At 68.7% G+C, this 56,984-nt stretch carries 51 protein-coding genes and 1 tRNA gene (2 of these 52 cut by a window edge); 23 read left to right on the top strand and 29 right to left on the bottom strand.

What is annotated here, in order from left to right:
* The 6 genes from DD559_RS02725 to DD559_RS02700 all read right to left on the bottom strand — a co-directional run.
* Positions 1–6,313, bottom strand: partial view of a non-ribosomal peptide synthetase gene (locus DD559_RS02725; RefSeq protein WP_116467837.1) — the 5' portion only. It extends 512 nt beyond the left edge of the window; 6,313 of the gene's 6,825 nt are visible here — the first part of the coding sequence; it begins with the start codon at positions 6,311–6,313; its stop codon lies off the left edge, out of view.
* Entirely contained in the window at positions 6,310–10,065 is a 3,756-nt protein-coding gene (locus DD559_RS02720) for a non-ribosomal peptide synthetase (RefSeq protein ID WP_116467836.1), read from the bottom strand. The genes DD559_RS02725 and DD559_RS02720 overlap by 4 nt, the downstream gene beginning before the upstream one ends.
* A gap of 50 nt (positions 10,066–10,115) precedes the next feature.
* Positions 10,116–11,717, bottom strand: coding sequence for an MBL fold metallo-hydrolase (locus DD559_RS02715; protein ID WP_116467835.1), 1,602 nt, complete (start codon positions 11,715–11,717; stop codon positions 10,116–10,118).
* A gap of 2 nt (positions 11,718–11,719) precedes the next feature.
* The gene (locus tag DD559_RS02710) at positions 11,720–12,442 is read right to left on the bottom strand and encodes a hypothetical protein (RefSeq protein ID WP_116467834.1); all 723 of its coding nucleotides are present in this window, start codon (positions 12,440–12,442) and stop codon (positions 11,720–11,722) included.
* A gap of 404 nt (positions 12,443–12,846) precedes the next feature.
* Positions 12,847–16,023 (bottom strand): efflux RND transporter permease subunit, encoded by a 3,177-nt coding sequence (locus tag DD559_RS02705; protein WP_116470669.1) that lies wholly within the window; start codon positions 16,021–16,023, stop codon positions 12,847–12,849.
* A gap of 10 nt (positions 16,024–16,033) precedes the next feature.
* Positions 16,034–17,287 carry a TolC family protein gene (locus tag DD559_RS02700; protein ID WP_116467833.1) on the bottom strand — a complete coding sequence of 418 codons (1,254 nt, stop codon included), beginning with the start codon at positions 17,285–17,287 and terminating at the stop codon, positions 16,034–16,036.
* A 124-nt stretch (positions 17,288–17,411) separates the two neighbouring features.
* On the opposite strand from DD559_RS02700, the gene DD559_RS02695 reads away from it, so the two are divergent.
* Positions 17,412–18,089 carry a response regulator transcription factor gene (locus DD559_RS02695; protein WP_116467832.1) on the top strand — a complete coding sequence of 226 codons (678 nt, stop codon included), beginning with the start codon at positions 17,412–17,414 and terminating at the stop codon, positions 18,087–18,089.
* Positions 18,076–19,455 carry a sensor histidine kinase gene (locus DD559_RS02690; protein ID WP_116467831.1) on the top strand — a complete coding sequence of 460 codons (1,380 nt, stop codon included), beginning with the start codon at positions 18,076–18,078 and terminating at the stop codon, positions 19,453–19,455. Before DD559_RS02695 ends, DD559_RS02690 begins: the two co-directional genes overlap by 14 nt.
* A 21-nt stretch (positions 19,456–19,476) precedes the next feature.
* Here DD559_RS02690 and DD559_RS02685 read toward each other — a convergent pair whose 3' ends face one another.
* Positions 19,477–20,322, bottom strand: coding sequence for a DUF1521 domain-containing protein (locus DD559_RS02685; RefSeq protein ID WP_165830955.1), 846 nt, complete (start codon positions 20,320–20,322; stop codon positions 19,477–19,479).
* Positions 20,323–20,501: 179 nt separating this feature from the next.
* Between DD559_RS02685 and DD559_RS02680 the strand changes: the two genes are divergently transcribed.
* The 4 genes from DD559_RS02680 (at position 20,502) to DD559_RS02665 (ending at position 24,108) form a co-directional block, all read left to right on the top strand.
* On the top strand, positions 20,502–21,425 hold the full coding sequence (locus DD559_RS02680) for a Tle-like phospholipase domain-containing protein (protein WP_116467829.1): 924 nt from the start codon (positions 20,502–20,504) through the stop codon (positions 21,423–21,425).
* Positions 21,426–21,459: 34 nt separating this feature from the next.
* The gene (locus DD559_RS02675; RefSeq protein WP_116467828.1) at positions 21,460–22,380 is read left to right on the top strand and encodes an ankyrin repeat domain-containing protein; all 921 of its coding nucleotides are present in this window, start codon (positions 21,460–21,462) and stop codon (positions 22,378–22,380) included.
* A 100-nt stretch (positions 22,381–22,480) separates the two neighbouring features.
* Complete coding sequence (locus DD559_RS02670) at positions 22,481–23,788, top strand: phage tail tip lysozyme (protein ID WP_116467827.1); 1,308 nt, start codon at positions 22,481–22,483, stop codon at positions 23,786–23,788.
* Positions 23,785–24,108 (top strand): hypothetical protein, encoded by a 324-nt coding sequence (locus DD559_RS02665; protein WP_116467826.1) that lies wholly within the window; start codon positions 23,785–23,787, stop codon positions 24,106–24,108. Before DD559_RS02670 ends, DD559_RS02665 begins: the two co-directional genes overlap by 4 nt.
* A 4-nt stretch (positions 24,109–24,112) precedes the next feature.
* Here the strand turns inward: DD559_RS02665 and DD559_RS02660 are convergent, their stop codons facing one another.
* The gene (locus tag DD559_RS02660; protein ID WP_116467825.1) at positions 24,113–24,490 is read right to left on the bottom strand and encodes a hypothetical protein; all 378 of its coding nucleotides are present in this window, start codon (positions 24,488–24,490) and stop codon (positions 24,113–24,115) included.
* A 123-nt stretch (positions 24,491–24,613) separates the two neighbouring features.
* On the opposite strand from DD559_RS02660, the gene DD559_RS02655 reads away from it, so the two are divergent.
* The gene (locus DD559_RS02655) at positions 24,614–25,084 is read left to right on the top strand and encodes a hypothetical protein (protein WP_116467824.1); all 471 of its coding nucleotides are present in this window, start codon (positions 24,614–24,616) and stop codon (positions 25,082–25,084) included.
* An 11-nt stretch (positions 25,085–25,095) separates the two neighbouring features.
* Here the strand turns inward: DD559_RS02655 and DD559_RS02650 are convergent, their stop codons facing one another.
* Genes DD559_RS02650 through DD559_RS02595 form a run of 12 tightly spaced genes read right to left on the bottom strand, consistent with a single transcriptional unit; the run spans position 25,096 to position 35,754 of the window.
* A complete protein-coding gene (locus DD559_RS02650) occupies positions 25,096–25,650 on the bottom strand; it encodes a hypothetical protein (RefSeq protein WP_116467823.1) in 555 nt (184 codons plus the stop codon).
* Entirely contained in the window at positions 25,647–26,102 is a 456-nt protein-coding gene (locus DD559_RS02645; RefSeq protein ID WP_116467822.1) for a hypothetical protein, read from the bottom strand. Before DD559_RS02645 ends, DD559_RS02650 begins: the two co-directional genes overlap by 4 nt.
* Entirely contained in the window at positions 26,092–27,411 is a 1,320-nt protein-coding gene (locus DD559_RS02640) for a FliI/YscN family ATPase (protein ID WP_116467821.1), read from the bottom strand. Before DD559_RS02640 ends, DD559_RS02645 begins: the two co-directional genes overlap by 11 nt.
* A complete protein-coding gene (locus DD559_RS02635) occupies positions 27,408–27,995 on the bottom strand; it encodes a FliH/SctL family protein (protein ID WP_116467820.1) in 588 nt (195 codons plus the stop codon). The genes DD559_RS02640 and DD559_RS02635 overlap by 4 nt, the downstream gene beginning before the upstream one ends.
* The gene (locus DD559_RS02630) at positions 27,992–28,468 is read right to left on the bottom strand and encodes a hypothetical protein (RefSeq protein WP_116467819.1); all 477 of its coding nucleotides are present in this window, start codon (positions 28,466–28,468) and stop codon (positions 27,992–27,994) included. The genes DD559_RS02635 and DD559_RS02630 overlap by 4 nt, the downstream gene beginning before the upstream one ends.
* Positions 28,465–29,229, bottom strand: coding sequence for a type III secretion system inner membrane ring lipoprotein SctJ (gene sctJ / locus DD559_RS02625; protein WP_116467818.1), 765 nt, complete (start codon positions 29,227–29,229; stop codon positions 28,465–28,467). The genes DD559_RS02630 and sctJ overlap by 4 nt, the downstream gene beginning before the upstream one ends.
* Positions 29,226–29,651: an EscF/YscF/HrpA family type III secretion system needle major subunit gene (locus tag DD559_RS02620; protein ID WP_116467817.1), complete on the bottom strand. Its 426-nt coding sequence runs from the start codon at positions 29,649–29,651 to the stop codon at positions 29,226–29,228. Before DD559_RS02620 ends, sctJ begins: the two co-directional genes overlap by 4 nt.
* A 2-nt stretch (positions 29,652–29,653) precedes the next feature.
* Entirely contained in the window at positions 29,654–29,962 is a 309-nt protein-coding gene (locus DD559_RS02615) for a hypothetical protein (protein WP_116467816.1), read from the bottom strand.
* Positions 29,959–31,179, bottom strand: coding sequence for a hypothetical protein (locus DD559_RS02610; protein ID WP_116467815.1), 1,221 nt, complete (start codon positions 31,177–31,179; stop codon positions 29,959–29,961). The genes DD559_RS02615 and DD559_RS02610 overlap by 4 nt, the downstream gene beginning before the upstream one ends.
* The gene (gene sctC, locus DD559_RS02605) at positions 31,176–33,005 is read right to left on the bottom strand and encodes a type III secretion system outer membrane ring subunit SctC (RefSeq protein ID WP_116467814.1); all 1,830 of its coding nucleotides are present in this window, start codon (positions 33,003–33,005) and stop codon (positions 31,176–31,178) included. Before sctC ends, DD559_RS02610 begins: the two co-directional genes overlap by 4 nt.
* Positions 33,002–34,963: a flagellar biosynthesis protein FlhA gene (locus DD559_RS02600; protein WP_116467813.1), complete on the bottom strand. Its 1,962-nt coding sequence runs from the start codon at positions 34,961–34,963 to the stop codon at positions 33,002–33,004. Before DD559_RS02600 ends, sctC begins: the two co-directional genes overlap by 4 nt.
* A 2-nt stretch (positions 34,964–34,965) precedes the next feature.
* The gene (locus DD559_RS02595) at positions 34,966–35,754 is read right to left on the bottom strand and encodes a lytic transglycosylase domain-containing protein (RefSeq protein WP_206364427.1); all 789 of its coding nucleotides are present in this window, start codon (positions 35,752–35,754) and stop codon (positions 34,966–34,968) included.
* 474 nt (positions 35,755–36,228) lie between these two features.
* Between DD559_RS02595 and DD559_RS02590 the strand changes: the two genes are divergently transcribed.
* The 9 genes from DD559_RS02590 to DD559_RS02550 all read left to right on the top strand — a co-directional run bounded on the left by DD559_RS02590 (position 36,229) and on the right by DD559_RS02550 (position 42,683).
* A complete protein-coding gene (locus DD559_RS02590; protein WP_116467812.1) occupies positions 36,229–37,386 on the top strand; it encodes an EscU/YscU/HrcU family type III secretion system export apparatus switch protein in 1,158 nt (385 codons plus the stop codon).
* Between the two features lie 24 nt (positions 37,387–37,410).
* A complete protein-coding gene (fliO, locus tag DD559_RS02585; RefSeq protein ID WP_116467811.1) occupies positions 37,411–37,731 on the top strand; it encodes a flagellar biosynthetic protein FliO in 321 nt (106 codons plus the stop codon).
* Entirely contained in the window at positions 37,731–38,648 is a 918-nt protein-coding gene (locus tag DD559_RS02580; RefSeq protein WP_116467810.1) for a FliM/FliN family flagellar motor switch protein, read from the top strand. Before fliO ends, DD559_RS02580 begins: the two co-directional genes overlap by 1 nt.
* Positions 38,645–39,343, top strand: a complete 699-nt coding sequence (sctR, locus tag DD559_RS02575) for a type III secretion system export apparatus subunit SctR (RefSeq protein WP_116467809.1) — start codon at positions 38,645–38,647, stop codon at positions 39,341–39,343. Before DD559_RS02580 ends, sctR begins: the two co-directional genes overlap by 4 nt.
* 129 nt (positions 39,344–39,472) lie before the next feature.
* The gene (gene sctS / locus DD559_RS02570; RefSeq protein WP_019368943.1) at positions 39,473–39,739 is read left to right on the top strand and encodes a type III secretion system export apparatus subunit SctS; all 267 of its coding nucleotides are present in this window, start codon (positions 39,473–39,475) and stop codon (positions 39,737–39,739) included.
* Positions 39,736–40,563 (top strand): type III secretion system export apparatus subunit SctT, encoded by an 828-nt coding sequence (gene sctT / locus DD559_RS02565; protein WP_116467808.1) that lies wholly within the window; start codon positions 39,736–39,738, stop codon positions 40,561–40,563. The genes sctS and sctT overlap by 4 nt, the downstream gene beginning before the upstream one ends.
* Positions 40,560–40,937 carry a helix-turn-helix domain-containing protein gene (locus DD559_RS02560; protein WP_116467807.1) on the top strand — a complete coding sequence of 126 codons (378 nt, stop codon included), beginning with the start codon at positions 40,560–40,562 and terminating at the stop codon, positions 40,935–40,937. The genes sctT and DD559_RS02560 overlap by 4 nt, the downstream gene beginning before the upstream one ends.
* A gap of 151 nt (positions 40,938–41,088) precedes the next feature.
* Positions 41,089–41,724 carry a hypothetical protein gene (locus tag DD559_RS02555; protein WP_116467806.1) on the top strand — a complete coding sequence of 212 codons (636 nt, stop codon included), beginning with the start codon at positions 41,089–41,091 and terminating at the stop codon, positions 41,722–41,724.
* Positions 41,725–41,798: 74 nt separating this feature from the next.
* A complete protein-coding gene (locus tag DD559_RS02550; RefSeq protein WP_206364426.1) occupies positions 41,799–42,683 on the top strand; it encodes a DUF6683 family protein in 885 nt (294 codons plus the stop codon).
* Between the two features lie 24 nt (positions 42,684–42,707).
* Here DD559_RS02550 and DD559_RS02545 read toward each other — a convergent pair whose 3' ends face one another.
* Positions 42,708–44,822: a malate synthase G gene (locus DD559_RS02545; protein WP_116467805.1), complete on the bottom strand. Its 2,115-nt coding sequence runs from the start codon at positions 44,820–44,822 to the stop codon at positions 42,708–42,710.
* A gap of 105 nt (positions 44,823–44,927) precedes the next feature.
* Here DD559_RS02545 and DD559_RS02540 point away from each other — a divergent pair, with 105 nt between their 5' ends.
* Positions 44,928–45,803 carry a LysR family transcriptional regulator gene (locus DD559_RS02540; protein WP_116467804.1) on the top strand — a complete coding sequence of 292 codons (876 nt, stop codon included), beginning with the start codon at positions 44,928–44,930 and terminating at the stop codon, positions 45,801–45,803.
* Between the two features lie 27 nt (positions 45,804–45,830).
* Here the strand turns inward: DD559_RS02540 and DD559_RS02535 are convergent, their stop codons facing one another.
* From DD559_RS02535 to DD559_RS02525, 3 genes are all read right to left on the bottom strand, one after another.
* Positions 45,831–46,142 (bottom strand): DUF3088 family protein, encoded by a 312-nt coding sequence (locus tag DD559_RS02535; protein ID WP_165830954.1) that lies wholly within the window; start codon positions 46,140–46,142, stop codon positions 45,831–45,833.
* Entirely contained in the window at positions 46,139–46,666 is a 528-nt protein-coding gene (locus tag DD559_RS02530; protein ID WP_116467802.1) for a nuclear transport factor 2 family protein, read from the bottom strand. The genes DD559_RS02535 and DD559_RS02530 overlap by 4 nt, the downstream gene beginning before the upstream one ends.
* A gap of 70 nt (positions 46,667–46,736) precedes the next feature.
* Positions 46,737–47,537, bottom strand: coding sequence for an IclR family transcriptional regulator (locus tag DD559_RS02525; RefSeq protein WP_116467801.1), 801 nt, complete (start codon positions 47,535–47,537; stop codon positions 46,737–46,739).
* 261 nt (positions 47,538–47,798) lie between these two features.
* On the opposite strand from DD559_RS02525, the gene DD559_RS02520 reads away from it, so the two are divergent.
* Positions 47,799–49,010 carry an MFS transporter gene (locus tag DD559_RS02520; RefSeq protein ID WP_116470667.1) on the top strand — a complete coding sequence of 404 codons (1,212 nt, stop codon included), beginning with the start codon at positions 47,799–47,801 and terminating at the stop codon, positions 49,008–49,010.
* Positions 49,007–50,632 (top strand): glycoside hydrolase family 43 protein, encoded by a 1,626-nt coding sequence (locus DD559_RS02515; RefSeq protein WP_116467800.1) that lies wholly within the window; start codon positions 49,007–49,009, stop codon positions 50,630–50,632. Before DD559_RS02520 ends, DD559_RS02515 begins: the two co-directional genes overlap by 4 nt.
* On the opposite strand, the gene DD559_RS02510 is transcribed toward DD559_RS02515, so the two are convergent.
* The 3 genes from DD559_RS02510 to DD559_RS02500 all read right to left on the bottom strand — a co-directional run bounded on the left by DD559_RS02510 (position 50,629) and on the right by DD559_RS02500 (position 52,265).
* A complete protein-coding gene (locus DD559_RS02510; protein WP_116467799.1) occupies positions 50,629–51,666 on the bottom strand; it encodes a LacI family DNA-binding transcriptional regulator in 1,038 nt (345 codons plus the stop codon). The genes DD559_RS02515 and DD559_RS02510 overlap by 4 nt on opposite strands.
* Before the next feature lie 231 nt (positions 51,667–51,897).
* Complete coding sequence (locus DD559_RS02505) at positions 51,898–52,179, bottom strand: hypothetical protein (protein WP_116467798.1); 282 nt, start codon at positions 52,177–52,179, stop codon at positions 51,898–51,900.
* Between the two features lie 12 nt (positions 52,180–52,191).
* Positions 52,192–52,265 (bottom strand) — tRNA-Gln (locus tag DD559_RS02500).
* 179 nt (positions 52,266–52,444) lie between these two features.
* Here DD559_RS02500 and DD559_RS02495 point away from each other — a divergent pair.
* The 3 genes from DD559_RS02495 (at position 52,445) to DD559_RS02485 (ending at position 54,887) form a co-directional block, all read left to right on the top strand.
* Positions 52,445–53,482, top strand: coding sequence for a Ppx/GppA phosphatase family protein (locus DD559_RS02495; RefSeq protein WP_116467797.1), 1,038 nt, complete (start codon positions 52,445–52,447; stop codon positions 53,480–53,482).
* Positions 53,483–53,512: 30 nt separating this feature from the next.
* The gene (locus DD559_RS02490) at positions 53,513–54,211 is read left to right on the top strand and encodes an RlmE family RNA methyltransferase (protein ID WP_116467796.1); all 699 of its coding nucleotides are present in this window, start codon (positions 53,513–53,515) and stop codon (positions 54,209–54,211) included.
* Between the two features lie 148 nt (positions 54,212–54,359).
* Positions 54,360–54,887 (top strand): DUF4269 domain-containing protein, encoded by a 528-nt coding sequence (locus DD559_RS02485; RefSeq protein WP_116467795.1) that lies wholly within the window; start codon positions 54,360–54,362, stop codon positions 54,885–54,887.
* Between the two features lie 57 nt (positions 54,888–54,944).
* Here the strand turns inward: DD559_RS02485 and rpoZ are convergent, their stop codons facing one another.
* Positions 54,945–55,289: a DNA-directed RNA polymerase subunit omega gene (rpoZ, locus tag DD559_RS02480; RefSeq protein ID WP_116467794.1), complete on the bottom strand. Its 345-nt coding sequence runs from the start codon at positions 55,287–55,289 to the stop codon at positions 54,945–54,947.
* Between the two features lie 212 nt (positions 55,290–55,501).
* On the opposite strand from rpoZ, the gene DD559_RS02475 reads away from it, so the two are divergent.
* Positions 55,502–56,671, top strand: a complete 1,170-nt coding sequence (locus tag DD559_RS02475; protein ID WP_240610090.1) for a phospholipase D-like domain-containing protein — start codon at positions 55,502–55,504, stop codon at positions 56,669–56,671.
* A gap of 9 nt (positions 56,672–56,680) precedes the next feature.
* Here DD559_RS02475 and DD559_RS02470 read toward each other — a convergent pair whose 3' ends face one another.
* Positions 56,681–56,984, bottom strand: the final stretch of a protein-coding gene (locus tag DD559_RS02470; protein ID WP_116470666.1) for a transglutaminase family protein. Its footprint extends 584 nt past the window's final position; only the last 304 of its 888 coding nucleotides appear in the window; its start codon lies beyond the right edge, outside the window — the gene reads right to left on this strand; its stop codon occupies positions 56,681–56,683.

Raw genomic sequence — 56,984 nt, 5'->3', positions numbered from 1 at the left:
CGGACGCGGCCGCCCAGCGAAACCACAGCCAGCCGCGCGTTAGGGCCTGCACCCCGGCGAACAGCGTTGCGCCCTGCTCCGCGCATATCGTGCGCAGTGCCTCGAACGGCGCTCCTTCCAGCGCGAAGCGGCAGGTCGAGCCCACATAATGCTCGCTTGCCGTGCGCGGTGTCAGGCGGTCCAGCCCCCCACCGGCGCCACGCCGCTCACGCCAGAAGGCGATGGCTTCCCGTCCCTCGGCCGTTTCGGCGCGGGCCGCCTCGCGGCGCAGAAAGGCGACGAACTGCGCCTGCTCGCGCCTGGCAGGGGGCGTTCTGCCCGTGGCCAGCGCGGCATAGGCCTGCTGCCATGCCGCCACGGTCAGATCCAGCGAAGCACCGTCCCACACGGCATGGTGCGCCGCGCAGATCAGCACCGGAGGCACCGCTTCGCCGACCAGAAGAACCAGGCGTACCAGCGGGCCGGCAGACAGATCGAAGGGCTGCGCTGCCTCTGTCGCTATCGCATCGTCGATCTGCGCCTGGAACGCATGACCCGGCACCGCCTGCGCGATCCGGAAAGTCGCGCCCTGCGTGCCCGCTGCATCGATCCGTTGCATCAACGTGCCTGCTTCCGACGCGAAGGTCGTCCGGAAGATGTCGAACCGGGCGAACACCGCCGCGAACGCCGCCACGCATCGATCTGGATCGATCCCCATCGGCAATTCGCGGCATTCCACCAGTGCGGCGGGAAGGTCGGCCGGCCGGAAATGCTCCATCGCCCAGAGCCCCGCCTGGATGGCGGACGCGGGATAACATGTTCCGTCGAGCACATCCTCCGTTACCGCCTCGATCGGCGTGACGATCGGAATGCGTTGGGCGAGCGCCCTGGCCGTCGGCTGGTCGAACAAGGCTTCCAGCTCCAGGCGGACACCCAGCGCCGCCTCAACCTCGGCAAGAACCCGGATCGCCGCCAGCGAATGCCCGCCGGCGCGAAAGAAATCGTCATCCGGGCCGAGCCCGGCATCGCCGGTAACCTCCCGCATCGCCTGGAGGATGCAGCCCAGCGGCCCGTCGGTCGCGTCCGTTGCCGGGGCGGGTGCCGGCGAATCGGCCAAGCTCGCCTCCAGCGCGACAAGGTCCGTCTTCCCATTCTCCAGTAAGGGAAAGCGCGGAAGTATCACGAAGCGCCCGGGCACCATGTAGGGCGGCAGAACGCGCAGCAACGCGGCACGCAGCGCTTCCGCACTTTCCCCACCCCTGCCGGGAGCCGCCAGAAAGGCTACGATCTCCGGCTCCCTGGTTCCCGTGCGGACCGGCAACACGGCGCAGTCCTCCACGCCCTCCAGCCCCAGCACCGCGACCCGGATCTCGTCCAGTTCGATCCGGTACCCATGGCGCTTCACCTGCCGGTCGCGGCGCCCCAGGAAGAGCAGCTCGCCTTCGGCGTTCCAACGGCCGAAATCCCCCGAGCGATACAGTGCCACACCCGGCCAGCCCGGCATCTGCACGAAGCCGTTGGGGCGGTCCTTCGGCGGATTGATATATCCGCGCGCTACCGCCGGGCCGCTGATGCAGATTTCGCCAACCGCGCCGGGCAAGACCGGGCGCAAGGCCGCGTCCATCACCCATAGGCGCTGGTTGTCGAGCGGCGTGCCGATATTCTGAATCTCACAGCTGGCGTCCAGCGGCTTGAACGTCGAGAACACCGTCGTCTCGGTGATGCCATAGCCGTTCAGGAAACGGACCGCGGGCAGTTGCGGCAGAATCCGCCGCAACAACGGCAGGTTCACTGGCTCCCCGCCGAACACCACCCATCGAAGCTGCGGCGGCGCGTGGCGCGCCAGTTCGGGTCCGATATGCTCGAAGGCGGTGGGAACCTGCGACAGCACCGTCACCTGGCGATCCCGCACCAGCGTCGCAAAGGCGGTCGCATCGCGGCGCACCGCATCTTCTGCCACCACCGCCACCGCGCCGCGCGACAGCGGCACGAAGACTTCCCACACCGAAAAATCGAAGTTGAACGCATGGAAGACGCTCCAGCATTCGTCCGTGTGCGGCGGAATTACATGGCGTGCGGCTTCCAGCAGGGAACAGGCCGATGCGTGCGAGACCAGTACCCCCTTCGGCGTTCCGGTCGACCCCGATGTGTAGATCACATAGGCACCGTCCTCCCGATCGATGGACGGCAGCGACGCGGGATCCGCCGCTGTCGCCGCGGCCCCGCGCGGACCGATGCGCACCCGCTCACATCCCGGCGGAAGCGCGGGAAAGGGGCTGTCCGCCGCATCGATCACGGCCAGCGCAGCACTGTCGGACAGCTGCCACGCCAGACGCGCCGGCGGATCGCCGGGGTTCAAGATCAGAAAGGCGCAGCCTGCCTTGAGCACCGCCAGCTGCGCTTCCACCACGCGATCGGATCGTTGCAGATACAGGGCGACGATTCCGCGACGCCCCGAAAGCTGCGCGAACACGATCTGCGCCAGTGCGGTTGCCGCAAGATCGAGCTCGGCATAACTGCGCCGATGGTCACCGGAGACGAGCGCCGTTCGCTCTCCTTCGGCGTCCGCCCATCGCTCGAACGCGGCATGCATTGTGCCTGCCCCCTGGCAGGCGGGCGCGGGATAGGGGGTGGCCGGGGGAGAAAGCGCGCCGATCCGGGTCTCCGGCCGCTCGACAAAGTCGGTCAGGAGTTCCTGGAACTGATCTGCCAGGCGCCGCACCGTCGGCGGCGTGTACAGCGACGAATCATAGTCGATCCGAAGCGACCAGCGTCCGTCGCTTTCCGCGAAGGTGAAGATCAGATCGAGCTTGCTCTGCGCCAGCTCCGTTTCCGGGACGACGACGTCCGAAACCACTGCCTCGCTGCGCGCCGTCGGTGCGTTCTGAAGGACGACCATCGCGTCGAACAGCGGATGCACCTCCAGCGGCCGCTCCGCCAGCACGTCTTCCACGATGCGATCGAAGGGGCATAGCTGATGTTCCAGGGCGTCAAGGCACGTCTCGCGCACCCGCGCCAGCACCTCGGCGAGACTGTCTCCATCCTCGATCTGCGCACGCAGCGGGAGGCTGTTGACGAAGCAGCCGAGCTGATCCTCGAAGGCGTGCAGCGTCCGCCCCGCCACCGGCGCGCCCAGAAGGAAGTCCGACTGGCCGGACCAGCGGGACAGCAACACGGCTATCGCCGCCAGATACCCCATGAACGGGCTGGCGCCGCTTGCCCGGGCGCGATCGAGAAAGGCCGTGTTGCACGGTTCGGGCAAGGTGGCGTGCAGCACGGCACCACTGCGCGTGCCGTCGGCGCGGCGCGGAAAGTCCGTCGGCAGCTGGAGCCGCGGCGGCGGCGGAGTCAGCGCGTCCCGCCAATAGGCGCGCGCCTGCCGACCGGCCGGACCGGCAATCCAGCGCTCCTGCCAGGCGACAATATCGCGATGCTGGATGCGAAGCGGACCATATCCCGCCGCTTCGCCGTGGCAGGCGGCACGATACCGGTCACGCAGCTCGTCGACGAGCAGTCCCATCGACCAGGCGTCGGTCACGATATGGTGTTGCGTGATCCACAACAGGTCTGCCGCGTCGTCGGCGGCGCGCAGCAGGCCCACGCGCAACAGGGGGCCTGCCGCCAGGTCGAAAGGCCTGGCGTGCAGCCGCGCCAGGCATGCTTCCACCGACTCGCCGGGTGCAGGCTCCACCAGTTCCACCGGCACCGCGCCAGACACTGCGGGATCGATGTGCTGCACCAGCTCCTGCCCGGCAAGCGCGAAGCGCGTCCGCAGGATCTCATGTCGGCCAACCAGCCCATCGACCGCCCGCTGCAGGATGGCGAGATCCCATCGTTCACCAAGCGGCAGATTGAGGGGCACATGATAGGCGAGCGAGCCCCGGGCATCGCGACTGAGCAGCCACAGACGCCGCTGGGCGTGGGAAGCCCGTATGCTGCGGTCGCCGTCGATACCCTGCACCGCGGCAGGCGGCGCGGCAGCGATCTGATCGGCGATCGCGGCGGGAGTTCGCGCGCGATACACATCGCGCACCGTCAGCGCCGCGCCCTGCTCCTCGGCGACCCGCGCAATCAGCCGCACGACGGCAAGCGAATGGCCGCCCGCCAGGAAGAAGTCCTCCAGCGGGCCGATCGGCCGACCGATCAGCGCCGCGCAGCATTGCTGCACCCATCCGGTCAGGTTTTCTTCCGGCGCGGCGGGCGGCTCGGCGGGCGGCAGTGGAAGCCGGCGGAAATCGATCTTCTCGCTCGCGTTGCGCGGGAGTTCGGTCAGGACGAGGCAATGATCCGGCAGCATCGTCGCCGGCAGCCGATCGGCCAGCAGCGCCATCACCTCCCCGCTGGCGAGCGTTCGGCCGGCATGGGGGACGACATAGAGCAACGCAGCTTCCCGCGCGCCGTTGTCGCCGGCCGTAAAGTGCAGGATCGCTTCGCGAACCGCCGGGTGGCCGGTCGCGGCATCGACGATCTCGCGCGGCGCCACCCGCACCCCGCGGATCTTGCCGAACGCACCGCTGCGGCTGGCGAAATGGAGGACGCCGCTCGTCGCCAGCCGGGCGCGATCGCCCGACAGATAGCCGCGCCGCCCGCCCAGCGCGGGCAAGGCGCGGAACCGCCGCGCGGTTTCCTCCGGATCCAGGTATCCCGTCGCCAGGCAGGCACCGCCGACGACGATCTCTCCCGCCATGCCCGGGGGCATGGCAAGCCCCGCGCGGCTAAGGAGGTGGACATCGCAATTGCCTATCGGCATGCCGATCGGCGCGGGCGCGTCTCCCGGCAGGTCCGTGCAGTCCAGCCAGGACGTGTCCACGGTCGTCTCGGTCGCGCCCCATCCGTTGATCAGCCGGGCACCGGTGCCGCCCAGCTCGCGACGAAAGGCGGTGATCAGGCGCCCGGGCAGTTCTTCCGCCCCCGCCAGCACCCAGCGCAGGCTGCGCAGCCGGTCCGCGCCGCCGAAGACGCGGCAATGCTCCAGCAGCGCCTCGAGCGGCGCAGGCACGAGATCGATAATCGTGACACCTGCCGCAGCGATCGCCTCGACGACCGCGGCAGGGTCTCGCTCCTCGCCATGCGGCAGGAAATGGACGCGGCCGCCATGGCCCAAGACCCGCAGCATCTCGCACCAGGCGGGATCGAAGGAAAGGGCAGTGCGCGCCAGCGACACATCGGTTTCGCCCAGCCCATAGGCATGGCCCAGCCAGTGCATGCGGTTGACCATCGCCGCGTGGGACACCGCGACGCCCTTGGGATCGCCGGTGCTGCCGGACGTGAAGATCACATAGGCGGTGTCCGCGCCGGAAACCTCGGCGTCCGCGCACGCGCCGGCCTGCGCCGCTGCGCCGCTGTCGATCCAGCGCAGTCCCAGCGACTGCAGCCATGCCGGCCCCCCACCCGGCCCCACGGCGCACCGAACATTCGCAAGGGCCAGCATCCGCGCCGATCGCGCTTCGGGCTGGAGCGGATCGAGCAGCAGCGCGGCAGCGCCCGACCGAAGCACCGCCAGCACGGCGACGAGCAGCCCACAGCCGCGCGGCGCGTGGATCGCGACGACGTCGCCCGGGGCTGCGCCGGCCTCGCGCAGCGCCGCCGCCAATCCTGCCGACCGCTCCGCCAGTTGCGCGTAGCTGAGCGCCTCCTCGGCGCATGACGCCGCGATGCGCCCGGGCGTTCGCGCAGCCTGAGCCAGGATCGTCGCATGGATCGTGCCCGGCCCCTCGATGGCGAGCCTGGGTCCGGCAAGGGGCGCAAGACGGAGGTGATCGTCCGCGTCGAGCAGGTCGAGCCCGTCGAGTGCGGTTTCCGGCGCCAGCGCCGCATGGGCCAGCATGCGCGCGCCATGCACCGCCAACCGCTCGAGCATCGCTCGCGGCCCCGTGCCGACCACCTCCAGACTGTTACGTTCCGCGCAATAGCGGATCCGTATCTGCCCCTCGCGCCACGCTTCCCCCTGTGGAGGATCGAAGCAAAGCACCAGATTGGCCGAACCGTCCGCCGCGCCCGGCGATACCGGATGATCGGCTTCGGCGATGAGGTCGCAAAATCGCGTGTCGCCGCGGGCAGGCCGCATCCAGGCCGTCGGAGTACCGTCTCCGTCGGCCTCCAGCCGGACGGTGAGATCCGCGTCGAGATAACGATAGAGCAGCGCATGCACGAGCGCACGCAGCACGTCCCGCACGCCGTCCTCAGCCCGATCCGCCAGTGCCGCGATCGCCGCGACCGAGCCGGCCGGCAACGTCGCCGATGCGTGGACGCTCGCATCGGCCGAATCGTGCGGCCAGGCGAGAAGCCCCGTCGGTACGGCATCGTCGCCCGGTACGCGCGACCCGCCGCTCACAGCGCCGCCACCGGCTCGACGATGCTGGCCAGCGCCTCGACGAAGCCGACCAGCAGCCGCTCCGCCGCGTTGTCGCTCCAGCGATCACGCCGATATTCGATCCGCAGCCCGCCATGGGGGGGATCGGCGGCGGGGGCATGATCGACAAACAGCGTCAGCCCATAGTGAAAGCGATCCACCGCGGCGAAACCGGTCTCCTCCAGCCCGCCGAACCCGGTCTGCGCATGATGCATCTGGATGAAGTTGAAACAGAGATCGAACAGCCGCTCGCGCCCTGCGGCGGCCAGCATCGCGGCCAGCGGATGCCCCTCGAACGGCGCCATCGCTTCCAGCTCGGCCTGCACCGCCGCCGGCGCTATGGCGTCCCCCGCCGCCAGGAAGGGGACGACGTTCCAGAACAGCCCGGTCGAGCCCAACGGATCGCGCAGCTGCGCGGTTCGGCCATTGGCGACCACCCCGATCGGCGGTGCCGCGCCCAGGCATTGCGAGAGCGCGGACAGGAAGGCCGAAAGGCAGATCGCCTTCGGGGTACAGCCTTGCCGCGCAGCATGGACCGCAAGCGTCGTCACCAGTTCCGGATCGAGGCGTGCTTCCCGCGTCCGGAACAAAGGCATGATCGACTCCGCCGACGGGCTGGCAACCGCAGATTCCGGCAGCGCGCGCCAGCGCTCCCGCCAGAATGCCGCCGCGCTGCTCGATTGCCGGGCACGCAGATCGACTGCCACGAATTCGGCGTAGCTGCCGCCGGCGGCAACGGCGTCCGCGTCCAGCCGCCCCTCCTTGGCATCACGATAGAAGCGCGCGAAATCATTCTCCAGCAGGACGCTGCTCCATCCGTCCATCACCGCGTGATGCGCGGCGAGGATCACATCGAACCTGTCGGTCGATCGCAGGATCAGGTGAAGTCGCGCAAAGGGTGCGGGTTCGCGCTCGATCGCGAAGCGCTCGGTACGCGCGCGCGCGAAGATCCGCTCGACAGCGGCCTGCTGCGCCGCCTCCGCCAGATCGGTGAGATCGCTCACGTGCAGCGGGAACGAGGTTTCTGCCAGCTCCGCCTGCACCGGCCGCCCGGTTGGAGACGCCACCGCAAATCCCGTGCGCAGGATCGGGTGGCGGCGAACGAGCGCGCGGGCCGCCGCCACCAGCGCCGCCTCCCGCACGCCGGTATCGCGCAACTGCCAATGCGCCACGCAGTGATAGACATCGCCGGCGGCGGCATCCGGCTCGTCGTACCAGCGCAGCATCAGCGCTTGCATTCCCGAAACGGGAAAGGCGTGTTCGAAGCCGGGGGGAAGCGAGGCTCGCTCCGCCGCTGACAGGGAAAGGTCCACCGGCGCGGGCGCTGCCACGTCCCCCGCAGTCCGCGAATCCAACGCCTGCGCCAGCGCGCGCAGCGTGCGGTGGTCGATCAGATCGGCCACCTCGATGTCATAGCCACGCTCGCGGGCGGCATGCACCGCGTCGATCATCCGGATCGAATCCCCGCCCAGCCGGAAGAAATCCGCATCCTCGTCGATTTCGTCGATCTGCAGCGCCGCCCGCCATATCTCCAGCAATGCCGATTCCGTCGGGGTTCGCGCGCGAAAGGCGGCGCGGCGCGTCCGGCGGGCCCGTGCCAGCGCTGCCAGTGCGCCGGTGTCCACCTTGCCGCTGGATGTACGCGCCACCTTCTCCACGGCAAGCAGGTCGGCGGGAAGCATGTGCGCCGGCAACAGGGTTTCAAGATGGGCCAGCAACATGGCCTCCGCTTCCGGCCCCGCGATACCCGGCGTCACGAAGACCGCTGTCAGGCGGCCGTCGTCGAACAGCACCGCGGCATCCCGCACGCTGGGATGTTCGAACATCGCCCATTCGATCTGCCCCAGCTCGACGCGGCGGCCGCCGATCTTCACCTGCTGGTCCCTGCGGCCGATGAAATGCAGCTGTCCGTGCGCGTCCCATGCGGCCAGATCGCCGGTGCGATAGGTCCGCGCGCCCTCCGGCCCGATAAAGAACCGTTGGGCGGTACGCTCGGCGTCGTTTAGATAGCCTTGGGCCAGTCCAGTGCCGCTGATCGCGATCTCGCCGATCACGCCTTGGGGCAGGCGCCTGTTCTGGGCATCCACGATGGAGACGCGCTTGCCTGCGGAAGGCCGCCCGATCGGCACCGTCTCGTCGGCGAAATCGGCCGGCGCCGCATAGAGGGTGGTGTTGATCGACGCCTCGGTGGGACCATAGCCGTTGAACAGCGAACATCGCGGAGCGAGCCTGCGAAAGTCCGCCGCTCTCGCCCGCTCCGCCGCCGAAATCACGACGCGAAGGCAGGGAAGCCGCTCCGCATCGAGCAGCGAGAGATAGGCCGGGGTGGCGGTGAGCAACGTCACGCCGGTCTCCCCCAGAAAGGCCAGAAAGGCCTTGGGATCCGCCAGCGTCGAGGCGCTCGGGCAAACCAGTGCCGCACCGCCTGCCAGCGGCGTGAAGATGTCCAGCAAGCCGCCGTCGAAAAAGGGTGCCATGAACTGGAGGCAGCGATCCCCTGCCCCCACCTTCAGCCGCGCGACATGATCCGCCACCGTATTGGCCAGGCCCGAATGCGGCAGCAGCACGGCTTTGGGCTTGCCCTCGGAACCGGAGGTGAAGATCAGCGCGGCCACGTCGTCCGGGCCGGGCGCGTGAGCGAACGGCATCGGCGCATCGGGCCAGTCCGCCGCCTCCACCGCCGGGCAGCGTGTTCGCAAATGGGGGAAGGCGACGGCCAGCTCCGCCGATTCCGGCGATACCAGCAATATCGTCGCCTGGGCCTGCTCCAGCATCTCGGCGATCAGCGCCACCGGCGCCGCGGGATCGAAGGGCAGGATGGCCGCACCTGCCGCCAGAGCGCCGAGGAAGCAGAGGACGGTATCGGCGGAGCGTGTTGCGGCCACCGCTACCCGCGCGCCCGCCGTGACACCGCAGCGATCGACCAGATGATGGGCGATACGCGCGACTTCGCGTTCCAGCACGTCGTAACGCATCGTGCCGCCGGCCATCGCGGCATCATCGCCCGCCCTGGCTTGCGGAGCGATCAGCGCGACCGCTTCGGGCGTCGTTCGTGCCCATCGCCGGAACAGGGAAACCAGCGTCTCGCCCGCCGCGCAGGAAGGGCCGCCCTCCTCCAGTGCGCGCAGCCGATCCTCTTCCGCCGTATCGAGCAGTGCAATCGCGCCGATGGCCGCGTCCAGTTGCGCTAGTCCTTCGAGGATCGCATCGAAATGGCCGCCCAATCGGGCCGCGAAGGCCGGCGGCAACAGCCCGTCGGGATCGTCCAGCCGATACCGGTTGCCATCGCCTTCGCCGAAAGTGAGCCGAATGCTCCCCCCCGCATCTTCCGGAAAAGGCGCATGCACCCGCTCGTCCCGCAGCTGGGCGGCGGCATGGCCGGCCGTGGCGATACCGGGCCGCGCATAGGTGGTCGCCGCGATCTGCTGGGCCTGCAGCAGCCACTCGCGCCCGGTAAGCGTTTCGTCGACATGGTAGCGGAACGGGATCGCCCCCTCCCCTGCCCCGGAGTCCAGCTGCGGCAGCAGCGGCGGCGTATGCAGCTCGATCGTCTGCGCGCCGTAGCGATGCAGCAGCAGCGCCAGCGCGCCCTGCAGCGCTACGGCCTCCGTCAGGGGATCACCACCGCAGATCCGGTCGAGCATCTGCCGGCTGCCGGCCGATAGCGACAGCTGCCAGGATCCGGGCGGGTTGCGGCCCGCGCCCAGGAACAGGTCCGCGCCTGGCGACGGCACAGGAGAAGTCTCGCTCGGGCGCGCACCGATCGCATGCGATGTCGGAGGGGTCATACATGGATCTCCCGCTTGAGGAACAACCGCTCCGCAACCCGACCCTGGGCACGGCACGCCGCCACGAAGGCATCCGATTCGCGGATCGCCAGGTCCCCTGCCTGATAGTCGAGGTCGAGGATGTGATTCAGCCAGGGCTCCGCACCCATGGCATAGACAAAGGCGCGGGCAGGATCGAAGCACCGCACCAGATCCAGTCCTTCGGCGGCGTTGCTGCCTCGTCCCCGCCGCGCCTGATCATTCTCCCGCGTCGTCTGCTGGTCCAGCAACGTGCCATAGACCCAGGAAAGGGGCGCCCCCTCGCATTCCATGCCCAGGAACAACGTATCGATCGGTCCCAGGCGCGCGCGGACATGGCGATACAGATCCGGCGCCATGTTGCAGCTGTCCGCCGCCACCAGCACCGTCGAACGTCCGAACCGCAGATGGTAGGTCAGCTTGCTTCCCACCAGCAGGTCGTGATGCTCGCCCACAAAGGGCAGCGCGGTCAGTTCCTCGTCGGCCCCGAGCGGCAGCGTGTCCATCGCGTCGAGCCCGACAACATCGCGAAAGCCGAGCGCGCGCAGCAGCAACACCAGCGAAGGATCCTGCAACGCACCGGCGACGTTTCGCGGGACGACGATGCGGCCGATGCGGTGCCGCAACTGGAGCAACGTCTCCAGCACGACATGGTCGTGATGCGCATGCGTTATCAGCACCGTGTCGATCCACTCCGGCAGATCGGCATAGGTGAAACGGTCGGGTCCGCCCGGTTGGTCATAGCCCAGCAGCGGGTCGACGAGCAGCGACGTCTGCCGGGTTTCGATCAGCAGGCAGGCATGGCCGAAATAGCGGATGCGGGGAGCGGTGCCGTCATAGCGCGCGCGCGGCGGAGGGGCCTCCGGCGTGAACAGAGTCTCGAACAGCGCCTGCTGGTCGGCTTCCAGCGCCGGGCCGAGCGCCTCCTGCAGCGCCGGCAGCGCGACGGGGGTGGCACGCGCGGCGAACAGCAGATCCAGTGCGGGCGACGCGAACGGAAGCGCCAGTTCCACCACGGCCGGGTCGGGAAGCCGCGGCGTCGAAAAGACGAATGATCGGCTGCGATCCCCGGCACTGCGGCGAAGCGTGAGACGCTGCAGCCCGGTGTCGTAGAGCGGGGTGTCGTACAGCAGCGCCTCGTAGAAGCGGAAGTCGGGCCGGTGGTGCCGATCATAATAGAGCTCCACAAGGCCGCGCAGCACCGCCGGCACCTCCTCGTGGAGCGCATCGAGTGCGCCACCGGTCGCGCGTTCCCGCAACAGCGCCCCCAGCGTGCGCACGGCGTGGACGAACGCGATCTGCGGCGCGGCCCGGTTCCTCGCTGCCTCCACCAGCGCCGCGATCTCGGGCGCGCGATCGGGCGGCAGATCGATGAAGGGGCCGCTGCGAAGCAGGGGATTGCGCACGGAGGCCGCGTGCAGCGCCGGTGATCGGGCGAAGGATTCCATCGCGCGCAACTGCCGTTCGACCATCGTGAACGCGGCGGTGGCGGGAGGAATCAGGTTCACCCAGGCGGACCAGCGGCCGACAAGCGGCTCGACCTCCACATCCGGCCGCAGATACCATCCTTCGCCCGCCATGGTCAGCGCGGGCGCCGGGGTGCCAACCGCTTCAGTGCCACGAAGATTTCGCTGAACTTCGAAAGCAGGAAATAGCGCGGCTGAAGCGATCGGGGCTGAAACGGCGTCTCCAACACCGCATCGAGATCGAACGGCATGATGTCTCCATCACCTCTGCCGACGTTGCGACGCTCTTCCGCAGAAGTGAGGATGGCGGCACCCAGCACCTTCACCATGCCGGCCTCGCGCACCAGCCCCACTTCGAAAGTAAACCAGAACAGCGTCGAGAGTTGCTGCACCAGGGTCGGCGCATATCCTCCGGCGCGGGCGACTTCCCCAAACATCCGATGCGCAAGCGCGCCCCGCGGCGTCAACAGATAGGGGACATGACCATAAACATCATGAAACATGTCCGGCAAAGCCGCGAACGCCAACTCTTCCGGAGACCGGACTTTGGACGCGACCGGAAACTGATGCTCCGCCGTAGCGCGAAAAAGAAAAGTGTCGTCGACCATGCCGGCAGAGCTGACCAGTCGCCAGGAAGTAAGACGTGCCAGTGTCGAATTCAAAGCCTCGAGCGGCACAGGCGCGGTTGCGCAGGGCAGTAGCCGGGACAGACCGTCCATATATGTGCTACATGCGTGGGTCGCGACATCCAGATGATGACGTTCGACCAGCGCAGACCAGGTATCGTGTTCGGAATCCAAATATCCGTTGAGTACGCCCGGGTCCGCTAGCATCAGCATCACTCCCCTTCGATGCAAAGGATGATCGCCTACAACACTCAAGCCCGAGCGGAATCAGAACCTGACGACCTGCTACAAGCACCCCCGCCTGATACAAGACAATTACCACAACCGACCTAGCTGTCCAGCAGCTTGCGCCAAACGCGAACGCAATATTGCAGGTTTCGCAACCACCATTTGGAATATTTTGCGCCAGATCAGGTGAAATTCTGGCCCTTCCCTGGAGAATGGCCTCGGCGTGGATCAGCGATATTGGCGAAATCTACGGCGCCACGGCGACCAACCCCGCTCGATCCGCCATGGTGCCGGGCGGCAACGCCTGCGTGGCTGGAGGGTGACAGGCCATGTGAAGGGCCATAGGCATTGCGGCCATTCGCCCTTCCACCGCGCGCATGCGGCAAGCATCATCCCCCGGTTGCCGCCGGCACGTTCCTGGACGCGGTCGTTCCCGGCGCCAGCGCCCAGCGGTACAGGCTGGGCAGCAATAGCAGCGTGAGCAGCGTCGAGGTGACGATCCCCCCGATCACCACCGTCGCCAGCGGCCGCTGTACCTCGGCCCCCGCCCCGCTCGCGATCGCCATCGGCAGGAAACCGATCGAGGCGACCAGCGCGGTCGACAGAACCGGGCGCAGACGATCACGGGCGCCCTGGCGAACGGCCTGGTCGATCGGCAGCGCCGCGCCATCGCGGCCATCGCGGAGGCCGCTGATATGGTCGATCAGCACCAACCCGTTGAGCATCGCGATGCCGGAAAGCGCAATGAAGCCGATCGCGGCGGTGATCGAGAAGGGCATGTCGCGCAGCCATAGCGCCATCACCCCGCCGGTGACGGCGAAGGGAATGCCGGTATAGACGATTGCCGCTTCGCGGACGCTGCCGAGCGCGAGATAGACCAGCGCGAAGATCATCAGCAGCGCTGCCGGCACCACGATCGAAAGCCGCCGTTGCGCCGCCTCGAGCTGGTGATACTGGCCGCCGAACGCGATGCGATAGCCCGGCGGCAGCGGGATCCGCCGCGCCAGCTCGGCGCGCGCCGCCTCGACATAGCCGGCGAGATCGCTGGTGGAGAGGTTGACCATCAGCGCAGCCCGGCGATTGCCGTTATCGTGCAGGATCGGCTCCACCATCCGGGTTTCGCGCAGCCGGGCGACGCGCGACAGCGGCACCATGCCATAGGCGCCGACGCGCAGCGGCAGCGCCAGGATCGTCTGCGGATCGGCGCGCAGCCCTTCGGCCATACGGATCACGATGGCATGGCGCGCGGCATTGTGCGGAATGAACCCCACTTCCGCACCTGCCACCGCGTCGCTGATCGCCCGGTTCACTTCCTGCGCGCCGATGCCCAGCCGCAGCAGTGCGGCGCGATCCAGCTCGACGACGATGGTCTTGGGCCGGCCGCTCGTCTCGAACTCGACGCTTTCGGTGCCGGACTGCTTCTCCAGGATCGCCTTGGCCTGTGCGGCCGCCCGCTCCAGCACGTCGTAATCGTTGCCGTAGATCTTTACCGCCACGTCCGCGCGGACGCCTTCCAGCATCTCGTTGAAGCGCATTTCGATCGGCTGGGCGAAGGCGAAGCTCTGCTCGGCATAGACGCGCTGCGCCACCTTCTCGATGCCGGCGATCAGTTCCGCCTTGGTGCGGGGCATCCCCTCGCCCTTCGGCCATTCCTTCTCGGGCTTGTAGAAGACATAGAGGTCGTTCTGTTCGGGCGGCATCGGATCGGTCGCGACTTCGCTGGTGCCGATGCGGGAGAAGGTGTGCGTCACCTGCGGAAAGGCCTTGCGGATCGCACGCTCGTTCGCCTGCTCGATCGCCAGGCTGCGCTCCAGCGACATGCCGACCGGGCGATAGACCATCGCGGTAATCGCGCCTTCGTCGAGCTGCGGGGTGAATTGCGCGCCGAGCGTGCGAAACGTGAGGAAGGTTCCGCCGAGCATCGCGACGGCAGCGAGCACCAGCAGCAGCGGATGCGCCAGCGCGGCCGAGAGCAGCGGCGTATAGAGGCGATCGGCAATGCCCATCAGGCCTTTCTCATGCCCCGTCTCGGCATGATGCACGGGCGCACGCAGCAGCCAGGCCGTGAGCATCGGCACGATCGTGAAGGTCCAGGCGAGCCCGGCGACGATCGCCAGCATCACCGCCTGCGCCATCGGCTGGAACAGCTTGCCCTCCACGCCGCCCAGGCTCAGCACCGGAACATAGACCAGGGCAATGATGGCGATGCCGAAAAAGGTCGGCCGCGCCACGCTGCGCGCTGCCTTGGCGACAGTGGCGCGGCGTTCCTCCAGCGTCAGGTCGGCGCCCTTCTCCTGCCGGCGCACCGCCAGCAGCCGCAGCGCATTTTCGACGACGACGATCGCGCCGTCCACGATCAGCCCGAAATCGAGTGCGCCCAGGCTCATCAGATTGCCCGAAACCCCGATCGCGTGCATTCCGCTGACGGTGACCAGAAAGGCGAGCGGGATCACCAGCGCCACCATCAGCGCAGCCCGCCAATTGCCCATCACCACCAGCAGCACCAGCGCGACCAGCAGCGCGCCCTCGCCCAGGTTGCGCTCGACCGTGGCGATCGTCCGGTCGACCAGATCGGCGCGGCTATACTGCCGATCGATCACCATGCCCTTGGGCAATGCCGCCTGGATCTCGGGCAACGCCCGATCGACGCGGAGCGCAACCTGCCGGCTGTTCTGGCCGACCAGCATCATCACCGTGCCCAGCACCGTCTCCTGCCCGTTCTGCGTCGCCGCGCCCTGACGCGGGCCATGGCTGGTGACGATACTGGCAAGATCGCGGACCTGGAGCGGCAGTATGCCGGCCGCGAACTTCACCGGAATGGCGCCGATTTCCGCGGACGTCATCACCCGCGCATTGGTGCGGACAGCGAAGCGCTCGCTCCCGCGCGCGATAATGCCGCCGCCGGCATTCTCGACATTGCCGGCCACCGCGGCCGCCAGTTCGGCCGCGGTCACGCCATGCGCGGTCAGCTTCGCCGGGTCCGGCTGGACGACATATTGCTCCTCCAGCCCACCGCTCGAATTGACATCGGCCACGCCCGGCACCGCGCGCAGCATCGGTCGCACGGTATATTCCTGCGCCTCGTACAGCTCCATCAACTGCCGCTCGGCCGCCATGCCCGGCGGTGGCTGGCGCCACGCGAGCGTATAGTAATAGATTTCGCCCAGCCCCGTGGTGATCGGCGCCAGCTGCGGCGTGCTGCCCGGCGGCAGCTGATCGCGCACCGCCGTCAACCGTTCGGAAACAAGCTGGCGCGCCTTCAGCGGATCGATGCCGTCCTTGTAGAGCAGGGTCACTTGGCTCAGCCCGGTCTTGGTGAGCGAGCGCGTCTGGTCCAGCCCCGGCTGGCCGCCCATCGCCCGCTCGATCGGCAACGTCACCAGCCGTTCGATCTCCTCCGGTGCCAGCGCGGGCACCTGGGTGTTGATCTGCACCTGCACGCCGGTGATGTCCGGGATCGCATCGATCTGCAGGCTGAAATAGGACCAGAGCCCGATCGCGGCGACGATCGCGCTGACCGCGGCCACGGCGAGCCGGTGGTGAGTGACCCAGTGGAGCCAGCGCATCGCGATTCCCTCAGCGCGCCAGCGGCACGCCGCCATTGAGGGCGCGCAGCTGGAGGAGTGCCTCGATCGCATCGCGCCTTGTGTCGAGGATCGCGCTCGTCGCCTCGAGATAGGCCTGCTGCATCTGGGTATAGATGGTCAGCGGGATCGCACCGAGCCGATAGTTGCGATCCGCCTCCACCGCTGCGGCGGCGAAGCGCTGGGCAGAGCCGCCATCCCATTTCGAAAGCGCCTCGCGCTTGGCCTGATATTGGGCAGCCTGGTCGAACACTTCGCGGGCGACGCGGCGCTCGGCGGCGATCAGCGTGGCATTGGCCTGGGCCTGCCGCCCCTGCTCGGCCGCGACATCGCCGGCCTGCCGGTTCCACAAGGGGATCGAAGTGGAAAGCCGCACGCCGACATTGGTCTCGCGAATGTCCGATCGGGCACGGTCGTAATAGGGGCCGACGCTCACCACCGGAATGCGCGCCTTCTTGGCCAGGTCCACGCGCAGCCCCTGTTGCTCGAACTGCGCGCGCAGTGCCTGCAACTCGAAATTGTTCGCGCTCGCCCTGGCGACCAGCATCGCATCGGGCGGCAGATCGGGCAGGGTCATGTCGGGCCGCACGATCCGAATCCGGGCGGCAAAGGACGCCCCGCGCAACTGGTTGAGTTCGTAGAGAATCGAGTTCGCCTCGGCATCCGCCGCCGCGGCGCTCCGCTCGGCGCTGATCGCGCTCGCCTGGAGCGCGGTCGCCTCCAGTTGCGGCGACGGGCCGGCGGGATCGCGGGCGACGATCACCTGCGCCAGCGTCCGCAACCGGTGCGCCACCGATCGCGCAGCCGCCGCCTTCTCATCCGCGGCGAACAGCCGATAGCCGAGCGAACGCGCCCGCGCCGCCAGCGTGGCATCGAACTGCTGGAGCCCGATCCGCGCCAATGCCACCTGCCGGTCGGCGATCGCCCGGCGCAGCGCGATCCGCCCGCCGAACTCGATCGGCTGGGCGATCGAGACGGCATAGGTCATCCCCTCACCGTTCAGCGCACCGGTATTGACGTCGGTTGCGCGGCGCTGGCCGAACTCGACGGTCGCCTCCGGATCGGCCCAGCGTCCTGCGGCTTCGCGGACGATGCCGGCGCTTTCGATCTGCTGCCGGTAGAATTGCCGCTCGGGATTGTTGGCAACCACGTCCTGCGCCAGCGCATCGAGCGTCAATGCCGGGCCGCTCTGGGCCAGCGCGGGTGCTGCCAGGCACATCCATCCCACCGCTGCCAGCAACCGCATCTTCCGCCTCCGAACCAATCGGCCGTCCCCTAAAGACAGGGCTGCGGCAGCGTCGACTAAAACCGCGTTCAGACTCTGAACCGCAATTCAGTTGACCCGGCGACCATCGGCGCGAAACAGGGGCGTGACGCAGATTCTGCTCCTCGAAGACGATCCCGGCACCGCCGACGAAATCCAGCTCGAACTGGCCGCCGCGGGCTATGCCGTGGTCCATCGCACCACCCTTGCGGCGGCGGCCGAGGTAACGCGGGCTGGCGGCATCGACCTGCTGATCGTCGACCGCCAGCTCCCCGATGGCGAAGGGCTGGAGCTGATCGCCGCCCTGCGCGCCGAAGGCTTTCGCACGCCCGCGCTGGTGCTGAGCGCGCTCGGCAGCCTTGACGATCGCGTCCGCGGCCTGCGCGCGGGCGGCGACGACTATCTGCCCAAGCCGTTCGCGCTGGTCGAACTGCTCGCCCGTGTCGAAGCGCTGCTCCGCCGCCCCGACGAGCGGCGCGATACAAGGCTGATCGTCGGCCCGCTCGATCTCGATCTGCTGGAAGGCAAGGCCAGCCGCGCCGGACGCCCGCTCGATCTGCTGCCCCGCGAGTTGAAGCTGCTCGACTATCTCGTCCGCCGCCCCGGCCGCATCGTCACCCGATCGATGCTGCTCCAGGATGTCTGGGGCTACACGTTCGAACCGAACAGCAATGTGGTCGACGTCCATATGGGCCGCCTCCGCCGCAAGGTGGATGGCGAGGGCGAGCCGCAGCTGATCCGCAACGTGCGCGGCCAGGGCTATGTCTTCGATGTTCCGGCCTGATCCCCGCACCCGCGCGACCTGGCGCTGGGGCGGCGCGCTGGCGGCGATCCTGGTCCTCCAGTCGCTGGTGCTGGCCGCCCTGTTCTGGGTCACCGCCAACGGCAACCATCGCCGCGCGATCGAGCACACCTTGCTCGACGATTGCAGCTTCTTCGCGCTCACCCCGCCCGCCGAGCGCATCGAGGAACTGCGCGAGCGGCTTGCCCGCGACATCCATCGCGAACGCTTCCTCGCGCTGTTCGACGCGCGCGGGCAGCGGATCGCCGGCAATGTCGCGACCATGCCGGAGCCGCCCGCCGGCGGCGGCATGTCCTTCGTCGCGCCGATCGCGCCGACCAGCCTGCCCGGCAAGACCAGCGACGTTGCCCGCCTGACCCTCTGTCCGCTCGCCGATGGCACCCGCCTGCTCGCCGGGATGGACCTGGACGATACCGAGGAGGCGCTGCGGCTGACCTGGCAATCGCTGCTGATCGGGCTGCTGCCGGGCCTGTTCCTCGCGCTCGGCGTCGGCCTTGTCGCCGGCCGCCGCGCGGCGCGACAGGTGGATGCGGTGCGGCTGCTCACCGAACGGATCGTGTCGGGCGATCTCGACCAGCGCCTGCCGGTGCCGGTGCGGCCGGACAGTTTCGGCCTGCTGTGCGCACACATCAACACCATGCTCGATCGGTTGCAGATGCTGGTCGCCGAGGTGCGCGGCATCGGCGACGATATCGCCCACCAGCTCCGCACCCCGCTTACCCGCCTGCGCGCCGGGCTGGAACGCGGGCTGCGCGAGGCCGAAGATCGCGCCGGCTTCGAAGCCGTGATCGATCGCGGCCTGGCCGAGATCGACGGCCTGCTCGGCATCGTCGCGGCACTGCTCCGCCTGCGCGAGCTGGAGAACGACGCCCGCCGCAGCCGCTTCGCCCCCGTCGATCTCACCCGGCTGGTGGAAGATGCGTGCGACCTGCACCAGCCGCTTGCGGAAGACCGCGGTATCACGCTGCTCTGCACCTGCGCGCCGGTGCCAGCCGTCGAAGGGGATGCCAGCCTGTTGATCGAAGCGGTCGCCAATCTGATCGACAATGCCATGAAGTTCGGGCCGGCTGGCGGAACCGTCAGCGCGCAGCTGACCTGCGATGCCGGGGTGCCCCACATCACCATCGCCGATGCGGGGCAAGGCGTGCCGCTGGCCGAACGATCGCTCGTCACCCAGCGATTCTATCGCGGTCGACGGGACGGTGCGGGCGCCGGCCTCGGGCTCGCGCTCGTCAAGGCCATTGTCGATCTGCACGGCTTCACGCTGCACTTCGCACCCCAGGGCAGCGCGGTGACAATCCGTTGCGGGCCCAGACGGCCCGCAACGGATTCATCGCCGCCGCGCTGACCGGCCGGTGCGAGGTGGCGCTCAGTTCGGCAGCAGCAGCTGGCGGAGCACCCGGCTGCTTTCCGGCGATGCAACGCTCGCGCGCGCAGTTGCGTCGAACATGAAGCTGATCATGCTGCCGTACAGCAGGAAGCCACCGATCGCCGCGCCCAGCTCGGCGAGGCTGGGCATCGCGCTGTCCGGCCCATAGATCGCGCCCGGTCGGGTCAGATCGGCGTCCGCCTGCGTCACCGTCGCGCCGAGCTCGGTCTGCCAGCCGCCGGCCGCCTCGTGCACCGTGAAGCCGTCGCGGTTGGCGGAATCCAGTGCGTAGCCGTTGGTCGAAACGCTGACCGACAGGTCACCCAGCTGCTGCTGGCTGATGCCGTCGATCACCACGGCATTGGCACCGCGCGTCACCACCACCTGGCTCGCAAAATAGACATTGGGATTGTCCTTTGCCTGTTCGGTATTGACGGTGATCTTGGTGCCGTTCGCCAGTTCGAAGGTGGTGGTGCCGTAGAAATCGAACTGGTGCTTGCCGTTCACATCGACATGCGGATCGCCCCAGACACGGGTGCTCTGGCCGGTCGCTTCGTTGACGATCGTCATCTCGCTGTTCCGCTCGTCGATGGCGAGGTGATAGCCGTCGCCCAGATCGATCCGCGCAGTGCTTTGGCCCGTGGTCTGCGCGGCGAAGCCCGCCTGCGTCGCAAGCTGCGCATCGTTCGCCAGCGTTCCCAGCTGGATCGACAGCAGCGAGGGCAGCATTGCCGTGGCCAGCGGCCCCGCCCCCAACGGCGCGAATTGCTGGGCGAGCACGCCGCCGGCAAGCATCAGCTGGGCGGCCGCGAAGGGCGTCGCAGCGGCGGGCGAAATCGTCGTCATGTCCATGCTCCTGAAACGTCGGTGGGTTGCGGACCCGTTATGCTGCCCTGCTTCCCACGCCCTGCCCGGCCACGGCATCGCCGGATCGCGTAGATCGCCTAAACGAATCGTCTAGCGACGGCGGGGCCCCGGCATGTCATCCGGTACGGCGACGGCCCCATCGGCGAGGAACGCAGAACATGATGTCGGCAGCTGACCAGCTTTCGCGACCCAACGGCATCGCATCCTCCACGGCGGCATCGGCATTGCGGCAGCGCGCCGCGAACGATGATTTCCAGGCCCGTCACCTGCCCCCGCGTGAGCTGCTTGCCTGGCAACAGCCCGCGCCGCCGGTCCCGTTCGTCCGCAGCGAAGCCCCACCGCTCGCGACCGAACGGGCCGGCGGACCTTCCACCATCGATCTCGCGGCCATGGCGGCGGATGTCTATAACGACACGCCGGCCCCGCCCGCCGGCTACCGCGTCGCCGGTGGCGACGACCTCGCCAGGATCGGGCTGCGCGCCGAGGACCTCAGTTCGCCGCAGAGCAGCTTCCGCGCCCGCGTCTATGTGGCAGAGGGCGATGGCGGCCCAAACTACGTCGTCAGCTTCCGCGGCACCACCGACGGCAGCGACTGGAAGGCGAACGCCCGGCAAGGCGTCGGCCTGCCCTCGGATCAATATACCCGCGCGCTGCTGATCGCGAAGGCGATCGGCCGCCACCCTGAGGCACAGGTGACGATCACCGGCCATTCGCTGGGCGGCGGCCTCGCCTCCGCGGCGGCGCTGGCCAGCGGGCGCGACGCCCAGACCTTCAACGCCGCCGGGCTTAGCGACGCCACGATCCGGCAGGCAGACGCGATCCGGGGCAACGGCCCGGCGCCGAAGATCGCCGCCTTCTACGTGCGCGGCGAGATTCTCTCGGCGATCCAGGATGGTGGCGACCGCGTCGCCGGGGCGATCATCGGCGGCATTCCGGGGGCGATCCTCGTCGATGCTCCCGAGGCCTATGGCACCCGCATCCCGCTCGAAGCGAAGCAGCCGGCGGGCCAATCCTGGTATCAGGATACGCCGCTTGCCCGGCACGGGATGGATTGGGTCGCAAGCAGCCTGGGCGCACATTGACCCGGGCCCGCCCCACTACCTACACCATGGCGGCGTGACCCGCCGCTTCCGCATCCTCGCCGCGCTGATGCTGGCGGCCGCCCCGACCGGAGGATGCATGGCCGCCGAGCCAACCTGCTATACCAAGCGCGCCGCGGTAGTATTGCCCGATCGCACCCGCGTGCTCACGCATCTGAGCAACGGCACCGCCGGCCGCGCGCTGGCCGAGGCGATCTTCGACGGCCGCGTCGAGGAAGCCCAGGCGATGCTGGCGCGCGATCCGCGGCTGATCGGGACCGCCGTGGTCGACGACCCCAAGATCCCCCAGCCCCCCGCCGGCCGCTATGGCGACCTGCTCACCTTCGCGGTGGCACGGTGCGACGCCGACGCAGTGACGATGCTGTTCGCGGCCGGTATGCCGAAAGATGGCGTGAAGCCCGGCGCCGCGCTGTCGCTGGCGATCCTGGCCGACAGCCCGGCGATCGCCGAGCAGTTGCTTTCGGCCGGCGCCGCGCCCGATCCGCAGGCCAAAGGCAGCCAGAGTCCGATGCGGAGCGCGATCACGTTCGGCCATCTCGGCGGCGTGATGACGTTGCTCCGCCATGGCGCCGATCCCCGCCGCGCCGATGCCTTCGGAATCGATCCCGTGCGCATCGCGATGGACGCCGAGCAGGCTGAGATCGCCGAGTTGCTGATCGAGAAGGGCGGCACCTTGTGGAGCGTCGCCGACGACGGCAGCATGGCCGCGCACGCCCTGCTGGAGACGCCGGTGATCTTCACCAGCCCGGAAATGCTCGCCGCCCGCACCCGCCTGGTGGAGCGCGCCCGCAAGGCCGGCTTGGGCTGGCCCCCGCCCGATCGCGCGACGGTGAAGCAGCAGGTCGCGAGCGGTGCCTGGCCGACGCCCGCCATGACGAGGGCGGGGATGACGATCGCGCCGCCGGTGCTGGAACGGCTGCGGGCGGACAAGCGCTAGCCACGCGCGGACGCGCTGCGCCGCCCGCCTAAACGAATCGTCGAGAGACACGCACCGCCGCCGATGCGAGTTTTGCGCCGACGGTTCAGGGAGGCGTTCCATGCTCGACTCGATCAGCCGCACCAGTATGTCCGGCGGCGTCCGCAGCGGCGATAGTGGCGGATACACCGTCCGCCAGGGCGATACGCTCTCGAGCATCGCGGCGCGGAACGGCGTCTCGCTCGCGGCGCTCCGGGCGGCCAACCCGCAGATCCGCAACCCGAATCTGATCTTCCCCGGCCAGACGATCGCGTTGCCCCCGCCGGGCGGCGGCAGCTACACTGTGCAGGCTGGCGACACGCTTTCGGGCATCGCCGCGCGCTTTGGGCTCGACTGGCACGATCTCGCGCTCGACAACGGCCTCGCCAATCCGGGCATGATCCTGCCCGGCCAGACGCTGCGGCTGGGCAGCGGCAGCGGTAGCCCCAGCACCGGCGGCGCAGAAGCAGTCGGCCGCGTGGAGGGCGGCGGCTCGGGGCGCAATCCCGCCGACGTCGCCCGGCAATATCTCGGCCGCAACGCCGCGGATCTGCGCGGCGACCGCAGCGACAACCTGCCGATGAACGCGAACGTGCCGGCCAATGTGTGCTGCGCCAATTTCGTCTCGGCAGTGCTTACCGAAGCGGGGCAGCTGCCGGCGAACCTCCACACCGACTCGGTCGCGCAGCTCGACAAGACGCTGCGCGCGCAGGGCTGGACGGAGGTCAGCGCCGCGCAGGCCAAGCCCGGCGATGTCGTCATCATCCAGGGCGGCGGCGTCTCGCATACCGTGCTCTATGCCGGCAACGGCCAGACGATCGGATCGAACAACCGCAATGCCGACGGCACCCAGAAGGTGACCACCGGCAACCTTTCCTGGGCGCTGTCGCACGGCGCCAAGATCCTGCACGCGCCGTCCGCGGCCCAGGCACCGGCGGAGGCCGGCGGCGCCACACGCGTCGGCGCGCCGTCCGCGACCCGCCAGGGCCGCATCGACCAGGCGATGGCCTATTTCCAGGCGCAGGGATGGACGCGCGCGCAGGCGGCCGGAATCGCCGCCAATCTCGATGCGGAAAGCCGGATGGAGGCCGATATCCGCCAGATCGGCGGCGGCCCCGGCTATGGGCTCGCGCAGTGGGAGGGGCCGCGCCAGGCAGATTTCGCCGCCTGGGCCGGGCACGACATCCGCAATTCGACCTTCGAGGAACAGCTCGCCTTCGTCCAGCACGAGCTTACCGGCACGGAAAGCGCCGCCGGTCGCCGGCTGCAACAGGCGACCAGCGCCGGCGATGCCGCGGCGATCGTCTGCCGATATTATGAACGGCCTGCCGATATCGTCGGCGATTCCGCCTACCGGTCGCAACTCGCCGCGACCATCTTCCAGCGATGATCCTGTTCCCCCTCGCCGCGCTCGCCGCCGCCGCCGCCGCCGAACCCGCGACCTGCGTGTTCGACATCGCCCCGCCCGAACCCTGCACCCTGCAGGTGCAGGCCGGGCCCGGCGGCACCACCCGGCTGCGCGCGCAGGGCAGGAGCGGCACGCAAGCCGTGTTCAGCGGCAAACGGGCCAATGGCTGGTGGGCAGGGGCGCTCGACGGTGCGCCCGCGATGGGGTTCGAGCGCAATCGCGGCCATGTGGTCTTCTCCACCCGCGCGCTCGACCGCAGCTTCGAATATTGGACGCGCGGCAACGAACACGGGCGCTACTGAGCGATCACCCGAAGATCGACCGGGGCGCACCGTGCTTGTCCGCCCAGCCGGCCCAGGCGACGTCGGTAGGGCCCAGCGCTTCCTCCACCAGCCGCCACCCCTTCCCCACGCGGCGGAACAGCGCGACATAGTCCTTTGAGACCATGCCCTCCGCCTCGGCGGAGCCAAGCGGCGTGCCGGCATAGCTGATCGGGCGGCCGGCCTTGTCCTGCATCGTCGCGATCAGAAACACCCAGTCGCCCTGGTGGCCGAGCGTGCGCACCACCAGCCTGGGCGTTTTGCCGATGCGGCGTGCGATCGCCTGGTGCGCGGCGTCGAGAATGGCAGCGCGATCGGCGGGGGCGATCTCGACGGCGGCGGCAGCGACCAGGGGTAGGATCATCACGCAACTCCCGCAGACAGCGATGCCCTTCCCTAGCATCGCCTAAGCGATTCGTGGAGCGCGCCGACGCCCGAAAGCCGCTATCCACGCTGGCATGTTCCATTCCACGGACGAGATTCGATCATGACCCAGCCCATCGGAATCGGCGGTCTCCGCGCCGCTGCGCTCGGCGGAATCCGGGCGACCGGCACGACGCCGGGGGCGCTGGCCGGTCAGGCGATGACGGTGCTGGCCAATCGGGTCGCCGGCACGCTCACCCGCGAACTGGGGCTGGCACAGGGGGCGCGGGCACCGCTGCGGCCCGGCGACGCCTATGACACCCAGGGGGTGGCGCGGACGCTGGCCGCCGCGCTGGGCGCCGCGCCGGCAGACGCCGGCCGCCTGTCGCGCGCGCTGAACGACTTCACCGGCGAGGTCGCGGCACTGATCGCCGCAAGCCCGACCAGCGACGTGCTGGATCGGCTCTCCGGCCTCGGCTACGCGCTGTTCGATCCCGATGGCCGGCCGGGCATGACCGATACCGACCATGCCTGCGTGGCGATCGAGACGGCGATCTTCCAGCTGCGCGAGGACCCCAACCGAACCGCCCGCTGAGCGACGCGGCGCTACCGCCGCGCCGCCATCGCTACGGCATTGCCCTGGACGCCGATCCTGCCCACCCGCACCTCGCGCCGGAGCAGCCGCTCGTGGAGCTGCTCGCTCCACTGCGCCGCGACGGCAGGCGGCACCGCCGCGGAGGGGATCAGCAGCACGTTCACCTGCCCGGCGAGATCGTGGCCGAGCACGGCACCTTCCACCCGGTAGCTGCCGAGCGGAAGCGCGAGGTGCACTTCGGGCTGGGCGGACTTGCTGACTTCGGCGATGGCAGCGGCGATGCGATCGAGCTGGGCGTGCTGGACGGGATCCACCATCCCCGTTGCGGAGGGCCGCGCCGCCACCGACAGCGCGACGAAATCGCGCGGGGCGCTGATCGACGCCAGGCCGTCCGCCTTGTCCGCCCCCGGATCCTTGGCGACACGCTTGCCCGCATGTCGGGACAGCGCGTCTGCAAACGCCTTGCGCTGCTTCGGTGCGGCCTCGGGCTCCGCCTTGGCGGGGGTATCACGAGGCGCCGGGACGGACCTGGGCTGCACCTGCCCACTGGTCGATGCGCCGTTCATGCCCAGCCTCGCACGAAGCGAAATGCCCCGGCCTCGGGCTCCGCGCGCTCCTCCGCCCGGCGGCGTTCGGCCCGGCGCAGCGACTGGTGGTGGGTCGCGACGCTCTCGCTGCGCACACGGTGCTGATCGAGCGCGCGTCCCGCAGCGCCTTGCGCGTCGACCGCCAGCGCATGCCGCGCGCGCTGGTCGCTCGCCCGCGCCACCGCTCCGATCTCCTCGGTCACGCGCTGCTCCATCCACAGCCGAGTCTGCGGGCAGGCCGGGCTTGCCTGGAACAGCAGGCGCGCCGCGCTGCGCTCGCGCGCCGCCGCCGCCATCGCCGCCTCGGCGGCTACGGCCCCTGCCCTGGCGCGATCCGCCGCTTCCCGCGCCTCGGCCAGCGCGCGGGCAAGGCGCTGTTCCCGCACCTGGGCGATGCGCGCCAGCACGGGCGCACGGGTGTCAGCGGGCATGGTCCATCTCCTCGAAGGTACGTAGTCGGGCGATGCTTTCGCCCAGCGATGTGCGTTCGCCGCCGGACTGGCGCAGATAGGCGGCGATGGCGGCGCGTTCGGCAAGCGCGCGATCGGCCAGCGGATCGCGACCGGGCTGATATTCGCCGATCTGGACGAGCAGCTCGATCTCGTCGAGCTTGGCCAGCATCGCCCGCAGCCCATGCGCGGCGCGCTGCTGCGCCCCGCTGGCGAGACGCGGGAACAGTCGCGAAAGGCTGCCCAGCACGTCGATCGCCGGATAATGCCCGCGCGAGGCGAGCTTGCGCGACAGCACGATATGGCCGTCGAGCAGCGAGCGCACTTCCTCGCCGATCGGATCGCCCTCCTCATCCTCCAGCAGCACGGTGTAAAGCGCGGTGATCGCGCCCGCCTCGGCGGTGCCGCTGCGCTCGAACAGCCGCGGCAACTCGGCGAAGACGGAAGGCGGGAAGCCGCGCCGCACCGCCGGCTCGCCCGCGGCCAGCCCGATCTCCCGCAGCGCGCGGGCGAAGCGAGTGACGCTGTCCATCAGCAGCAGCACGTGCCGGCCTTCGTCGCGCAGCCCCTCGGCGATCGCGGTGGCGACATGCGCGGCGCGCACCCGCTCCATCGCGGGCCGGTCCGAGGTGGCGACGATCACGACCGAGCGGGCGAGCCCCTCGGCGCCCAGCGTCTCCTCGATGAACTCGCGCACCTCGCGACCGCGCTCGCCGATCAACGCGATCACGATTGCGTCGCACTGGGCGTTGCGCGCGAGATTGGCCAGCAGGGTCGACTTGCCGACGCCGGCACTCGCGAAGATGCCGACACGCTGTCCGATGCCGATCGGCATCAGCCCGTCGATCGCGCGGATGCCGGTCTCCATCGCCGCGTCGATCGGGCGGCGGTGCATCGGATTGGGCGCGTCGCCATGGATCGGACGATCGGTACCGCGCCGCACGCTGCCTGCTCCGTCGAGCGGCTGGAGCCGGGCATCGAGCACGCGGCCGAGCATGTCGGCGCCATAGGGCACCCGATCCTCGCCGCTGCGCAGGATCACGTCGCTGTTTATCGATAGGCCGCGCAGATCGCCCAGCGGGGTCAGGATCGCGCCGCCATCGGCAAGGCCGATCACCTCCGCCCAGAGCGAAAAGCCGGTCTCGGCATCGACGATCTCGCAATTCTCGCCGATCCGCGCGCGCACGCCGGTCACGCGAATGGTCGTGCCCAGCGCGCCGACGATGCGGCCGTGCTGCTCGAACATCGGCGCGGCATCGAGCGCCCGGAGCAGCGCCAGCGGATCGCTCATGCCACGCCCCAGCGCTTGGCAAGCGTTTCCAGCTGCACCGAAAGGCTGGCGATCACCTGCCCTTGTTCGGTGCGGATCACGCAGTCGCGGGCGCCGAGGGCCGGATCGGGGAGGATGGTGACATCGGCCGTCGCCGCCAGCCGAGCGGCGACCCGCTCGGCCATGTCCGGCGCCACCGCGACCATCACCACGCCCTGCGGCTGCAGGCGATCGAGCGCACGCTCGACCAGTGCGGGCACGAGAACGGCATCGTCGAGGCTGCCGAGCACCGCGTGCACCGCCGCCAGCGCCGCCTCGGCGATTTCGGCGCGCCGGGCCTGTTCATTTGCCTCGATCGCGGCAGCGAAGGCCGCGATTTCGCGCGCGAGCAGATCGTCGATCTCCCCCCGTGCGCCGGCCAGCGCGGTAGCATAGGCGGCGTCGCGTGCCGCCGCCGCCTGCGCGACAGCATCGGCCTGCGCCGCACGGACGGCCCCGAGCAGCGCCACCGCATCGATGAAGGGCTGTCGTTCCTCCCGCTTGATCACCGCGCGTTCGCTGAACAGCAGCGACGCGCCATCGGCATGGACGAGATGGTAGGTCATCCCAGCGCCTCCGCGATCCGGTGCGCCTTCGCCAGCAGATCGCGGGCAACGCCGTCGTCGCGGGCGCCCGGAAACTGGTCGCGAAGCGCCAGCGGCAACCCTGCTTCGAGCAGCAGCGCACCGGCTTCGATCACGCGATCGGGCGGCGGGAGCTTGTCTGCATCGATCGTGCCGGTCACCGGCGCCTCGCAGACCGCATCGAACAAGGCTTCGCCGACAGCCGCGGCGAGCGCCGCCAGCCGCGGCCCGGAAATCTCCGCATCGATCGCCGGGCGATACCGCAACAAGCCCGCCGCCGCCGCGATCCGCGATCGCCGCTCCACCGGCACGTCCAGCCACGCCGGCAGCTTGGCGAGATCCCCGAACCGTACCGCCGGCCGGCCCTGCGCCCGACGGGCAAAGCGTGCCCCCCTGCCCTCCGGGCAGTGCCGGGCAAGCCGCACCAGCCTGGCGTTTCGCACCGCGGGGTTCATCGCTGCACCGTATCCGGCAGCTTGGTGCGTGGGCGCCGCATCCGCCACAGCCCGCGCCCGGCGATCCCCAGCACGATCAGCGCGACGATGCCGATCGCCCCGCGCATCAGCGCGGCGACCGAGATCATGCCTTCGCTTTCCGGCAGCACCGGCGCGGCCTGGGCCGGCACCATCACCACCGAAACCCGGTCATAGGTCAGCCCTTCGATCGCATTGGTGACCAGCGCCTTGATCGCGCCGGTGTGGCTGCGCAGGTCGAAACCGGTGCGGTATTTGACGAACACCGACGCGGCGGACGGTTTGGCCTCGCGCGACAACGGATCGGCCTCCGGCATCGTCAGGTGCACGCGCGCCTGGACCACACCGTCGATGCCGCTGATCGTCCGGCTCAGCTCCTGCGAGAGGCCATAGATCAGCCGCGCCCGCTCCTCGAGCGGGGTGGAGGTGAAGCCCTCCTTCTTGAACACCGAGCCGAGCGAGTCATAGTCCTCGTGCGGCAGGCCGTGGGCGCGCAGCGTCTCCACCGCGCGGGCGAAATCGGCCTGGTCGACGGCGATGCTCCATGCACCCTTTTCCCCCGCCACCTTGCTCGCGCTGATGCCGGCCTGGTTGAGCACGGCGATCATCTCGTTGGCGGCCGGTTCGGTGAGCTTGCCATAGACTTCCTGCCGGCTGCACCCGGCAAGTCCGAAGGCGGCGATCACCAGCAGCGGCGCGGCGATCCGCGCCTGCCAGCGGCGCGCGGGAGACAGGCCGCTCATTGCTGCTTGAACAATTGCTGCACGCCGTCCGAGCTCCGGTTGGCGATGTTGGAGGTCAGCTGCGCCTGGAACATGAATTCGGAGCATTTCATGTTGAGCTGCACCATCTCGCCCGGCGTCAGCTGGCCGCCGCTCGCCTCGGCCGCCTCGGCATAGCGCGAGACGGCGCGGGCCTGGACGTTCACCTGGTCGAGCGCGTTGAACATGCCCTGCATCGCCGGCGGGATCGGGCCTGCGGCAATTGTGCCCTGCACCCCGCCCATCTTCTCCAGCGCCGCCTGGAAGCGCGCGTCGAACTGCGGCGCGGTGGCGCCGCCACCGCCATGCCCGCCGGGGGCGAGCAGCTCGAAGGCGCGCGAGACGCCGTTCGTGCCCTGCCCCCCGGCCGGCGCGACCAGCGCGCCGATCGCATCGATGCTCATCGTCAGTTCTTCCGTGCCATGGTTTCCAGCGCCTTGGAAACGCTGTCGATCGAGCTGTGCGAGCTGTTCGCCATGAAGCTCATCCGCATCGATTCGGTGGTCAGCTGGGTGATGTCGGAAGGCTTGTCGCCGCCCTGGCTCACCACGTCGGACTGGGCGGTGATCGCATCGGCCTGGGTGTCGAGCGCCTTGCCCCAGGCTTCGCCGAACGCCTCGAACCAGTTGCCCTTGCCGGTGCGGCTTTCGGTCGTGCCCATATTGCCGAGCGAGGCGAGCGTGCCGAGGACGGCGCTGTTGATCGGGTTGGTCATTGGGTGGTCACTCCGTTGATCTCGCCGCCAGGGGTGGTGGAAGGTGCCGGGGACGGCGGCGTGCTGGGTCCCAGGACGAGTTCTTCGATCCGGCCGTCGCGCTCGAAGCTCGCGCGGCCGTTGCCGATGGCGACGATGCGGTGGCCCGTGGGCACCACCGCCCCCGCGAACCAGCGCGTACCATCGGCAGTGGTGATGTAGCCGGGGTTGCCGTCGACAAAGGTGGCGAGGCCATATTCGGAGCCCGAGAAGAAATATTGCAGGTCGCGGTCGCCGCGCGCGGCATCGGCGGAAAAGACGACACGGGAAATGCCGGGCACATCTTCCTTGATCAGCCGCGCCAGTTCGGCCTGGCGGTCGGCGGGCAGGAACTCCGCCTTCACCATCAGCGCGTTGCCCCGCCTTGGCACCGCTTCGGCATCCACCCCTTGTGCGCGCAGCAGATCGGTGGCGGCGGCAGCCAGTCCCTCCATCGTCTCGACATCGAGCGTGGCCGGGCCGATCCGCTCCGCAACCAGCTGGCGCAGCCGGGCGAGCGCTGCATCATCCTTTACGATCCCGCGCACCACGGTGCCGTTGCGCGTCTCCTCGATGGTGAGCCCGCGGAAGCCGGCGGCGGCGAGCGTCGCCTGTTCGCCGGCACTGTCGTGCAGCTGGCGCGAAGCCCAGCGCACCGCCGGCGGCGCGAACAGGAGAAGCAGCAGCAATGCCGCAACGGCCGCAGCATAGGCCGGCCAGTGCCGGTCGAGCGCCAGCGCGCCGCGCATCGGATAAAGCCGCGTCGCCACGCGCTCGGGGATCGCCGCCCGCTGCGGCGCGGGCGCCGGGGCATCGGCCGCGGCGGGCGCGACCATCGGCGCGAGCCGGATCGCTTCGTCCCAGCGCGGATCCTCCGGCGCGCCGATCGCGACGGCGACCGATCCCACCAGCATCGGCACGAAGGGCGGCAGCGACGCCTGCTCGCCTGCCGCGACCGGGCGGCCGAGCAGGGTCACCTGGCCAGCCGCCACGCGCACGCACGCCATGCCATCGCCCAGATCGAGTTCGAGCGAGACACCGCGCGCAGAAGGATCGCGCAGCACGATGTCATGCTCGAAGCCGTGGCCGACCCGCACGAACTTGCCATGGTGGAGGCGATGCTCGGCGCCGGCCAGCCGGCCGTTGAGCACGCGCAGCACCATGGTGCTGGGCTTTACCGGCGCGAAGGGCGCGTTCACTGGCGGTTCCCCCGGCGGCGCTTCTGGTGGCGATCGGCCGCCGCCTGGATCTGCTGGAGCGGGATCGGGTTGGTCGCCGAGGTCGGCTGCATCGCCCCCGCCTGCTGATTGCTGCGCGAAACGACGCGCGGCGTGATCAGGAAGATGCGCTCGAAATGCTGGTCGCCCTTCTTGCGCTTGCGGAAGGCCTGACCGAGGATCGGCACGTCGCCCGCGACCGGCACCTTCGACTTATAGTCGTACGAGGTCTCGACGGTCATGCCGCCGATCAGCAGGCTCTCGCCCTGCTTCACCACCGCGCTGGTGTTGATGCTGCTCTGCTTCACCGCCGGGATGCCGTCGACGACGAGACCGGTGGGCGAGCCGTCGAGGATCTCGATCGCCATGCGGGTGCGCAGCTCGCCGCCGTCATAGAGGATCGACGGGTTGACGCGCATCACCATGCCCGCCGTCACCGGAAACAGGTCCACCTGCCGGTCGCCGGCGACGCGGACATAATATTGCACCTGGTTGTTGAACACGGCGGGGATGTTGTTGAGCGTGCTCAGCCGCGGCCGCGAGATCACGCGCAGCGCGCCGGTCTTCTCCAGCGCGGTGATGCGCGCGGCGAACAGGTCGAGCCCGCCGGTCAGGTACGCCGCGCCGACATTGCCGGCGGAGAAATTGTTGGTCGGGTTGGTCGCATTGCCGCCGAACAGCGCGCCGAGCCCGCCGGTCTTGAAGCCGAAATCGAGCCCCAGTTCCTTGAGCTTGCTGGTGTCCAGTTCGAGGATCGTCGCCTCGATCTCCACCCCGCGCGGCTCGACGTCGAGCGCGCGGACGATGTCCTCGTACACGGTCATCGATTCCGGCCGGTCGCGGATCAGCACCGCGTTGTTGCTGGGATCGACCTCGACGCGCGGGCCGTTGACGTCGCGCACCGCGGCTTCGCGGACGACGACGGTATCGAGCCCCGGAGTCCCCTGCTGGTCGAAGCTGCGCTGCGCCTCGTCGGGCGGCACCGCGTTCATCCCGCGCCCGCCGAGCCGCGGCAGCGACTGGCGCTGGATATCGAAATTGCCGGCGGTGGAAACGGTCGCGCTCGGCCGGCCGTCCCCCATCATGCCGCGCAGGATCGAAGCGACGCCGGGAATGGTAATGGTGCGATCGAAGCTCTTCTGGATCGTGTCGTCGGCGCGGGCGTACCGGAGGTAGAAGATCCGCACCTCATAGGGCGACCGCGTGCTGGCGCTGCTCAGCACCTTGGAGCGCAGCGGGGCGCTGGTCACCGTCTCCATCGCCGCGGGTCCGAGCAGCGGCGAGACGATCGGCGCGTTGGCGGATGCCTGGGTCAGCGCCGGATTGCCGGCGGTGCCGGCCAGCTGCGCCACCCGGTCCAGGAAGGCGGGCACGCCGGTGGCGCTCACCGAATTGCTGGCGGCGCGCACCTGGTTCGCGTCATCGAGGATGCGGAGTTTCTGTGCATCGCGGACCACGGCGTCGGGATCAGCGGCGTTGAAGCTGCGCGAGGTCACCTCGGCAGCCGCATAGACCCGCACCACGGCGCCGTCATAATAGGCGACCAGATTGAAGGCGCGCGCCAGCTGCGTCCAGACCTGGCGGGGGGTGCCGACGAACACACCGTTCACCTTGCCGGTCACAGCCGAGCTCACCTTCACCTTCACCCCGGCCTGACCGAACAGATCGGCCACCGCGGCATCCACCCGCTGGTTGCGGGCGGTGAGCGTGATCTTCTTGGTCCCCATCGGCGGGGTTTCGGCCGACGCGACAAGCGGCAGCAATGCGGCGCAGGCGAGCGCCATCAGGAAACGCGGCGGGCGGATCATTGGGAAACCTCGTCCGACATCTGGTTGGTCAGGCTCTCCGGGGCGGCGTTGATCTCGCCGACGATGTCGAGCGGCACAGCCGGGTTGAGCTCGTTGAAGCTGATCACCGGCACCTCGAACAGGTCGCCGGCAATCAGCAGGCGAAGCGGCCGCCGGAGATCCTGCGCGGTGAGGATCGCCCGGGCACCGCTGCTGGCGACCTGGGTGGACAGCAGCGCGACCAGCGCGCGCATCTGGTGCGGGTTGATCGCGAGGCGCATCTGGCCGTCGACAGGCGTGACGGTCTGGCGGATCGTCTCCTCCAGATCGGCGCCGACGATCAGCACGCGCAACCGGCCCGCTTCGCACAGCGGCGCGATCAGGTGACGGCGCATCGCGACGCGGACCCGTTCGGCCATCGGCACCGCTTCGCGTTCATACTGGCCGACTTCGCCGATCGCCTCGATCGCATCGCGGAAGTTGCGCAGCGGCACGCTTTCCTCGGCGAGCAGGCGCAGCACTTCGCCGATCCGGCCGGTGGGCACGGCACGCACGGCTTCCTTGACGACTTCCGGGTGCGTCTCGCCCAGCCGGTTGAGGTGATCGGTCACCTCCTGCAGGCCGAGGAACAGGCCGAGATTGCGCTCCAGCAGCTGTGCCACCCGCGCCGCAGCCACCTCGGGCAGCGCGCCGGTGTCGGTCGCGCCGCCGCCGAGCGGGGCGTCATGGGCGCTCAGCAGCCATTCGCCTTCGTTCAGCCGGGCATCGGGGACGACGCGCAGGTCGGGAATGGCGATGCCGGTGCGCGTCTGGAGCGCCGCCGCGCCCTCGCGCAGCCGATCGGCCAGTGCCGGGAAGGCGGGATGCTGCGGCGGCAGGCCAACGGCGAGCCGCAGCGGGTCGACCACCGGCAGCGCCTGCGCCGCGATCAGCGTCTCGCCGGTCGCGACCGCCGTTTCGCCCGAGGCCAGCCCCAGCCGCGTCCGCAGCCAGGCGCCGGACGTCGGGTGGAGGAACGCCCCGCCCAGCAGCAGCGCGCTCGCCAGCGCGAAGAAGATCAGCGTCGGAAAGCCCGGCACCAGCCCGAGCAGCATCGCCAGGCCACCGCCGATCAGCAGCACATGCGGCTTGCCGGTGATCTGCCGGGCGATCGCCGGGCCGAGATCGCCGTCGCGCTCCTCGTCGGTGGTGCGGGTGACCAGCAGGCCCGCCGCCATCGCCGAGAACAGCGCCGGCACCTGCGCGACCAGCCCGTCGCCGATCGTCAGGATCGAGAAGGTCGTCGCCGCCTCGCCTGCCGACATGCCGTGATAGAGCATCCCCACCGCCAGCCCGCCGAGCAGGTTGACCAGCACGATGATCACCGAGGCGATCGCATCGCCCTTCACGAACTTCATCGCGCCGTCGAGGCTGCCGTGGAGCTTGCTCTCCAGCTCGAGCGTGCGGCGCTTCTCGCGCGCCTCGTCCTTGGTCAGGATGCCCGAGCGCAGGTCGCTGTCGATCGACAGCTGCTTGCCCGGCATCGCATCGAGGCTGAACCGCGCCGCCACTTCGGCAACGCGCTCGGCCCCCTTCGAGATGACGATGAACTGGACGATCGTGATGATCAGGAACACGACCAGCCCGACCACCAGATTGCCGCCCGCGACCATCTCGCCGAACTGCTGGATGATCTCGCCGCCGTCGACATGGGTGAGGATCATCCGCGTCGTCGAGATGCTGATCGCCAGCCGGAACAGCGTGGAGAGCAGGAGCACCGTCGGGAAGGTCGAGAAATCGAGCGGCTTGGCAACATACATGCAGCTGAGCAGCAGCAGGATGCCGACGGTCATGTTGGTGGCGATGAACGCGTCGAGCGCCAGCGGCGGCATCGGCACGATCATCAGCAGCACGACCATGACGACACTGCCGACGAGCAGCATGTCGGCGACGCGCACCGGCATCCGGCGCAGGCCGCGCAGGCTTGAGGCTATTGCCATGCTCAGCGGCTCCGCACGGCCTGTTCCGCGACCAGCCGGCTGTACCGGCCCATCACGCCCGCCACATAGGCCCGGGTTTCGCGATAGGGCGGAATGCGGTTGCCGTAGCGGCGTACCGCGCCCTCGCCGGCATTATAGGCCGCCAGCGTCAGCCCGAAATCGTTGAACCGGCCGTGGAGCTGGCGCAGCAGCCGCGCGCCGCCATCGACATTGGCCTCGGCATTGGAGGCCGACACGTTGAGCATCCGTGCCGTGCCGGGCATCAACTGCATCAGGCCATGCGCGCCGACCGGGCTCGTGGCATCCGCACGGTAGCGCGATTCCTGGTCGATCACGGCGTGCAGCAGCAGCGGGTCCACCCGGCGCCGCGCGGCGACCCGCGATATCATCGCATCGTACCGGGTAGTGTAGGAAACGGGCCGCATCGCCAGGATCGCGTCGTCGGCCGCAGCGGATGGCGCCCGCGCAGGCGCCGCTTCGGGCCGCTTGCCGCCGGACACGAGATGAAACGACGCCGCCGAATCCGGCGCGCTTCCCTCTTCGGCCTCGGGCGCGATGCGGACATCCTTCGGCATTTCCGCCGGCGTGCCGGGCGCGACGATGATGGTACTGCATCCCTGAAGGGACTGAATGCCCGCCAGCGACGCCGCATCCGCCACGCGCAGGCTCGCCGCCAACGGGCAGGGGGGTGGCGGCGGCGGGGTGCGATCCCGCGACCATGCCGATACCGGAACAATCAACGCGGCACCGCACAGCACGGACCATGATACGCTTAGAACTACTTTACTCACTGCATCGCTCCCCAGCTACTGGCCTTCCTGACCAACAGTTGTCTCAGCACGATGCCCCACAATTCCCGGCCTGCTTGTCCAGGAACACCTATAGGCTGTCGCGTTTTTCTTACATTTTCAAGTCGTCATTCAGAAATATTTCACCATGTTGCAGAGCGACGAATCGAGATTTTTTGCCGTTAAGTTGCGGAACTTTTCCAAAATTGCTGCGGACTTACAGACGTGTCAGCACCACTGGGCGACACGAAGCAACGCTTGGTCGCGACTCGAATCAGTAAAAATTATTGTTAATCAATAATTTATTAATGTTATTTCGGAGTCGACACAGGTTTTGGCAGTTGACGAGGGGTAATCGGTTACAGGATTTTAGGGATGTTGCTGCCCCGCCCCACGGGCAGCAATGTGTCGACCTGCTCTACCCGCCAACGTGTTCCGCAACGATCTTGCAGCACTCGGCGGCATGAGTTCCAATTCATGAGCCAAGGCAAGGACAGCGCCGACAAGAGCGAGCTCCCGACGCCGAAGCGGCTGCAGGATGCGCGCAAGAAGGGTGACGTCGCCAAGTCGAAGGACCTGGCCACGGGCCTCCTCACGCTCGCCTGGCTGCTGCTGTTCGTCGGGGTCTCGGGCTATGCCGCCAGCGAACTGGCACGGCTCGCCACCGATGTCGTGGCGCAGGCCGCGACCGGCACGTTCGAACAGACCGCCCCGGCGATCGGCTGGGACGCGGCCTGGACATTGCTGCGCCTCACCTTCGTCACGCTGGTGCCCGCCGCGCTGATCGGCACCTTCGCCGAATATCTTCAGGTCGGTCCGATGATGACGACCGCGAAGATGAAGTTCGGGCTCGAAAAGCTGAACCCGGTCGAAGGCCTGAAGCGGATGTTCGGCAAGGACGGGCTGTTCGAGCTTGCCAAGACGCTGGTGAAGGCAGGGCTGATCTGCGCGATCGGGTATCTGGTCTATCGGAACGCGCTATCCGGTTCCGGCCAGCTGATCCGTCTCGCCGCCACCTCGCCCATCGACGAATCCCGCGAAAGCGCCGCGATGGGCGCGCTCGGTCTCACCTATTCGCTGACGCTCCAGATGCTGGCGATGGTCGTCGCGGTGTTCCTGTGCGTCGCGGTCGCCGACCGTATCTATGCCAGGCACAGCTTCATCAAGAAGATGAAGATGAGCCGACGCGACATCAAGCAGGAGCACAAGGAAAGCGAAGGCGATCCGCAGGTTCGCGCGCTGCGACGGGACATGCACCAGGAATGGGCGAACCAGAACCATATCGGCGCCACCCGCGGCGCCGCCGCGCTGCTGGTCAACCCCACCCATATCGCCATCGCGCTCAACTATGACGAGACGACCTGCCCGGTGCCGGTGATCGCCGCCAAGGGCATGGGCGAGCTCGCCGCCGCGATGCGCGCGGAGGCTGAGGACGCGCGCGTGCCGATCGTCCGCAACGTCGCCGCTGCCCGCAGCCTCTGGGCGCGCGGCGAGATCGGCGAGATCGTCCCCGAGGACATGTTCGACGCGATCGCCGCCGTGATCCTGTGGGCCGCCAAGGCGCGCAGCGGTGACGGGCCGATGCAGCACGACATGGACAGCGCGACCCCACGCCTGGCCGCACCACCCCGCTGACCCGACTGGAGAACGAACCGCATCATGGGAATCGGAGCCGTCCTATCCTCGATCCTCGCCATCGTCGTGGCGCTTGCCCTGGTACTGGGCATGGCCTGGGGCGTGATCTGGCTGCTGAAGAAGCTGCAGGATCGCCAGCTGGGCGTCGCCGCCAATGGCGAAAGCGAAGCGCCGATCCGCTTCCTGCGCTCGATGCCGCTCGGCCAGCGCGAACGGGTGGTGCTGATCGAGGCGCGCGGCGAGACGATGCTGGTGGGCGTCACCGCCGGTTCCGTCACGCTGCTGGCGCGCTGGCCGGAGGGCCAGATACCGCCCAAGCCGCTGCCCGCACAGGTGCGCTTCTGATGGCGACCGCGCTTCGCCTCGACGCGCTCGATCTGCCGCAGGTCGATCCCGCCCAGCACGCGCTGACCGCTGCAGTCGCGCGACTGCTGGAACAGGCCGGCTTCGCGGTCGATATCCTCGCGGCGCCACCACGGGGCAGCTGGTTCCGCTGCGCCGACGGGACGTGCTACCGCCCCGGCGGTGCCGCGCTGCATCCCGAGCGGATCGCCGAAGCCGCCGCGGCGCTGGACGCGGCCGAACCCCTGCTCGTCGCGCTCGAACGGGTGCTGGGGGTGCAGCTGGAACCCGACGATCTCGGCACGGCCTCCGACGATCCCGCCCTGCATCTCGGACTCCGCCGGGAGGGGCTGGCAGCGGCGCTGCTGCTGCCCTGCGCCCATCAGGAGCGCGCGAACTGGATCGCCGATGCCGAGGCGCTCACGCCGCCCGCCTCGCGGCTGCCATTGCTCGTCCGGCTGCTGCTGCTCGGTCCCCGGCTGGGCATCGCCGAAGCCGGCAACCTCGCGCCCGGCGACCTGGTGCTGATCGGCGCGCGTCCGCCCGCGACTCTCGAAGCCCCCCATTTCCGCCAGGCCGGGCAGGTCGACCTGTCCACCGGCAGTTTCACCCCGCATCCCGATGGAGCGCCCATGGAATCCAGCGACGCTGCCCCCTCCCCCCGCGATTTCGCGGTGCCCCTGACGGTGCGCCTGCCAGAACGGCTGACCAGCGCCGCCGCGCTCGCCGATCTGCGCCCGGGCGTCGCGCTGCCGCTCGGCCCGATCGCCGAGGGAATGGCGGTGGAGTTGCTGGTCGCTGGCAGGCCGATCGCGCGCGGCGAGCTCGTCCAGCTGGGCGATCGCTTCGCCGTGCTGATCGTGGCGCGCGCGGATCTGACGGAAGCAACAGTCCAGCAGCCGGTGGAGGTCGAGGCGTGAACCTCGCCCAGTTCACCCCCGGCTCGGCGCTGATCACCGTCGTCCTGATCGCGCTTGCGCCCTTCTTCGCGGTGATGGTGACCAGCTTCACCAAGATCGCCGTGGTGCTGAGCCTGGTGCGCAATGCGCTGGGCCTGCAGCAGGTGCCGCCCAACCTGGTGCTCAACGGCCTGGCGCTGATCCTCACCGTGTTCGTGATGTACCCGACGCTGGAGAAGATGCAGGTCGCCGCCGCCGTCCAGGGCCCGGCCGCGCGCACCATGCCCGGCGATCCCCCGGCCCAGGCGGAAAACCCGATCGAGAGCACCGGCGACATCTTCGCCACCGCCGATCGCGCCAAGGAGCCCTTGCGCGAATTCCTGGTCAAGCACAGCGACCCGCGCGAGCGCGCCTTCTTCCTGCGCACCCAGCAGCGGATCGGCGATCCGGCCAAGGTCAGCACCTTGCGCGACACCGATTTCGTGATCGTCATCCCGGCCTTCGTCGTGAAGGAGCTCAAGCTCGCCTTCCAGATCGGCTTCCTGATCTTCCTGCCCTTCCTCGTCATCGACATGGTGATCGCCAACATCCTGTTGGCGATGGGCATGATGATGCTGTCCCCGGTCACCATCTCGCTGCCGTTCAAGATCCTGCTGTTCGTGCTGGTCGACGGCTGGGTGAAGCTGAGCCACGGCCTGGTGCTCTCCTATGCCTGAGGAGGCGCTTCTTGCTGCGCCACGGGCGCAGGTCCGGTGCCGGCCCGCTCCCCCACCCGGCCGCCCAACGCCAGTATCCTATGGGTGGCCGGGTGGGGGAGCGGGCCGGCACCGCGCGGAGAAAAGGCCATGAGCGACGATCTCGTCGCCGTGACCACGCAGGGGCTGTGGCTGGTGCTGCTGCTCTCGGCGCCGCCGATCATCGCGGCGTCGGTGGTGGGTCTGCTCGTCGCGATCGTGCAGGCGGCGACCCAGCTGCAGGAACAGACGCTGCAATATACGCTCAAATTCTTCGCGATCGTGATCAGCATCTTCGTCACCGCCAGCCTGATGGCGGGCACGCTGTACAGCTATGCGGACTCGATCTTCTCCGGCCTCGCGGCGGTGGGGCGATGATCGAGGCGGTGCCCCCCGGCATCGGCGTGCCGCTGTTCGCGGCGATGCCCTGGCTCGACCAGCTGCTGGTCGTCGCGGTCGCCTCGGCGCGCTTCGCCTTCGCCTTCGTGTTCGTGCCGGTCTTCTCGCGCGAAGTGATGCCGGGGACGGTGCGCAACAGCATCATCGTCACCTTCGGGCTGGTCGCGCTGCAGATGCAGCCGGATTTCCACCCGAACGCTCTCTCCGCGATGGGCTGGCTGAAGATGCTGCTCAAGGAAGCCGCCGCCGGCGGCGCGATCGGGTTCTTTTTCGGCACCGTGCTCTGGGCGCTGGGCGCCGCGGGCGAGATCATCGACACCAAGGTGGGCGCGACCATCGGCCAGCTGGTCGATCCGCTGAGCGGCAACACCAGCTCGCTCACCGGCATCCTGCTCAGCCGCTTCGCCGAAGTGGTGTTCGTGACGGCGGGCGGGCTGACGCTGCTCGTCGGCACGGTGATGGGCAGCTATCTGATCTGGCCGCTCGGCCCCGGCGGACTGCAGCTCGATGCCCGCGCGCTGATGTTCTTCGAGGGCGAGTTCGGCCGCCTGTTCGCGCTCGCCTTCCTGTTCGCGGCGCCGGTGCTGACCGTGCTCTATGTGATCGACCTGGCGATGGGCTTCCTCAACCGCTTCGCCCAGTCGTTCAACGTCTTCTCGATGGCGATGCCGATCAAGGCCGCCGCCGCCACCTTCGTCGTCATCCTCACGCTCCCGCTGCTCGCCCAGGCGATCCTCGCCGATCTCGGCACGCGCGAGGAAATCGCCGGCGGCGTCCTCCAGCGAACGGCCAAGCCGCAATGACCGGCGCCACCGCCCTCCGCGCGCCGCCCTTGGCCAGCGATGCCGAACAGCTCGCCCAGCTGATCGCCGAACTGCGCGCTGCCGAGGAGCGCCGCGGCGCCGGGGCCCGCGAGATCCGCATCGGCGAGTTCACCGTCCCCGGCTGGCGGGTGCCGCTGCTGCATCTGGCGGGGCTGCAGACGCTGACCCGCAACGAGGCGGCAGTGCTTCGCTTCCTCGGCTGGGGCCGCGCCAACGGCGATATCGGCACGCTGCTCAACATGACCGAGAACACCGTGCGCACCCATATGAACAACGCGATCCGCAAGCTCGATCTCGACGGCGTTCGCGAACTCAACAGCCTGGCGGGACTGCTCTTCCTGCCGCTCGAATGAGCGCCCCCCTCCACGATTCGTTGAGCGTGCCTAAACGAATCGTGGAGCGCGCGGGGCACCGATCCGGGGCAATTTGCGCTTGTACCGGCGACACGGTGTCGGCGGCTTGCTCCCGCAGGGAGCGCGACAACTGGATGGAAGGATAATATCCATGTTCGGTCTCAGCAGTCTCGCCCGTTCGTTCGTCAATCCGCTGAACCTTGCCTCTCTCGCGATGGGCCCGGCGGGCTGGGCATCGCTCGCGGTGCGCACGCTGGGCACCGCGATCGCCAAGGAAGTGCTGCAGCAGCTGGGCCAGCAGCTCGGCCTGCCGCAGAGCGCCATCAATCTGGTGCAGGACGGCTTCTCGATGGCGACCGGCTCCGTGGGCGGGCCGGCCACGATCGCCGAAGCGGTGGCGAGCCTCGCCCAGAATTTCGACCTGTCGCCGTCGCAGCAGGGTGAACTGCAGCGCGCCGCGGAATCGGACTCGCGCGACATGTATCAGCAGCTCAGCGAGGCCTTCCAGAACGGCGAAGCGTTGGCGAAGGCCCAGTCGGCCCGCAGCGGCAAAGCCAGGAGCTGGCTCCAGGCCATCGCCGACTCGATGGCGGCGGAGATGGATCGCAAGGTGCAGGATATGGACAAGCTCGCCCGCGCGATGGACAAGCAGGGCAGCAATCGCTCGGTCAAGACCAACACCGACCTGCAGGTTGCCGGCCAGGAGTTCTCGCTGATGATGAACACGACCGGTACGGTGATCAAGACGATCGGCGAAGGACTCAGCGGCATGGCGCGCAAGCAGTAAGTCCAACCAATTTCCTCTTCGGGAGAGCGGCGGTGCCGCTCTCCCCTTTTCGCGTTCTGGAAAGGGAGCGACACATGAAACGGTTTCTGGCGGGAGCACTGTTGGCATTGGCAGCTGGGTGGACACCCCCCGCTGCCGCCCAGATCGTCGATGGCTGGAGCTGGAGCGTGCTCGTCCCCTCGATCGGCAAGACCGATCAACTGGGCATGTTACTGGAGGATCGCAAGCGACAGGATCAGGCCCGCGGCGGCCCCATGACGCGACGCGCCCCGGATCTCGCGGCAACGCGGGCGGCGCCCCTGCCCGACATGTCGGTGCTGCACTATACGCCTTCCAGGACGCGTCGTAGCGCCAATCTGGCGGCCTTTGTCCAGAAAACGCGTGCCGTCGATCCGCAGGGCGCCGCCGACATGCAAAAGGTCTTCGCCGAGGGCGACTTCATCGAGAGGATCGGCGCGCTTGTCCGGCCACTGGGCCTGCGCATCGATAACGTCGCAGACGCCTATACATGCTGGTGGATCAACGCCTGGCAGGCCGCGCACGGCCAGTATGACGAAACCAAGCCGGCGCTCGCGGCAACCGTCCGCGCCCAGGCCGCGCGGGCCATCGGCGCGACCCCGGAGATAGCGCGCGCGTCGGAAGCGCAGAAGCAGGAATTCGCCGAGGCGCTGTGGGTTCAGGCTGCACTGATCGAAGTCGCCGTGGAACAGGCCAAGGGCAATCCCGCACGCCTTCGCGAAATCGGCGATGCCGTGCGCAAGGGCGCCAGGCACATGGGCCTCAATCTCGATGCGATCGAGCTGACGTCGCGGGGCTTCGTCCCGGCCGATGTCGGCCGGAACGATCCGCCGGCAGCAGTGCCCGGCGCCGACAAGGCTACCCCCTATGGCGCCCTCGCGCTCGCCGCCGGCGGCGTGGGCGTGGGCGGCTTCCTGCTGCTGCGCCAGCGCCGGGGATGAGTGCCCGGCCGCCGGGCAACGGCGCTATCCGGCGTACCGGCCGTTCGCAGCCTTGCTCCGCGCGCGGAAGGCGTGGAGCAGCGGCTCGGTATAACCATTGGGCTGGGCCACCCCTTCGAACACCAGCGCGCGCGCGGCCTGGAACGCCAGGCTTGCCTCGGGATCCGGCGCCATCGGCCGATAGCGCGGGTCGCCCTGGTTCTGCGCATCGACCTTCGCCGCCATCCGCAGCAACGCCGCGTCGACCTCCGCCGGCGTGACCACGCCGTGCAACAGCCAGTTGGCGAGATGCTGGCTGGAAATGCGCAGCGTCGCGCGATCCTCCATCAACCCGACATCGTGGATATCGGGCACCTTGGAACAGCCGACTCCCTGATCGATCCAGCGCACGACATAGCCAAGAATGCCCTGGGCATTATTGTCGATCTCGTCGCGCACCTCCTCGGCCGACCAGTTCCGCCCCGCGGCAAGCGGCAGGGTGAGCAGCGCATCGAGCGGAGCGATCGATTCGTGCGCGCGCTCCGCCTGGCGCGCGGCGACGTCGACGGCATGATAATGGGTGGCGTGCAGCGTCGCGGCGGTGGGGGACGGCACCCAGGCCGTCGTCGCGCTGGACTGTGGATGGACGATCTTCTGCGCCAGCATGTCCGCCATGCGATCGGGCATCGCCCACATGCCCTTGCCGATCTGCGCCTTGCCGGATAGCCCGCAGGCCAGCCCGATCTGAACGTTGCGATTCTCATAGGCCTGGATCCAGGCACTGGCCTTCATGTCGCCCTTGCGCAGCATCGCGCCGGCCTGCATCGCGGTGTGGATCTCGTCGCCGGTACGATCGAGAAAGCCGGTGTTGATGAACACGATACGGTTCTTCACCGCTTCGATGCAGGCGGCAAGATTGGCGCTGGTCCGGCGCTCCTCGTCCATCACGCCGATCTTCAGCGTATGGCGGGCAAGCCCCAGCATGTCCTCGATCGCATCGAACAGATCGTTGGCGAAGGCCGCCTCGTCCGGCCCGTGCATCTTCGGCTTGACGATATAGATCGATCCGGCACGGCTGTTGCGCAGCGGCCCCGCGCCGTTCAGGTCGTGCAGCGCGATCGCCGAGGCGACGATGCCGTCGAGAATGCCCTCGGGCGCCTCGCTGCCATCGGGCAGCCGCACCGCCGGTGTCGTCATCAGATGGCCGACATTGCGGACCAGCAGCAGCGCGCGACCGGGCAGGCTGAACGGCGTGCCGTCAGGCGCCACATAGGCGCGATCGGCGGCCAGCCGCCGGGTGACCGCCTTGCCGCCCTTGTCGAACGTCTCCTCCAGGTCGCCGCGCATCAGCCCCAGCCAGTTGGCATAGGCCTGCACCTTATCCTCGGCATCGACCGCCGCGACCGAATCCTCGAAATCGCAGATCGTGGAGAGCGCCGATTCAAGGATCACATCGGCAATGCCGGCCGGATCGGCCCGGCCGATCGGATGGGTGCGATCGATCACCAGTTCGATGTGCAGGCCATGGCGGGCGAACAGGCGGTTGTCCCCCGCCGTGCCGACCAGTTGCGACGGATCGGCGAGCGACAGCGCCGTGCCGTCCCAATCTGCCCAGCGCCCCGTCGCGAGCGGCACCGCCTGATCGAGGAACGCCTTGGCCCAGGCGATCACCTGCGCGCCGCGCGCGGGATCATAGCCTGGGGCCACCTCGCCCGGAATCGCATCGGTGCCGTAAAGCGCGTCATACAGGCTGCCCCATCGCGCATTGGCGGCATTCAGCAGAAAGCGCGCATTGAGCACCGGGACGACCAGCTGCGGCCCGGCGATCGTCGCCAGTTCGGGATCGACCTGCCGGGGATCGACTTGGAACGGCGCGGGTTCCGGCACCAGATAGCCGATTTCGCGCAGGAAGCCGGCATAGGCGGCGGCATCGTGCGGCTCGCCGGCCCGTGCGCGGTGCCAGGCGTCGATCGACGCCTGAAGCGCGTCGCGCCGGGCAAGCAGGGCCCGATTCCGGGGTGCGAACCGTTCGAAGATCGCGGCGGCACCATGCCAGAAGGCCTCGGCCGCCAGTCCCGTACCGGGCAGAACCCGATCCTCGATGAACGTCGCCAGCGCCGCCGCAACCTGAAGCCCCGCCTTTTCGTGCAGCTCGACCATGGCCCTTCCTCCTTCGCTCCATCGCGGATGAGGGGAACTCTAGCGCGCACCTGCTTCGCCCGGTAGAAGGAAAGAATTCACATCAGCTTTTCCCCCACATTAAGAATGTTCGATCCCGATTACGACCTGTTCCTCGATATCGTCGATACGCAGTCGATCTCGGCGGCAGCCCGGCGGCGCGGGCTTTCCACGCCTGCCGTATCGAAGCGACTCGTGCGGCTGGAGCAGCGTCTGGGTGCCCGGCTGCTCCATCGCACCACGCGTCGGCTCACGCTCACCCCTGCGGGCAAGGATCTGCTCGACACGCTCTCGCCGATCCGCGCAACGCTCGCCGCCGCCGAAGGGCGTATCGGCGGCCGTCACAGTCTGGTGCGCGGCCCGCTGCGCATCACCGCCCCCACCTCGTTCGGCCGGATGCACCTGGTGCCGACCCTGCCCGCCTTTCTGGCCGCCTATCCGGAGGTTGCGCTTTCGATCGACCTCTCCGACGAGTTCGTCGATCTGCTGGAGGGGCGGCACGACGTCGCGATCCGGATCGCCGCACAGGTCGGCCCGGGGCTGATCGGGCATCGCATCGCTACCAGCCGGCGCGTGCTGTGCGCTGCACCGGCCTATCTCGATGCACATGGCGAACCGCAGACGCTGGCAGCGCTTTCGCGGCATCGGCTGCTCGCGACCGACCGCCAGTTGCCCTGGCGGCTCGATGGGCCCGAGGGGCCGGTAACCCAGCACGGCCAGAGCTTCGTACGCACCAATTCGAGCGAGGTCGTCCGCGAACTCGCCATCGGCGGATGCGGCATCGCCCTGCGCTCGCTGTGGGACGTGACGCAGGCACTGGCGGATGGCGCGCTGCGCCGGCTGCTTCCCGATTATACCGGATCGGAAGACGTCGGCGTGTTCGCCGTCCACGCCCCCGATCCGCCCGCACGGGTCGTAGCGCTTGTCGCCCATCTTCGCACGCGGATGGCGCGCAATGCATGATGCGCCATCCGCCGCCGGCGGCACGGTTCAGGGATGGCGCTCCGGAAAGCCGTGACGGGCGTGGAGCGCGGCGAGAATTGCCTCGATATCGTTGACGAACCCGCCTTCGGCAAAGGCCAGCGCGGGCAGGTTCTGATGTTCAGCCCCCAGCCGCGCCACCACCGCCGCGCGTGGCCGGGGCCAGGGAACGCGCACCACCTCGATATTGGCGGCACGCGCCGGGAAGGCGGCAAGCAGGCCTTCGACGGTGATACAGTCCTTGCAGTAGAAGCGCCGCGTGCCGCCAAAGGCGGGGTCGGGCCAGTCGGTATCTAGCACGAACAGCGTATCGCGGTTCATGCCGGACACCCGGCGGTGCGGTGGCTCCAGGCAAGGGCAGCGATCTTCCATCGGCCATTTTCCCGCACCAGGCTGAAGTGATCGGTGCCGCAATGATGCACCTTGCCATCGATCCGAAAGACATAGGGCGCCCACACCATCGCGACATCGCCGTCGATCTCCACCGCTGCGTCGGAGATGCGCTCGTCGAACCGTTCAGGGCCTGGCTGGAAGCGGGCGAGCAGTTCGGGCCATGTCAGGTAGCGGACGGTGCTGGCCCCGCCCTGGGCTTCCGTCACCACCGTCGCGCCGCCGGCCGGGCGCAGCACCGCCCCGATCGCCGTGGCATCGCGCGCGTTGATGCCGCTCAGCAACGTATCGACCACGGCGAGCACGGCGCGCTCGTCGCTGCCGTCGGGCGGCGCGATCGGGTTTGCCGGCGGCAACCGGTCCGGCGCGCGCGGGCTGCGCGGTGGGTTCGCGGCCGGGGGCGGCAGCCCGGCGGTCTGCGGCGTCAGGGCAAGGGCGAGAAGCGACAGGAACATGGTTCAGCCTTCAACAAAACGGCAACGCCTGCCGGCCAGCTTTGGGAGACGGGCGATGCCGGGCAGGATATCATGCTGCGGGAGCCGCGCCATCGGGCTGATAGCCCAGCCGGTCCGAGATCCGCAGCGTGGTGTTGCGCAGCAATTCGCGGGCAGCCTCGAGTCCGACCTTCTGCGAGCCATCGATCAACTCGAGAAACGGAATCGTCAATGCCCCCATGACGACACCGTCGAAGCCGAAGATCGGAAAGCTGATATCGGTGACGCCATGGGTGATCGGGCTCTGGCGGATATCGTGCCCCACCCGGCGAACCAGCGCCAGCCGCGCCGCGAGCCAGGCGCGATCCACTGCTTCGCCGCGGTCTGCTTCGGCCGCGTCGATCATGCGCTCGGTGTCGCGCGCGCTCGAAAACGCAAGCAGCACCTGGCCGGAACAACTCTGGATCAGGTCGATCTGCGCGCCGACCTTCAACGCGAAACCGCGCGTGCCCGGAGACTCCTCGCGCGCGACAACCAGCCCGTGCCCCCGGCTGGGGACGACGAGGTGGCAGGATTGCACCGTCGCCCGCGCCAGTGCCTGCATTTCGGGCATCGCCGCGCGGATGATCTCCTGCGACGGGGTAGCGCGCAGCGCGACATCGAGCAGCTTGTAGGCAACGGAATACCGATCGCTTACCTCCGAACGACGCAAATAACCGAGCTGCTCCATCACGACGACGATACGGAACAACTCTCCCACCGATCGATCGAGATCGGCCGCCATCTCGCTGACCAGCGCCCCCTGCGGGCGATCGGCAAGCAGTTCGAGAACTTCGAACGCCTTCTCGATCGCCGGGGCCGCATAGGTTCTCTTCGCCCCCGCTCGCGCCATAGCTGCTCCTGTTCAAACCGGCGCGACCCTTGCGCGAAAGCGGCGGGGGCGCAACGGGCGTGTCGCAGATCCATCGGCGGCGCGGGGGAAAACCGTCCCCGATCGCCGGCGGCCCGGCCGCGTTCGCACCCGTTTGGCAGCCTTTGGAAGAATGGTCGTATGCCGTTGCGTTTGGCGGCGGTTCTGCCTAGCGTCGCGCCATTGTTCACGTTAACGGAGCGCGCCTTGCGCCGGACCTTCCTTCCGCATCTGCGATGGACGATGATCGCCCTGTTCGTCGGGGCGATGGTCCTGAACTATCTCGCCAGGTCGGTGTTGGGCGTCGCGGCGCCGATGATCCTGGCCGAGCAGGCGATCAGCAACCAGCAATATGGCTGGATCACCGGCGCGTTCCAGATCGGTGTGATGTTCCAGCCGCTGGCCGGCTATCTGCTGGATGGCGTCGGGCTGCGGCTGGGCTTCGCACTCTGCGTCGCGCTATGGTCGCTGCTCACGATGGCGCACGGCTTCGCTACCGGCTGGATCAGCTTCGCGGCTCTGCGCGGCCTGCTCGGTCTGGCGGAGGGATCGGCGCAGCCGGCAGGGCAGAAGCTGGTGGCGGAATGGTTTCCGGCGCGCGAGCGCGGCGTCGCCGGCGGCATCTACAATATCGGCGCGTCGTTCGGCGCGATCCTGGCGCCGCCGCTCGTCGCCTGGGCGGTGATGACGCAGAGCTGGCGGCTGGCTTTCTTCGCCGCGGGCGCGATGGGTCTGGCCTGGTCCGCGCTGTGGCTGCTCTGGTACCGTGGGCCGGCAAGCCATCCCCGGCTGGGCGCGGCGGAACGCCGGCTGATCGACGAAGGGCAGGAAGCGCGCCTTTCCGCCAGCGGCACCCGCGCCTCGATCCCCGCGCTGCTCCGCCGCCGCGACCTGTGGGGCATCGCCCTGCCTCGGCTGCTCGCCGATCCGGTATGGGGCATGCTGTCCTTCTGGATGCCGCTGTACCTGGCGCGCGTGCGCGGTTTCGATCTCGGCCAGATCGCGCTGTTCGCCTGGCTGCCCTTCCTCGCCGCCGATCTCGGCTGCCTGTTCGGCCCGGCCGTCGCGGCATTCCTGCAGCGGCGCGGGATCGCGCTGATCGACGCGCGGCGCTGGGCATTCACGCTGGGCGCGACGATGATGACAGGCATGGCGTTCGTCGGCATGGTCGCCAGTCCCTACGCCGCGATCGCCCTGTTGTGCCTGGGCGGCTTCGCCCACCAGACGCTGTCGGTGACCGTCATCACCATGGCCTCCGACCTGTTCCGCCGCAACGAAGTGGCGACCGCCGCCGGGCTGGCTGGGCTGGCCGGCAATCTGGGCGTTCTGATCTTCTCGCTGACGCTGGGCGGCCTGGTCGACCAGGTCGGCTACGGCCCCTTCTTCCTCCTGCTCGGCGTGCTCGACCTGTTCGGCGCCGCACTTCTCTGGACCCTGGTACGCAAGCCCGCATGACGCAGTTTCGCAATCCGATCCTTCCCGGTTTCAACCCCGATCCGTCGATCGTCCGCGTGGGCGAGGACTTCTTCCTCGCCACCTCCACCTTCGAATGGTTTCCCGGCGTGCAAATCCACCATAGCCGCGATCTGGTGCACTGGCGGCTTGTCGGCAGGCCACTTTCCCGCGCGACCCAGCTCGACATGCGCGGCGATCCCGATTCCTGCGGGGTATGGGCACCGGACCTGAGCTATGCCCATGGCCGCTTCTGGCTCGTCTATACCGATGTGAAACGCTACGGACAGACGACGGTGAGCGGCGCGGACGGCGCCTCGCTGCGCGATTTCCACAATTATGTCGTGGTGGCGGATTCGATCGACGGCCCCTGGTCCGATCCGGTGCGCGTCAACAGCAGCGGCTTCGACCCTGCGCTGTTCCATGATGACGACGGCCGCAGCTGGCTGCTCAACATGCTCTGGGATCACCGGCCCGGCCACCGCCGCTTCGCCGGGATCGTCGTGCAGGAAATGGACCGCGAGACGCGCCAGTTGGTGGGGGAGCGTCGCCTGATCTTCACCGGCACCGACCGCGGCTTCACCGAGGGCCCGCACCTCTACAAGCGCGACGGATTCTACCATCTGCTGGTCGCCGAAGGCGGCACCGGCTGGGACCATGCCGTGGTGATGGCACGCGCGCGCGCGCTGTTCGGCCCCTATGCCGTGCATCCCGACGGTGCGGTGCTGAGCGGCAACGGCCGGCAGGACGGCGCCATCACCCGCGCCGGCCATGGCGATCTGATCGAACTGGCCGATGGCACGCCCTGGCTTGCCTATTTGTGCGGACGGCCGCTGCCCGGCCGGGCACGCTGCGTGCTGGGGCGAGAGACCGCGATCCAGCCGATGCGCTGGTGCGACGATGGCTGGCTGCGCACGCTGGACGGATCGGGCGCCCCCGACCCCAGCCCGCCGCTGCCGTCACTGCCGCCCAGCCCCTGGCCCGGCCCGACCGACGACGGCCGCTTCGATGGCCCGAAACTGCCCACGGCATTCCAATGGCTGCGCACCCCGGAACCCGATCGACTGTTCAGCCTTTCGGCGCGGCCCGGCTGGCTGCGGCTTTTCGGCCGCGAGACGATCGGCAGCCATTTCGAACAGGCGCTGGTCGCCCGGCGCCAGACGGCCTTCCGTTTCACCGCGACGACCCGGCTGGACATCCGCCCGGCGCAGTACCAGCAAGCCGCAGGGCTCACCTGCTACTACAACAGCACCAAGTTCCATTATCTGCACGTCACCGCCGATGATGCGGGACGGCGGGTCTTGGCGCTACTTTCGGCAGATCCCGAAACCGGGTGCAGCGGCGATGTGGTGGCCACCGACCTTCCCGAGGGTGCGATCGAGTTGCGCGCGGCCGTGGACCATGCGGCGCTGCGTTTCGCCTGGCGCGGCGATGGCGAGGTACAATGGCACCCGGTGGGCGGCACGCTGGACGCCAGCGTCCTTTCCGACGAAGTGACCGTGCCAGGCCTGCCCAACTTCACCGGCGCGTTCGTGGGCATGGCCTGCCAGGATCTGTCCGGTGCCGGCGGCCACGCCGATTTCGCCTGGTTCAGCTATGTCGAGGAGTTGGCGCCCAACGGCTAATCGCCCGGCGGGGCGGCGGTGGAGCTGCGTTGAATCAGGCTGTGGTCGAGGATGCGATCGCGGCGCGGCCGCTGCTTGCCGCCCGGCGCCCGCGCCTCGCTGGCGACCAGCGCCAGCGCTTCGGCGGCCAGCCGGCGCACCGGCTGGTGCACGGTCGTCAACGGCGGCCAGAGCGTGACAGCCGCGGTGGTATCGTCGAATCCGACAACGGTAAGCTGGCGCGGCACGTCGAGCTGTCGCCGATGCGCTACCGAGACGATGGCGGCGGCCATGTCATCATTGCTGGCGAACACGGCGGTGGGCGGCGCCGGGCCATCCAGCAACTGCTCGCCCGCCGCCAGCCCGGAGGCGTAGCTGAAATCGCCCTGCGCAACCTGCACCGCTACCCCATCGACCTCGCGGACCGCCTCATAGAACCCGGCCATCCGCTCGGCACTCGCCGCCTGATCCGGGTTGCCCAGCACGAAGCCGATCCGGCGGTGGCCAAGATCGAGCAGATGGCGAGTCATCTCATATGCTGCGTGGCGATCATCGATCCGGACACAAGTGGCGCCGCGCACCCCATGCGCACCGATCGCTGCCATCGGCACGCCTACGCCGCGCAACGCCTGGAGCACGGCCACGGATTCGCCCAGCGGCGGTGCCAGGATGATCCCGGACAGCCCCGTCGCGGCGAACTTCGCCAACGCCTCCGCTGCCGGGGGGCGCCCCCCTTCCCCCTTCAGCAGCACCAGCCGCGCACCGCGGATCGATGCTTCTTCGAAAACGCCGGTCAGAAACTCGCTCATGAACGCCGCGCTGGGATTGGAATAGAGCACGCCGATCCGCAGTTCGGCCGAGGTGACGAGACTGCGCGCCGCGGCATTGGGCACATAGGCGAGCTCCGCGACGGCCTTCTCCACGGCGGCGCGGGTTTCGGCGCTGACCCCACTGCGCCCGTTGATCACGCGCGATACCGTCATCGCCGAAACGCCCGCGCGCGCCGCCACATCGATGATCGTGGCACTCTGCGTCGGCTTTCCCGCCCTTGCCACCAGCCGCTTCCTCCATTGTTTTCGTCTGGGCGAGGTACGCGATGGAAACGGTTCGGAAAAGCCGCGATGCGATACGGTCTGTCCCGTGCGGCAACCGAGGGTGGGAATACCGTGGCTCCAGCCGCTTCTCAGGCGATGCCGCCTGTATCGCACTTCCTGCATTTCGGCTGCCGATGATTGCCCCCAGGGGTTGGGCAGCGGATCGCCCACGCGCTTCTGCCGGTTCCGGTCCTAGTGCGGGAACGGCATATTCTGCCCTTCGAGCTTCAGCTCGGTTGCGGTGCGGTAGCCCCACGATCCGTCATCATGGAAGGTCAGCGTGATGCGGTACGCGTCGGTGCGGAAGGCCTGCTCCAGAAAGGTGGTCGAGTAGATGCCAAAGTCGGTCTCGCCGCGGCAGGACGCCTTGCTATCGCCGAATACAGCTTGGAGATAGGCCGAATGGCAATGCCTCCCGCGCTCAATGCCGAGAAGGCTGTCGGGACGTCGGCGTCCACTGGATTTCGCGGACATGCCGCGCGCTGTTGGATGCCCCGTGAGGATTCGAACCTCAATTGACGGAGTCAGAGTCCGTAGTCTTACCTTTAGACGACGGGGCACCGGACAGGTCGCGCCAGATAGGGCGGCACGGCCCGGCTGTCAACGCTGCATTGTTCCGCTCGCCTTGCGCTGGGCCCATCCCTCGTCTAGCCTCGCATCCAAGCACCGGCTGAGCCGTTTTGGTTCGGTGACGGAAGAGCATAAGCGAGTTGATGTGATGGGGGATGGCTCCGCCAGAATGCCCCGCGGAGGGCGCGTTGCCGCTGTCCGGCCCGTAGGGCCGGTGGCACCGAACCGCCCGGCGAATCGATGGAACGACGCAGGCCATTATGCCGCGCTCGATCTGGGCACCAATAACTGCCGGCTGCTGATAGCGCGTCCGCAAGGCGGCGGCTTTGCGGTGATCGATGCATTTTCGCGAATCGTGCGGCTGGGTGAAGGACTGGCAACCACCGGCAAGCTTTCGGATGCCGCGATCGAACGGACGCTGGCGGCGTTGCGCGTCTGTGCGGACAAGCTCAAGCGCCGCAACGTCACGCTCGCCCGATCGGTAGCCACGCAGGCGTGCCGGCAAGCGAGCAACGGCGGCGCCTTCATCGAGCGCGTCTATCGCGAAACCGGCATCGCGCTGGATATCATCACCGCGGAAGAGGAAGCCCGGCTGGCGGTGCTCGGCTGCCACGCCCTGCTGGAACCAGGCGACGGCCCGGCGCTGGTATTCGACATCGGCGGCGGATCGACCGAGCTGGTGCTGGTCGATTCGAAGGCCCCGGTGCCGCATATCCTCGACTGGCACAGCGCCCCCTGGGGCGTGGTGTCGCTCAGCGAGGCGACCGGGCAGAGCAAGGCCGTGGGTGCCGAAGCGCGAGCCGCCGCCTATGCGGACATGCGGGCGCGGGTGCGGGAAAGCTTCGCGCCGTTCGTCGCCCGCTTACGCACGCCCAAAGGCACCCGCAGGTTGCTGGGCACCAGCGGTACCGTGACGACGCTGGCCAGCGTCCATCTGGGACTCGCTTCCTACGACCGCTCCGCCGTCGACGGCCTGATCGTGCCGAGCGCGGCCATGCGCGCGGTAAGCGAAAAGATCGCCCGCATGAGCGTGAAGGAACGCGCCCAGGTGCCCTGCATCGGCAACGAACGTGCCGATCTGGTGGTTGCGGGCTGTGCGATCCTGGAGACGATCCTCGACATCTGGCCCGCCGAGCGGCTAGGCATCGCCGATCGCGGCATTCGCGAAGGCATCCTGCGGCGGCTGATCGGCGGCGCGCCCCTCTAGGTGGGCTAGTGAGTTTGTGAGGAAGATTCGATGAGCAGGGGCGGTGGCCGCGGCCATGTCCGCGTGCGGACGGCGCGCGGCCGTACGGCGCAATCGACGCGCTGGCTGGAGCGACAGCTGAACGATCCCTATGTCCGGCGCGCCAAGGCCGAGGGCTATCGCAGCCGCGCAGCATATAAGCTGACGGAGCTGGACGAGAAGTTCGGCTTTCTCAAGGGTGCCAGGCGGGTCGTCGATCTGGGCGTGGCACCCGGCGGCTGGACTCAGGTGGTGCGGCGCGTGCTGCCCAAAGCGGCGGTGGTGGGAATCGATCTGCTGCCCGTCGATCCGATCGAAGGCGCAACCCTTCTGCAGATGGATTTCATGGACGATGCCGCGCCGGACAAGCTGATCGAGGCGTTGGGCGGTATGCCGGATCTAATCCTTTCGGACATGGCGGCCAACACCGTGGGCCACCCGCAGACCGACGCGCTACGCACCATGGCGCTGGTCGAGACCGCGTTCGACTTCGCGCTCAAGACACTGGCGCCCGGCGGCGATTTCGTCGCCAAGGTGTTTGCGGGCGGCGCCGATTCGGCCCTGATCGCGGAGATGAAACGCGCCTTCGCCACCGTGAAGCACGCCAAGCCGCCCGCCAGCCGCAAGGGCTCGGTGGAATGGTATGTGGTGGCGCAGGGCTTCAAGGGGCGCAGCGAGCCGGCATCCGAGCCCGAGCAGGAACAGCAATAGCCTATCCTCCCCCGCCAGGGGGAGGTGGCGCGCGAAGCGCGGCGGTGGGGGAGGATGCCAGAACCTCTCGACCGTCGTGCTTCCTCTCCCTCCGTCAGGCTGCGCCTGACACCTCCCCCCGGCGGGGGAGGAAACGGTAGCGACGCACATGCGCCATTCCTATAGCCGCCCGTCCTATACCGAAGCGCTCGCGCAAAGCGGTGTTCTCACGCAACTCGCCGTCTTCGATCCGCACGTCGCGGGCACGCCGCCGCTCGGCCTCGACCTGCCCGACAGCGACGTCGACATCCTCTGCAACGCCCCCGATCCGCAGGTTTTCGCCTCGGCGGTTTGGGAATCCCATCGCGACCTGCCCGGTTTCGCGATGTGGCAGTGGCAGGGCAGCGATTGTCCCGTAGTCGCGCGCTTCCACTGCGCCGGCTGGCTGTTCGAGCTGTTCGGCCAGGCCTGCCCCGTTGCCGAGCAACTCGGCTGGCGGCACTTCGCGATCGAGCAGCGGTTGCTCGCGCTGGGCGGCGAACCGCTGCGCGCTGCCGTGATGGCGCGCCGGCACGCGGGCGCCAAGACCGAGCCCGCCTTTGCGCAGGTGCTGGGGCTGGCAGGCGACCCCTATGCCGCGCTGCTCACGCTCGAGCAGCTCGACGACGCCACCCTGCGCGCCCGGATCGGGGCATAAACAATAAGGGCCGGCGTCGCCGCCAGCCCCTTTGTCGTTGGTTCGCTTCGCAGGCGATCAGCCCTCGTAGTCGCTGCCCAGATTCTGGTTGCGCGGCGGCGCCGCCGCGGTAAGGCGCAGCGCCTCGGCTTGGGCCGCGATCGAACCGATTTCGTCCGGCGCTTCCTCGTCATCGATGCGGACGCGCTGGAGGCTCGATACCACCGCTTCCTGCAAGTGATCGGGACGAACCGTCTCTTCCGCGATTTCGCGCAGAGCGACGACCGGATTCTTGTCGCGATCGCGATCCAGCGTCAGATCGGCACCGCCGGAGATCTGACGCGCGCGCTGCGCGGCGAACAACACCAGGTCGAACCGGTTCGGAATCTTGTCGACGCAATCTTCGACAGTGACGCGCGCCATCCTGTTCTTCCTTGATTTCAGGGTGCGGGAAAGACGGGCCAGTTAGAGGCGGCGCCTGCAAATGTCAAGAAAAAGCCGGGCGGACGGCCGACGAACCCGCCGGCGGTTTCGATCGTTACGCACGCTCACAGCGCGGAGCACGACCATCGATGGCGCCCTATGCCGATTCTGTTCCCCTTGCCGCCCCGACTACCCATGGGCATGACCATGCCATGGCCCCTCCCACCCAGCCCAGCTTCACCGTCGACGGCAACCGCTTGTCGATGCTGACAGAAGGGCCGGAACGGCTGCGTGCGCTGCTGGCGCTGATCGCGGAAGCGCGACACACGCTGCGCGTCCTGTATTACATCTATCTCGATGACGACGCCGGCCGCGCCGTACGCCAGGCACTGATCGACGCTGCCGCGCGCGGCGTGCGGGTGGTACTGATCGTCGACGGACTTGGCAGCGAACCTGCGGAAGCGCACGACTTTTTCGCGCCGCTGCGCGATGCGGGCGTGGAAGTATGCCGCTTCGTACCGCGCTGGGGCCGGCGCTATCTCCTGCGCAACCATCAGAAGCTGGCATTGGCCGACGAGTCGCGCGCGATCATCGGTGGCTTCAATATCGAAACCAGCTATTTCGGCACCATCGCGGATCACGCCTGGCGCGATCTGGGGCTGCTGGTCGAAGGGCCGGCGGCCGAGCGCCTGACCGGCTATTTCGACGCGCTGGCGAGCTGGGCGAAGCGGCCCCGGGCTTCGCTTCGTGCGCTCGGACGGACGCTGAAGGCGTGGAGCGAGCCCGAAGGCGCCACCCGCTGGCTGCTCGGGGGACCGATGCGGCGGCTGTCGCCCTGGGCCCGCGTGGTGAAGCATGACATGGAAAGGGCAAAGCAGCTCGACATCATCGCCGCCTATTTTGCGCCCAGCCCGGCGATGCTGCGCCGGCTAGACAAGGCCGGGCGGCGCGGCCGCGTGCGGCTCGTGCTGCCGTCGAAGCTGGACCACGGCGCCGCGATCTGGGCGGCGCGGTTCACTTATGCCGGGCTGTTGCGGAAGAACGTGCAGATCCATGAATATCAGCCGACCAAGCTGCACACGAAACTCTATGTCATCGACGATATCGTTCATATCGGCTCGGCCAATTTCGACATCCGCAGCATGTTCCTTAATCTCGAGCTGATGCTGCGGATCAAGGACCGCGCCTTTGCCGCCCATGTCCGCGCCTATGTCGATGGCGAGGTGGCACAATCGGAGCGGATCACCGCCGAACTCTACAAGGCGCGGACGGGGTGGTGGACGCGCGCGAAACAGTTTGTCGCCTACTTTGTGATGGCGGTGCTCGACTATAACGTCACGCGGCGGCTGAACTTCGGCCCGAACGGCACGGTGGAGCATTGAGCCTGCCGATCAGGCCACCACGTCCAGCGGTTCGACATCGACCGAAACGCGCATGTCCTGCGCGCCCGATCCCAGCACGATGCCGTCGATCGGGGCGATATCGGCATAGTCGCGGCCGATCGCGACGACGATATGATCCTCGGCCATCCAGATACCGTTGGTGGGATCGACCCCCACCCAGCCCAGCTTCGGTCCGCACCACAGCAGCACCCACGCATGGGTGGCATCCGCCCCCACCAGCCGCGGCTGGCCGGGCGGCGGCAGCGTGCGAAGATAGCCGGAGACATAGGCGGCCGGCAGCCCGGCCGCGCGC

The organism is Sphingomonas pokkalii (genome assembly GCF_003096275.1).
GTDB classification, from domain to species: Bacteria; Pseudomonadota; Alphaproteobacteria; order Sphingomonadales; family Sphingomonadaceae; genus Sphingomonas; species Sphingomonas pokkalii.
This window is presented reverse-complemented; position numbering and strand designations above follow the sequence as displayed.

Coding starts and splice junctions, on each gene's coding strand:
- DD559_RS02715 (WP_116467835.1), bottom strand. CDS start 11,717: ATGGCGGGCGAAGGATGGTATCTGCGGCCGGATGTGGAGGTCGAGCCG.
- DD559_RS02710 (WP_116467834.1), bottom strand. CDS start 12,442: ATGCTGATGCTAGCGGACCCGGGCGTACTCAACGGATATTTGGATTCC.
- DD559_RS02705 (WP_116470669.1), bottom strand. CDS start 16,023: ATGCGCTGGCTCCACTGGGTCACTCACCACCGGCTCGCCGTGGCCGCG.
- DD559_RS02700 (WP_116467833.1), bottom strand. CDS start 17,287: ATGCGGTTGCTGGCAGCGGTGGGATGGATGTGCCTGGCAGCACCCGCG.
- DD559_RS02690 (WP_116467831.1), top strand. CDS start 18,076: ATGTTCCGGCCTGATCCCCGCACCCGCGCGACCTGGCGCTGGGGCGGC.
- DD559_RS02685 (WP_165830955.1), bottom strand. CDS start 20,322: ATGACGACGATTTCGCCCGCCGCTGCGACGCCCTTCGCGGCCGCCCAG.
- DD559_RS02680 (WP_116467829.1), top strand. CDS start 20,502: ATGATGTCGGCAGCTGACCAGCTTTCGCGACCCAACGGCATCGCATCC.
- DD559_RS02670 (WP_116467827.1), top strand. CDS start 22,481: ATGCTCGACTCGATCAGCCGCACCAGTATGTCCGGCGGCGTCCGCAGC.
- DD559_RS02665 (WP_116467826.1), top strand. CDS start 23,785: ATGATCCTGTTCCCCCTCGCCGCGCTCGCCGCCGCCGCCGCCGCCGAA.
- DD559_RS02660 (WP_116467825.1), bottom strand. CDS start 24,490: ATGATCCTACCCCTGGTCGCTGCCGCCGCCGTCGAGATCGCCCCCGCC.
- DD559_RS02655 (WP_116467824.1), top strand. CDS start 24,614: ATGACCCAGCCCATCGGAATCGGCGGTCTCCGCGCCGCTGCGCTCGGC.
- DD559_RS02650 (WP_116467823.1), bottom strand. CDS start 25,650: ATGAACGGCGCATCGACCAGTGGGCAGGTGCAGCCCAGGTCCGTCCCG.
- DD559_RS02645 (WP_116467822.1), bottom strand. CDS start 26,102: ATGCCCGCTGACACCCGTGCGCCCGTGCTGGCGCGCATCGCCCAGGTG.
- DD559_RS02640 (WP_116467821.1), bottom strand. CDS start 27,411: ATGAGCGATCCGCTGGCGCTGCTCCGGGCGCTCGATGCCGCGCCGATG.
- DD559_RS02635 (WP_116467820.1), bottom strand. CDS start 27,995: ATGACCTACCATCTCGTCCATGCCGATGGCGCGTCGCTGCTGTTCAGC.
- DD559_RS02630 (WP_116467819.1), bottom strand. CDS start 28,468: ATGAACCCCGCGGTGCGAAACGCCAGGCTGGTGCGGCTTGCCCGGCAC.
- sctJ (WP_116467818.1), bottom strand. CDS start 29,229: ATGAGCGGCCTGTCTCCCGCGCGCCGCTGGCAGGCGCGGATCGCCGCG.
- DD559_RS02620 (WP_116467817.1), bottom strand. CDS start 29,651: ATGAGCATCGATGCGATCGGCGCGCTGGTCGCGCCGGCCGGGGGGCAG.
- DD559_RS02615 (WP_116467816.1), bottom strand. CDS start 29,962: ATGACCAACCCGATCAACAGCGCCGTCCTCGGCACGCTCGCCTCGCTC.
- sctC (WP_116467814.1), bottom strand. CDS start 33,005: ATGATCCGCCCGCCGCGTTTCCTGATGGCGCTCGCCTGCGCCGCATTG.
- DD559_RS02600 (WP_116467813.1), bottom strand. CDS start 34,963: ATGGCAATAGCCTCAAGCCTGCGCGGCCTGCGCCGGATGCCGGTGCGC.
- DD559_RS02590 (WP_116467812.1), top strand. CDS start 36,229: ATGAGCCAAGGCAAGGACAGCGCCGACAAGAGCGAGCTCCCGACGCCG.
- fliO (WP_116467811.1), top strand. CDS start 37,411: ATGGGAATCGGAGCCGTCCTATCCTCGATCCTCGCCATCGTCGTGGCG.
- DD559_RS02580 (WP_116467810.1), top strand. CDS start 37,731: ATGGCGACCGCGCTTCGCCTCGACGCGCTCGATCTGCCGCAGGTCGAT.
- sctS (WP_019368943.1), top strand. CDS start 39,473: ATGAGCGACGATCTCGTCGCCGTGACCACGCAGGGGCTGTGGCTGGTG.
- sctT (WP_116467808.1), top strand. CDS start 39,736: ATGATCGAGGCGGTGCCCCCCGGCATCGGCGTGCCGCTGTTCGCGGCG.
- DD559_RS02560 (WP_116467807.1), top strand. CDS start 40,560: ATGACCGGCGCCACCGCCCTCCGCGCGCCGCCCTTGGCCAGCGATGCC.
- DD559_RS02555 (WP_116467806.1), top strand. CDS start 41,089: ATGTTCGGTCTCAGCAGTCTCGCCCGTTCGTTCGTCAATCCGCTGAAC.
- DD559_RS02550 (WP_206364426.1), top strand. CDS start 41,799: ATGAAACGGTTTCTGGCGGGAGCACTGTTGGCATTGGCAGCTGGGTGG.
- DD559_RS02545 (WP_116467805.1), bottom strand. CDS start 44,822: ATGGTCGAGCTGCACGAAAAGGCGGGGCTTCAGGTTGCGGCGGCGCTG.
- DD559_RS02540 (WP_116467804.1), top strand. CDS start 44,928: ATGTTCGATCCCGATTACGACCTGTTCCTCGATATCGTCGATACGCAG.
- DD559_RS02535 (WP_165830954.1), bottom strand. CDS start 46,142: ATGAACCGCGATACGCTGTTCGTGCTAGATACCGACTGGCCCGACCCC.
- DD559_RS02530 (WP_116467802.1), bottom strand. CDS start 46,666: ATGTTCCTGTCGCTTCTCGCCCTTGCCCTGACGCCGCAGACCGCCGGG.
- DD559_RS02525 (WP_116467801.1), bottom strand. CDS start 47,537: ATGGCGCGAGCGGGGGCGAAGAGAACCTATGCGGCCCCGGCGATCGAG.
- DD559_RS02520 (WP_116470667.1), top strand. CDS start 47,799: ATGATCGCCCTGTTCGTCGGGGCGATGGTCCTGAACTATCTCGCCAGG.
- DD559_RS02515 (WP_116467800.1), top strand. CDS start 49,007: ATGACGCAGTTTCGCAATCCGATCCTTCCCGGTTTCAACCCCGATCCG.
- DD559_RS02505 (WP_116467798.1), bottom strand. CDS start 52,179: ATGTCCGCGAAATCCAGTGGACGCCGACGTCCCGACAGCCTTCTCGGC.
- DD559_RS02495 (WP_116467797.1), top strand. CDS start 52,445: ATGCCCCGCGGAGGGCGCGTTGCCGCTGTCCGGCCCGTAGGGCCGGTG.
- DD559_RS02490 (WP_116467796.1), top strand. CDS start 53,513: ATGAGCAGGGGCGGTGGCCGCGGCCATGTCCGCGTGCGGACGGCGCGC.
- DD559_RS02485 (WP_116467795.1), top strand. CDS start 54,360: ATGCGCCATTCCTATAGCCGCCCGTCCTATACCGAAGCGCTCGCGCAA.
- rpoZ (WP_116467794.1), bottom strand. CDS start 55,289: ATGGCGCGCGTCACTGTCGAAGATTGCGTCGACAAGATTCCGAACCGG.
- DD559_RS02475 (WP_240610090.1), top strand. CDS start 55,502: ATGGCCCCTCCCACCCAGCCCAGCTTCACCGTCGACGGCAACCGCTTG.